This is a genomic window from Streptomyces sparsogenes (assembly GCF_001704635.1).
Lineage (GTDB): Bacteria > Actinomycetota > Actinomycetes > Streptomycetales > Streptomycetaceae > Streptomyces > Streptomyces sparsogenes.
The window spans coordinates 1-55,440 of the sequence record NZ_MAXF01000159.1 but is presented as its reverse complement, the minus strand read 5'-3'; the positions used below and the strand labels follow the sequence as shown (position 1 = coordinate 55,440).

54 protein-coding genes and 1 pseudogene (1 of these 55 only partly in view) are annotated in these 55,440 nt (G+C 72.4%); 29 read left to right on the top strand and 26 right to left on the bottom strand.

The window, feature by feature from the left end; translation table 11 throughout:
- The 3 genes in view from BBH68_RS32155 to BBH68_RS32145 are tightly spaced (at most 6 nt apart) and all read left to right on the top strand, a layout consistent with a single transcriptional unit that may run on beyond the window.
- Positions 1 to 898 carry the 3' portion of an NAD(P)/FAD-dependent oxidoreductase gene (locus BBH68_RS32155; protein WP_079151340.1) on the top strand. It extends 377 nt beyond the left edge of the window, so only the last 898 of its 1,275 coding nucleotides appear in the window; its start codon lies off the left edge, out of view; its stop codon occupies positions 896 to 898.
- 6 nt (positions 899 to 904) lie between these two features.
- Positions 905 to 1,225, top strand: a complete 321-nt coding sequence (locus tag BBH68_RS32150; protein ID WP_079151339.1) for a (2Fe-2S)-binding protein — start codon at positions 905 to 907, stop codon at positions 1,223 to 1,225.
- Positions 1,209 to 2,651, top strand: a complete 1,443-nt coding sequence (locus BBH68_RS32145; protein WP_065967288.1) for an FAD/NAD(P)-dependent oxidoreductase — start codon at positions 1,209 to 1,211, stop codon at positions 2,649 to 2,651. The genes BBH68_RS32150 and BBH68_RS32145 overlap by 17 nt, the downstream gene beginning before the upstream one ends.
- Positions 2,652 to 2,658: 7 nt before the next feature.
- Here BBH68_RS32145 and BBH68_RS32140 read toward each other — a convergent pair whose 3' ends face one another.
- Complete coding sequence (locus BBH68_RS32140; protein WP_065967287.1) at positions 2,659 to 3,447, bottom strand: restriction endonuclease; 789 nt, start codon at positions 3,445 to 3,447, stop codon at positions 2,659 to 2,661.
- Between the two features lie 169 nt (positions 3,448 to 3,616).
- On the opposite strand from BBH68_RS32140, the gene BBH68_RS32135 reads away from it, so the two are divergent.
- From BBH68_RS32135 to BBH68_RS44355, 3 genes are all read left to right on the top strand, one after another.
- Positions 3,617 to 4,444, top strand: coding sequence for a DUF1206 domain-containing protein (locus tag BBH68_RS32135; protein WP_065967286.1), 828 nt, complete (start codon positions 3,617 to 3,619; stop codon positions 4,442 to 4,444).
- Positions 4,445 to 4,567: 123 nt separating this feature from the next.
- Positions 4,568 to 4,915, top strand: coding sequence for a carbohydrate ABC transporter permease (locus tag BBH68_RS32130; protein WP_245738411.1), 348 nt, complete (start codon positions 4,568 to 4,570; stop codon positions 4,913 to 4,915).
- Positions 4,916 to 5,014: 99 nt separating this feature from the next.
- Positions 5,015 to 5,467 (top strand): hypothetical protein, encoded by a 453-nt coding sequence (locus BBH68_RS44355; RefSeq protein ID WP_076971299.1) that lies wholly within the window; start codon positions 5,015 to 5,017, stop codon positions 5,465 to 5,467.
- 34 nt (positions 5,468 to 5,501) lie between these two features.
- On the opposite strand, the gene BBH68_RS32120 is transcribed toward BBH68_RS44355, so the two are convergent.
- Positions 5,502 to 6,884 carry an MFS transporter gene (locus BBH68_RS32120; protein ID WP_079151337.1) on the bottom strand — a complete coding sequence of 461 codons (1,383 nt, stop codon included), beginning with the start codon at positions 6,882 to 6,884 and terminating at the stop codon, positions 5,502 to 5,504.
- A 182-nt stretch (positions 6,885 to 7,066) separates the two neighbouring features.
- Between BBH68_RS32120 and BBH68_RS32115 the strand changes: the two genes are divergently transcribed.
- Together BBH68_RS32115 and BBH68_RS32110 are read left to right on the top strand one after the other, a co-directional pair.
- Positions 7,067 to 8,338: a CaiB/BaiF CoA transferase family protein gene (locus tag BBH68_RS32115; RefSeq protein ID WP_079151336.1), complete on the top strand. Its 1,272-nt coding sequence runs from the start codon at positions 7,067 to 7,069 to the stop codon at positions 8,336 to 8,338.
- Positions 8,335 to 9,207 (top strand): citryl-CoA lyase, encoded by an 873-nt coding sequence (locus tag BBH68_RS32110; RefSeq protein WP_065967284.1) that lies wholly within the window; start codon positions 8,335 to 8,337, stop codon positions 9,205 to 9,207. Before BBH68_RS32115 ends, BBH68_RS32110 begins: the two co-directional genes overlap by 4 nt.
- A 48-nt stretch (positions 9,208 to 9,255) precedes the next feature.
- Here the strand turns inward: BBH68_RS32110 and BBH68_RS32105 are convergent, their stop codons facing one another.
- Both BBH68_RS32105 and BBH68_RS32100 read right to left on the bottom strand, forming a co-directional pair.
- Positions 9,256 to 10,023, bottom strand: a complete 768-nt coding sequence (locus tag BBH68_RS32105) for an IclR family transcriptional regulator (protein WP_065967283.1) — start codon at positions 10,021 to 10,023, stop codon at positions 9,256 to 9,258.
- Between the two features lie 88 nt (positions 10,024 to 10,111).
- Entirely contained in the window at positions 10,112 to 12,157 is a 2,046-nt protein-coding gene (locus BBH68_RS32100) for an alpha-glucuronidase (RefSeq protein ID WP_245738410.1), read from the bottom strand.
- 237 nt (positions 12,158 to 12,394) lie between these two features.
- On the opposite strand from BBH68_RS32100, the gene BBH68_RS44635 reads away from it, so the two are divergent.
- Positions 12,395 to 13,213, top strand: a complete 819-nt coding sequence (locus BBH68_RS44635) for an ASCH domain-containing protein (RefSeq protein ID WP_079151335.1) — start codon at positions 12,395 to 12,397, stop codon at positions 13,211 to 13,213.
- 111 nt (positions 13,214 to 13,324) lie between these two features.
- Here BBH68_RS44635 and BBH68_RS32085 read toward each other — a convergent pair whose 3' ends face one another.
- On the bottom strand, positions 13,325 to 14,746 hold the full coding sequence (locus BBH68_RS32085; RefSeq protein WP_065967282.1) for a purine-cytosine permease family protein: 1,422 nt from the start codon (positions 14,744 to 14,746) through the stop codon (positions 13,325 to 13,327).
- Between the two features lie 273 nt (positions 14,747 to 15,019).
- A complete protein-coding gene (locus BBH68_RS32080) occupies positions 15,020 to 15,862 on the bottom strand; it encodes an SDR family NAD(P)-dependent oxidoreductase (protein WP_065967281.1) in 843 nt (280 codons plus the stop codon).
- Between the two features lie 169 nt (positions 15,863 to 16,031).
- Here BBH68_RS32080 and BBH68_RS32075 point away from each other — a divergent pair, with 169 nt between their 5' ends.
- A complete protein-coding gene (locus tag BBH68_RS32075) occupies positions 16,032 to 16,700 on the top strand; it encodes a TetR/AcrR family transcriptional regulator (RefSeq protein WP_065967280.1) in 669 nt (222 codons plus the stop codon).
- Here BBH68_RS32075 and BBH68_RS32070 read toward each other — a convergent pair.
- Entirely contained in the window at positions 16,691 to 17,755 is a 1,065-nt protein-coding gene (locus BBH68_RS32070) for an Lrp/AsnC family transcriptional regulator (protein ID WP_281182506.1), read from the bottom strand. The genes BBH68_RS32075 and BBH68_RS32070 overlap by 10 nt on opposite strands.
- Positions 17,756 to 17,884: 129 nt before the next feature.
- Here BBH68_RS32070 and BBH68_RS32065 point away from each other — a divergent pair, with 129 nt between their 5' ends.
- From BBH68_RS32065 to BBH68_RS32055, 3 genes are all read left to right on the top strand, one after another.
- On the top strand, positions 17,885 to 19,120 hold the full coding sequence (locus BBH68_RS32065) for a metal-dependent hydrolase family protein (RefSeq protein ID WP_065967279.1): 1,236 nt from the start codon (positions 17,885 to 17,887) through the stop codon (positions 19,118 to 19,120).
- 77 nt (positions 19,121 to 19,197) lie between these two features.
- Positions 19,198 to 20,760 carry an AbgT family transporter gene (locus tag BBH68_RS32060; RefSeq protein WP_065967278.1) on the top strand — a complete coding sequence of 521 codons (1,563 nt, stop codon included), beginning with the start codon at positions 19,198 to 19,200 and terminating at the stop codon, positions 20,758 to 20,760.
- 140 nt (positions 20,761 to 20,900) lie between these two features.
- Positions 20,901 to 22,484, top strand: coding sequence for an IS1182 family transposase (locus BBH68_RS32055; protein ID WP_065960697.1), 1,584 nt, complete (start codon positions 20,901 to 20,903; stop codon positions 22,482 to 22,484).
- A 62-nt stretch (positions 22,485 to 22,546) separates the two neighbouring features.
- On the opposite strand, the gene BBH68_RS32050 is transcribed toward BBH68_RS32055, so the two are convergent.
- The 5 genes from BBH68_RS32050 to BBH68_RS32030 form a co-directional block, all read right to left on the bottom strand.
- Positions 22,547 to 23,332 (bottom strand): IclR family transcriptional regulator domain-containing protein, encoded by a 786-nt coding sequence (locus tag BBH68_RS32050; protein WP_065967277.1) that lies wholly within the window; start codon positions 23,330 to 23,332, stop codon positions 22,547 to 22,549.
- Between the two features lie 50 nt (positions 23,333 to 23,382).
- Positions 23,383 to 23,838 carry an Lrp/AsnC family transcriptional regulator gene (locus BBH68_RS32045; protein ID WP_065967276.1) on the bottom strand — a complete coding sequence of 152 codons (456 nt, stop codon included), beginning with the start codon at positions 23,836 to 23,838 and terminating at the stop codon, positions 23,383 to 23,385.
- A 77-nt stretch (positions 23,839 to 23,915) separates the two neighbouring features.
- Entirely contained in the window at positions 23,916 to 24,701 is a 786-nt protein-coding gene (locus BBH68_RS32040) for a cyclase family protein (protein ID WP_079151334.1), read from the bottom strand.
- Positions 24,702 to 24,739: 38 nt separating this feature from the next.
- On the bottom strand, positions 24,740 to 26,200 hold the full coding sequence (locus BBH68_RS32035; RefSeq protein ID WP_065967275.1) for an amino acid permease: 1,461 nt from the start codon (positions 26,198 to 26,200) through the stop codon (positions 24,740 to 24,742).
- Between the two features lie 125 nt (positions 26,201 to 26,325).
- Entirely contained in the window at positions 26,326 to 26,796 is a 471-nt protein-coding gene (locus BBH68_RS32030) for a YqfO family protein (protein ID WP_245738409.1), read from the bottom strand.
- 245 nt (positions 26,797 to 27,041) lie between these two features.
- On the opposite strand from BBH68_RS32030, the gene BBH68_RS32025 reads away from it, so the two are divergent.
- From BBH68_RS32025 to BBH68_RS32015, 3 genes are all read left to right on the top strand, one after another.
- Positions 27,042 to 27,848, top strand: a complete 807-nt coding sequence (locus BBH68_RS32025) for an IclR family transcriptional regulator (RefSeq protein WP_065967274.1) — start codon at positions 27,042 to 27,044, stop codon at positions 27,846 to 27,848.
- Between the two features lie 97 nt (positions 27,849 to 27,945).
- A complete protein-coding gene (locus BBH68_RS32020) occupies positions 27,946 to 28,410 on the top strand; it encodes a CBS domain-containing protein (protein ID WP_065967273.1) in 465 nt (154 codons plus the stop codon).
- 160 nt (positions 28,411 to 28,570) lie between these two features.
- Positions 28,571 to 29,869, top strand: a complete 1,299-nt coding sequence (locus BBH68_RS32015) for an ArsB/NhaD family transporter (RefSeq protein ID WP_065967272.1) — start codon at positions 28,571 to 28,573, stop codon at positions 29,867 to 29,869.
- Positions 29,870 to 29,905: 36 nt separating this feature from the next.
- Here BBH68_RS32015 and BBH68_RS32010 read toward each other — a convergent pair whose 3' ends face one another.
- The gene (locus tag BBH68_RS32010) at positions 29,906 to 30,367 is read right to left on the bottom strand and encodes a GNAT family N-acetyltransferase (RefSeq protein WP_245738412.1); all 462 of its coding nucleotides are present in this window, start codon (positions 30,365 to 30,367) and stop codon (positions 29,906 to 29,908) included.
- Positions 30,368 to 30,629: 262 nt separating this feature from the next.
- Here BBH68_RS32010 and BBH68_RS32005 point away from each other — a divergent pair, with 262 nt between their 5' ends.
- The gene (locus BBH68_RS32005; RefSeq protein WP_104531461.1) at positions 30,630 to 32,450 is read left to right on the top strand and encodes a bifunctional metallophosphatase/5'-nucleotidase; all 1,821 of its coding nucleotides are present in this window, start codon (positions 30,630 to 30,632) and stop codon (positions 32,448 to 32,450) included.
- A 22-nt stretch (positions 32,451 to 32,472) separates the two neighbouring features.
- Here BBH68_RS32005 and BBH68_RS32000 read toward each other — a convergent pair whose 3' ends face one another.
- From BBH68_RS32000 to BBH68_RS31985, 4 genes are all read right to left on the bottom strand, one after another.
- The gene (locus tag BBH68_RS32000) at positions 32,473 to 33,447 is read right to left on the bottom strand and encodes a serine hydrolase domain-containing protein (RefSeq protein WP_158080350.1); all 975 of its coding nucleotides are present in this window, start codon (positions 33,445 to 33,447) and stop codon (positions 32,473 to 32,475) included.
- Positions 33,448 to 33,560: 113 nt separating this feature from the next.
- Positions 33,561 to 34,427, bottom strand: a complete 867-nt coding sequence (locus tag BBH68_RS31995; protein WP_065967265.1) for an AraC family transcriptional regulator — start codon at positions 34,425 to 34,427, stop codon at positions 33,561 to 33,563.
- 101 nt (positions 34,428 to 34,528) lie between these two features.
- Positions 34,529 to 35,086, bottom strand: a complete 558-nt coding sequence (locus BBH68_RS31990; protein WP_065967263.1) for a TetR/AcrR family transcriptional regulator — start codon at positions 35,084 to 35,086, stop codon at positions 34,529 to 34,531.
- 10 nt (positions 35,087 to 35,096) lie between these two features.
- On the bottom strand, positions 35,097 to 35,678 hold the full coding sequence (locus BBH68_RS31985) for a sugar O-acetyltransferase (protein ID WP_065967260.1): 582 nt from the start codon (positions 35,676 to 35,678) through the stop codon (positions 35,097 to 35,099).
- A 161-nt stretch (positions 35,679 to 35,839) separates the two neighbouring features.
- Here BBH68_RS31985 and BBH68_RS31980 point away from each other — a divergent pair, with 161 nt between their 5' ends.
- Both BBH68_RS31980 and BBH68_RS31975 read left to right on the top strand, forming a co-directional pair.
- On the top strand, positions 35,840 to 37,543 hold the full coding sequence (locus BBH68_RS31980; RefSeq protein ID WP_065967258.1) for an amidohydrolase: 1,704 nt from the start codon (positions 35,840 to 35,842) through the stop codon (positions 37,541 to 37,543).
- A gap of 31 nt (positions 37,544 to 37,574) precedes the next feature.
- Entirely contained in the window at positions 37,575 to 38,399 is an 825-nt protein-coding gene (locus BBH68_RS31975) for a helix-turn-helix transcriptional regulator (RefSeq protein WP_065967256.1), read from the top strand.
- A gap of 84 nt (positions 38,400 to 38,483) precedes the next feature.
- Here the strand turns inward: BBH68_RS31975 and BBH68_RS31970 are convergent, their stop codons facing one another.
- Positions 38,484 to 39,380 carry an NAD(P)H-binding protein gene (locus BBH68_RS31970; protein ID WP_065967255.1) on the bottom strand — a complete coding sequence of 299 codons (897 nt, stop codon included), beginning with the start codon at positions 39,378 to 39,380 and terminating at the stop codon, positions 38,484 to 38,486.
- 68 nt (positions 39,381 to 39,448) lie between these two features.
- Between BBH68_RS31970 and BBH68_RS31965 the strand changes: the two genes are divergently transcribed.
- Positions 39,449 to 40,258 carry a LysR family transcriptional regulator gene (locus BBH68_RS31965; RefSeq protein WP_065967254.1) on the top strand — a complete coding sequence of 270 codons (810 nt, stop codon included), beginning with the start codon at positions 39,449 to 39,451 and terminating at the stop codon, positions 40,256 to 40,258.
- A 56-nt stretch (positions 40,259 to 40,314) separates the two neighbouring features.
- Here BBH68_RS31965 and BBH68_RS31960 read toward each other — a convergent pair whose 3' ends face one another.
- Entirely contained in the window at positions 40,315 to 40,812 is a 498-nt protein-coding gene (locus BBH68_RS31960) for a GNAT family N-acetyltransferase (RefSeq protein ID WP_065967252.1), read from the bottom strand.
- Between the two features lie 52 nt (positions 40,813 to 40,864).
- Here BBH68_RS31960 and BBH68_RS43610 point away from each other — a divergent pair.
- Positions 40,865 to 40,960 (top strand): annotated as a pseudogene (locus BBH68_RS43610) (aminoglycoside phosphotransferase); the annotation flags it as partial.
- 286 nt (positions 40,961 to 41,246) lie between these two features.
- Here BBH68_RS43610 and BBH68_RS31955 read toward each other — a convergent pair.
- Positions 41,247 to 42,437, bottom strand: coding sequence for an FAD-dependent monooxygenase (locus tag BBH68_RS31955; protein ID WP_065967251.1), 1,191 nt, complete (start codon positions 42,435 to 42,437; stop codon positions 41,247 to 41,249).
- 74 nt (positions 42,438 to 42,511) lie between these two features.
- Here BBH68_RS31955 and BBH68_RS31950 point away from each other — a divergent pair, with 74 nt between their 5' ends.
- Positions 42,512 to 43,159 (top strand): TetR/AcrR family transcriptional regulator, encoded by a 648-nt coding sequence (locus BBH68_RS31950; RefSeq protein WP_065967249.1) that lies wholly within the window; start codon positions 42,512 to 42,514, stop codon positions 43,157 to 43,159.
- A 106-nt stretch (positions 43,160 to 43,265) separates the two neighbouring features.
- Complete coding sequence (locus BBH68_RS31945) at positions 43,266 to 44,564, top strand: ABC transporter substrate-binding protein (protein WP_065967247.1); 1,299 nt, start codon at positions 43,266 to 43,268, stop codon at positions 44,562 to 44,564.
- Positions 44,565 to 44,595: 31 nt separating this feature from the next.
- Here the strand turns inward: BBH68_RS31945 and BBH68_RS31940 are convergent, their stop codons facing one another.
- Entirely contained in the window at positions 44,596 to 45,009 is a 414-nt protein-coding gene (locus BBH68_RS31940; RefSeq protein WP_065967245.1) for a winged helix-turn-helix transcriptional regulator, read from the bottom strand.
- A 116-nt stretch (positions 45,010 to 45,125) separates the two neighbouring features.
- Here BBH68_RS31940 and BBH68_RS31935 point away from each other — a divergent pair, with 116 nt between their 5' ends.
- From BBH68_RS31935 to BBH68_RS31925, 3 genes are all read left to right on the top strand, one after another.
- Positions 45,126 to 46,010: an alpha/beta fold hydrolase gene (locus BBH68_RS31935; RefSeq protein WP_065967243.1), complete on the top strand. Its 885-nt coding sequence runs from the start codon at positions 45,126 to 45,128 to the stop codon at positions 46,008 to 46,010.
- A gap of 141 nt (positions 46,011 to 46,151) precedes the next feature.
- Complete coding sequence (locus tag BBH68_RS31930; RefSeq protein ID WP_065967242.1) at positions 46,152 to 47,321, top strand: ATP-grasp domain-containing protein; 1,170 nt, start codon at positions 46,152 to 46,154, stop codon at positions 47,319 to 47,321.
- Between the two features lie 97 nt (positions 47,322 to 47,418).
- Positions 47,419 to 47,823 (top strand): hypothetical protein, encoded by a 405-nt coding sequence (locus BBH68_RS31925; RefSeq protein WP_065967240.1) that lies wholly within the window; start codon positions 47,419 to 47,421, stop codon positions 47,821 to 47,823.
- An 18-nt stretch (positions 47,824 to 47,841) separates the two neighbouring features.
- On the opposite strand, the gene BBH68_RS31920 is transcribed toward BBH68_RS31925, so the two are convergent.
- The 4 genes from BBH68_RS31920 to BBH68_RS31905 all read right to left on the bottom strand — a co-directional run bounded on the left by BBH68_RS31920 (position 47,842) and on the right by BBH68_RS31905 (position 51,139).
- Positions 47,842 to 48,219, bottom strand: a complete 378-nt coding sequence (locus BBH68_RS31920; protein WP_065967238.1) for a DUF2255 family protein — start codon at positions 48,217 to 48,219, stop codon at positions 47,842 to 47,844.
- Between the two features lie 134 nt (positions 48,220 to 48,353).
- Positions 48,354 to 49,625 (bottom strand): multidrug effflux MFS transporter, encoded by a 1,272-nt coding sequence (locus tag BBH68_RS31915; RefSeq protein ID WP_211301862.1) that lies wholly within the window; start codon positions 49,623 to 49,625, stop codon positions 48,354 to 48,356.
- A gap of 34 nt (positions 49,626 to 49,659) precedes the next feature.
- Positions 49,660 to 50,073 (bottom strand): (R)-mandelonitrile lyase, encoded by a 414-nt coding sequence (locus BBH68_RS31910; RefSeq protein ID WP_065967232.1) that lies wholly within the window; start codon positions 50,071 to 50,073, stop codon positions 49,660 to 49,662.
- Positions 50,074 to 50,122: 49 nt separating this feature from the next.
- A complete protein-coding gene (locus tag BBH68_RS31905; protein ID WP_065967230.1) occupies positions 50,123 to 51,139 on the bottom strand; it encodes a zinc-dependent alcohol dehydrogenase family protein in 1,017 nt (338 codons plus the stop codon).
- 188 nt (positions 51,140 to 51,327) lie between these two features.
- Here BBH68_RS31905 and BBH68_RS31900 point away from each other — a divergent pair, with 188 nt between their 5' ends.
- Positions 51,328 to 52,218 (top strand): helix-turn-helix transcriptional regulator, encoded by an 891-nt coding sequence (locus BBH68_RS31900; protein WP_065967228.1) that lies wholly within the window; start codon positions 51,328 to 51,330, stop codon positions 52,216 to 52,218.
- 119 nt (positions 52,219 to 52,337) lie between these two features.
- Here BBH68_RS31900 and BBH68_RS31895 read toward each other — a convergent pair whose 3' ends face one another.
- Complete coding sequence (locus tag BBH68_RS31895; protein ID WP_065967227.1) at positions 52,338 to 53,024, bottom strand: DUF2848 domain-containing protein; 687 nt, start codon at positions 53,022 to 53,024, stop codon at positions 52,338 to 52,340.
- A gap of 139 nt (positions 53,025 to 53,163) precedes the next feature.
- Between BBH68_RS31895 and BBH68_RS31890 the strand changes: the two genes are divergently transcribed.
- On the top strand, positions 53,164 to 54,528 hold the full coding sequence (locus BBH68_RS31890; RefSeq protein WP_065967226.1) for an MFS transporter: 1,365 nt from the start codon (positions 53,164 to 53,166) through the stop codon (positions 54,526 to 54,528).
- Between the two features lie 66 nt (positions 54,529 to 54,594).
- A complete protein-coding gene (locus BBH68_RS31885; protein WP_065967225.1) occupies positions 54,595 to 55,386 on the top strand; it encodes a carbon-nitrogen hydrolase family protein in 792 nt (263 codons plus the stop codon).
- The last annotated feature ends 54 nt before the right edge of the window (positions 55,387 to 55,440 follow it).

The window sequence follows — 55,440 nt, the reverse complement described above, 5'->3', positions numbered from 1 at the left end:
CGAGGCCGTCGACGTGGCGCGGGACGAGCTGCGCGACTACGAGCCGCGGCTGTCGCCCGACCTGGCCGGCGGCGCCTACTACCCACAGGACGCCCAGGTCCAGCCCATGCTGGTGGTCGCGCATCTGCTCCGGATGGCCCGGCTGGCGGGCGCCCGGGTGCTGACGGACACCGAGGTCACCGGCTTCCTGCGGGCCGGCGAACGGATCACCGGAGTGCGCACCGGCCGCGGCCGGCTCTCGGCGCCCGCCGTGCTCAACGCGGCGGGCACCTGGGCCGGCGCGGTCGCCGAGCTGGCCGGGGTGCGGGTCCCGGTGCTGCCCAGGAGAGGGTGCGTCCTGGTCACCCAGCCCCTGCCGCCCGTGATCCGGCACAAGGTCTACGCGGCGGAGTACGTGAGCGACGTGGCCAGCTCCGACGCGGCACTCCAGACCTCCCCGGTCGTCGAGGGCACCCGCGCGGGCACCGTCCTGATCGGCTCGTCCCGGGAGCGGGTCGGCTTCGACCGCGAGGTCCCGCCCACCGTCCTCGCGGCCCTGGCCCGCAACGCGATCGCCCTCTTCCCGTTCCTGGCCTCCGTCCAGGCCATCCGCGGCTATCTGGGCTTCCGGCCGTACTGCCCCGACCACCTGCCGGTGATCGGACCCGATCCGCGGGCCCCCGGACTCTGGCACGCCTGCGGCCACGAAGGCGCCGGGGTGGGCCTGTCGGTCGGCACCGGCAAGCTGCTCGCCCAGGCGCTGACGGGCCGCCCGACCGACCTGGACCTGGCCCCCTTCGCCCCCGAACGCTTCTCGCCACCGACCGAGCCACCGACCGATCCCTCGACCGATCCCTCGACCGACCCCCCGACCGACCCCCCGACCGAGGGGAACGAGCCCTCTCCGACGACGAGGTGACGCGCGATGCCCCCTGAGACCCCCTCCGGTACCCGGCGGCCGGACGGCGGCCACCCGTGCCGCCTGTCCTTCGACGGACGGACCATCCACGCCCGGCCGGGCCAGACCGTGGGGGCGGCCCTGGTCGCCGCGGGGGTGGTCGCCTGGCGCGCCACCCGTGCGGCGGGCCGGCCCCGCGGGCTTTTCTGCGGCATCGGCGTCTGCTACGACTGCCTGATCACCGTGGACGGCCGCCCCGACCAGCGGGCCTGCCTGGTGCCCGCCGCCGACGGCATGCGGCTGGAGACCGGCCTCCCGGGGAGGGCAGCCGATGCGCGCGGCCGGTGACCCGGTGGCCGACGTGGCCGTGGTCGGCGCCGGCCCGGCCGGCCTGGCCGCCGCGGCCGAGGCGGCGGCGGCCGGGCTGACCGTGGTCCTCGTGGACGCCGGCGAGCGGCCCGGCGGCCAGTACTGGCGGCACGGCCCGCACGACGACGGCCCCCCTGGCGGGCACGGCCGCCGCACCTTCGCCGCCCTGCGCGCGGGCCTCACCCGCACCAGGACCCGTACGCTCTTCGGACACCAGGTGTGGCTCGTCCAACGCGACGCCGACCGGTTCACCCTCCATCTGCGCCCCGCGCACGACACCGTCGGGCCCGGCACCCGCGCGCTGACCGCGCGCTCGCTGATCCTCTGCCCCGGGGCGTCCGACCGGCAACTGCCGGTGCCCGGCTGGGACCTGCCCGGCGTCATGGCGGCCGGCGGGGTGCAGGCCCTGCTCAAGGGAAGCGGCACCCTCGCCGGGCGGCGGGCCGTGGTGGCGGGGACCGGCCCCTTCCTGCTCCCGGTGGCCACCGGCCTCGCCGCGGCGGGCGCCGAGATCGTCATGGTGTGCGAGGCCAATCCGCTCCGCGGCTGGCTGCGCGACCCCGGCGGCGCCTTGCGGGAGCCCGCCAAGGCGGTCGAGGGGGCCGGGTACGCCGCGCTGCTGGCCCGCCACGCCATCCCCTACCGCACCCGGACGGCGGTCACCGAGATCCGGGGCGAGGACCGGGTGCGGTCCGTCCGCATCGCGCCGCTGGGCCGTGACGGACGGCCGCGCGGCGGGGTGCGGATCGAGGTGGACGCCGATCTGGTCGCCCTGGGCTGGGGGTTCACCCCCTCGCTCGAACTGCCGCTGATGGTCGGCGCGCGCACCCGGGTGGACACCGACGGCTCGCTGGTGGCCGTGGTCGACGACCGACAGCGGGCCGGGGTCCCCGGGGTCTATCTGGCGGGGGAGGCCACCGGGGTCGGCGGCGCGGCGCTCGCCGTCCGCGAGGGCCGGCTGAGCGGGCTCGCCGCGGCCGCCGACCTGGGGCGGGCCGTCGACGAGGGCCGGGTGCGCCGGCTCCAGCGGGCGGTCCGCAGGGGGCGGCGCTTCGCCACCGCCCTGCACACCGCCTGCCCGGTCCCGCCGGGCTGGACCGACTGGCTGGAGGCGTCCACGATCGTCTGCCGCTGCGAGGAGGTGACGTACCACGACCTGTGCCACGCGGCCCGCGACCTGGGCGCGCGGGACCCGCGGACGCTGAAGATGCTGGCCCGCCCGGGCATGGGGATGTGCCAGGGCCGGGTGTGCGGCTTCGCCACCGCCCAGGTGGCGGCGGCTCTCACCGGACGGTCACCCCAGGCGGGCGACCTCCTCGCGCTCGCCCGCCGACCGCTCGCCGCACCGGTGGCGCTCTCCGAGATCGCCGCACTGGACGAGACCGCCGCGAACGAGGAGAACTGACGCAGGGTCAGCCGATCCACGGCGCCGGGCCGGTGTGCCGGGCCCACTCGGTGAGTTCCCGCCCGTCGAAGCACCGGATCCCGCACGCGGCGGCGTAGTCGACGGCCGGCTCGGTGAACTCGCTCGTGGTGATCACCACGGCGATATGGGCCTCGTGCACGGCGAAGCAGGTCCCGCCGAAGCGCTGCACGTCCTGGGAGCCGACCTTGTGGGGAGCGGTGTAGCGCTTGCACTGGATGACCAGGCGCCGGCCGTCGGGCGCGGTGGCGAGCACATCGGCGCCCAGGTCACCCGCGCCGCCGACCACGCGGACATCCTCGCAGCCGTCACGTGCGCACAGCTCCGCGACCGCCAGTTCGAACTCCTCCGGGGTCATCGCCTCGTACGCGACCTCGTCCTCGATCGCGACCTCGGCCTCCGTCTCGGGCTCGGTCCCGGCCCCGGTCCCGGCCCCGGTCCCGGTCCCGAACGGGGCCTCCCCGGCGGGCTCCTCGACGAGCGACGGCACCACGGGGGCCGCCGCGTCGCCCTGCGCCGGAAGTACCTCGGCGGTGCGCCAGGCGGCACGGCCACGGCGGCGGCGCACCGCCCTGACCGCGGCGAGCGCCGGCAGACCCAGCGCCACCCCCGCCACCAGGGCGGCGACGGGACGGTCCGCGGCCTCCCTCGCGGCGACCTTCACCAGGAGGCCCGCGCCGCAGAGCACGATCGCGACCAGCCCGAAGCAGAGGGACAGCTGCCGCAGACTGAACACATGCTGGCGACCAGCACGCGGTCGACGCCCGGAGTCGGCCATGGGCGGCGCCCCCTCACCTCTCGGCATCAAGATCACATCCCGTCTGCCCTGACACACCGCCCTCACACCGGCCCCGCGGCAGGCGGCGCGCGGCGGGGCCCGGGGCCGGGGCGTTTTCCCGGGCCGTACCGGGGCAGACGGGTGACGTCCATCGAGCCGGGAGGTCTCCGTGAGCGTATCGACGAGAGCGAGGTCGGCCGGGCGCGCGGCGGCGCGCAGCGAGGCGGTCGAGACGGCGGGGCGCTGGGGCATGGGCGCCCGAGGCGTCATCTACCTGCTGGTGGGCCTGCTCGCGGTACGGGTCGCCTTCGGCGGCACTTCGCGCCAGGCGGACCGCGGCGGAGCGGTGGCGGAGATCGCCGAGCGGCCGTTCGGCGAGGTGATGCTGTGGATCCTGGGGCTCGGCCTGGTGGGGATGGCGGTGTGGCAACTCGCCAGGGCCACGCTGCGCGACCCCGGTACCAAGAAGACCAAGCGCCTGGCGGCGGCCGCGCACTGCGTGTTCTACGCCGTCGCCGCCTACTCCGTCCTCTCCTTCGCCGTGGGCGGGCGGGGAGGAGCGGGCGGAGGCGGGTCCAGCGACCACCAGTCCAAGGACATCACCGCCCGGGTCCTGCAGCTGCCGCTGGGCCCGTGGCTGGTGGCGGCGGGCGGCTGCGCCCTGATCGCGGCGGGTGGCTGGATCGCGGTGCGCGCCTCCCTGTTCAAGGACCGCCGGAAGCGGGGGCTCGGGGGTTTGCCGCCCAAGGCCCGCCGGACGGTCGAGACGCTCGGCGTCGCCGGAGGCGTCAGCCGTGGCGTGGTGTTCGCCGCCGCGGGGGGCTTCGCCGTGCAGGCCGCCCTGGCCTACGACCCGGACCGGGCGAAAGGGCTGGACGACACCCTGCGCACGTTCCGCGGCACACCGGCGGGCCCCTGGCTGCTCGTGGTCGTCGCCACCGGCCTGATGATGTTCGGCCTGTACTCCCTGGCCATGGCCTGCCGTCGGTCGCCCTGACATCGGCCGCCGTGGGCGGCCGATGTCAGGCGGAGAGCCGGGCTACTCGCCCGAGGGGGCGGCCAGCGGGACGCGGATGCTCGGGTCCAGCTCCCAGGTGTTGTCCTGGGTCGGGTCGAGGCCGTGCCCCGTGAGCTGGAGGAGTCGGCGCTCGTCGACGGATGCGGCACGGCGGGCGCGCTGCGCCGGGTCCTCCTCCAGGCGGTGCGACCGGGGCTGATCACCGTGGGGCTCTTCGCCTTCCTCGCGGTCTGGAACGACTTCATCGCACCCCTGATCCTCATCTCGGACAGCCAGAAGGCGCCCCTGCCGCTGGCCGTCGCCAACCTGCGGCAGCAGTCCATGGGCGCCGTGGACTACGGGGCCACCGAGGCGGGCGTGGTGGTCCTCGCCGTGTCCTGCCTCCTGGTCTTCCTGCTGCTGCAACGCCACTACGTACGGGGCTTCATGTCCGGCGCGCTCAAGGGCTGACGCGCCGGGCCATCCGTACCACCCGTACCGCCCGTACCACCCGTACCTCCCGGGCCGCCCGGACCGACAACCGGAAGGACACACCGAAGGCATGAACTGGTGAGGGAGAACACGCCGCGGTCATCGGCCCTCCCGGTGGCCCCGGCCAGGGGGAGGCTGCGGCCGCTGGGGCTCGACGAGGTCCGGATCACCGGCGGCTTCTGGGCCCGGCGCCGGCGGATCAACGCGACCGCCACACTCGGGCACTGCCGCGACTGGATGGAACGCGTCGGCTGGATCGGCAACTTCCGCGCCGCCGTCGAGGGCCGGATCCAGCGGGACCGGCGCGGCCGCGAGTTCGGCGCCGCCGACTCCGGTGTGTGGAACCGGACGCGCGGCGACGGCCTGACCTTCCTGGACGTGCTCTGGGAGCAGGCGCCCTTCGTGTCCTCCGGCCGTTTCGTGGGGGCGGTGCGCGCCCTGGCCGGCACCTGGCTGGCCGAGGGGCTGTTCACCCGCGCCGAACGGGACCGCGTGGTGGCCGCCGCGGTCGGCGCGGACCTCAGGCGCTGAGAGGCCGCGGGCTCGCCGGACCCCGCAGACCGCCTCACCGGGCGGGCTGCGGGGTCCGCTCCACGGGGGCGCTCTCGGTGTGCCGGGTCTCCCTCGCCAGGGCCACGGTCACCACGGTGACGGCGCTCATCAGGGCGATGAACACGACGACACCGGTGACCGAGTGGTCGAACCACAGGAGCAGCGCGGAGGCGAGCATGGGGGCGAGACCGCCGGTGAGGACGGTGCCGATGTTGTTGGCGACCCCGATGGCGCTGAAGCGCACGCTGGTGTCGAAGAGTTCGGCGAAGAAGGCGGGCTGGGAGCCGAGGATGGCGGACTGGCCGATGCCGAGGGTGATGAAGAGGAACAGCCAGACCGCCCAGGGCCGGCCGCCGTCGACGACCTCGAAGAACGGCCAGGCCGCGAGCAGCAGGACCAGCGCTCCGCCGATCGACACCGGCCGCCGCCCCACCCGGTCCGAGAGGGCGCCGAACGCCGGTACGGTCACCAGCTTCAGGGCGGCCACCAGCGAGATGCCGCTGAGCAGGGCCGTGGTGGCCAGGCCCCGGTCCTCGGCGTAGGTGACCGCGAAGGTCCCGAAGATGTAGTAGCCGGCGTTCTCGGCGGCTCCGGCGCCGATGACGATGAGCATCTCCTGCGGGTAGCGGCGCCAGGCGGTGACGAAGCGGCTGGCGGCGAGGCGGCGGCGGAGCGGGAGCCGGACGGGCGGAGCCGGTGAGGCGTCGGCGTCCCCGGCGGTCTGCCGGAACTCTGCGGTCTCCGGCAGGGAGCGGCGTACCCACAGGCCGAAGAAGGTCAGCGCGGCGCTGATCAGGAACGGTATCCGCCAGCCCCAGGACAGGAGTTCGCCCTCGGACAGCAGGCTGGTGCACAGGGCGAAGACGCCGGTGGACAGCAGGGTGCCGGTGCCCGTGCCGATGGCGGGCAGACAGGTGGCCAGACCGCGCCATTTCGGAGGCGCGTTCTCGAAGAGGATGATGAGCGCACCGGTCTTCTCGCCACCGGCGGCGAAGCCCTGGACGAAGCGGAGCAGGGTGAGCAGGACCGGGGCCGCCACGCCGATCTGCCCGTAGGTGGGCAGCAGGCCGATGGCGGTGGTGGCCAGCCCCATCAGCAGCAGGGTCGCGACCATCACGCCCTTGCGGCCGCGGGTGTCGCCCCGTTCACCGAAGTAGGCGCCGCCGAGCGGGCGGGCGAGGAAGCCGATGGCGAAGGTCCCGTACGCGAGGATCGAGCCGACCAGCGGGTCGCTGTCGGGGAAGTAGACCTTGTTGAAGACCAGCGCGGCGGCCGTGCCGTAGAGCGCGAAGTCGTACCACTCGATGGTGGTGCCGAAGACCGCGGTCAGGGCGATTTTCGGGTCGAACGCCCGCTGTGGCGGAGGGGCTGGGCGCGCGGGTGCTGCCTCGGTCATCGGGGGACTCCTTCGTTCTCGCGACAGTACTGCCAGGTGGCACGCTTGTGCCGCTGTGTGGTTCGGTGATGTTATGGACAGGCACTCCCCGTGGCAAGGGGTCGCGCCGACCGGCTGTGCGCGGCCGCACCGGACCGCCCCACGCCACCCCGCAATCCGCACCGCATCGGAGGTTCGCGCCCTTGACCGAGACCCAAGCAGCCCCGCAGACCCCGGAGGCCGACCCCGCCCCGCCCCAGGGCGCGGCGGACACGCCGGCCCTCCTCGACGGCGTACGGGTGCTGGACCTGACCAACGTCCTGGCCGGCCCGCTCGCCGGCTATCAACTCGCCCTGCACGGCGCCGATGTCATCAAGGTCGAGATGCCCGGCAGCGGAGACCTGGCCCGGCAGCTGGGCGCGGACCGGGCGCTCGGCGACGACCTCCTCGGCGCCTCGTTCCTCGCCCAGAACGCGGGCAAGCGCTCGCTCACCCTCAACCTCAAGGACGAGCGCGGCCGCGCGGCACTGCTGCGCGCGGCCCACGACGCGGACGTGCTCATCGAGAACTTCCGGCCCGGCGTCATGGACCGACTGGGGCTGGGCTGGGACGTTCTGAAGCAGGAGAACCCGCGCCTGGTGTACTGCGCCGTCTCCGGCTTCGGCCAGACCGGCCCCATGCGCACCCGCCCCGCCTACGACCAGATCGTGCAGGGCCTGTCCGGCATGATGAGCGTCACCGGCACCCCCGGAGGCGACCCGCTGCGCGCGGGCTTCCCCGTGGCCGACACCCTGGGCGGCATGGCGGCCGCCTACGCCGTCGCCGCCGCGCTCGTCCGCCGCGAGCGCACCGGGCGCGGCGCCTTCCTCGACGTCTCCATGCTCGAGGCCGCGCTCACCGCGATGGGCTGGGTGACCTCCAACTACCTGATCACCGGCCGACCGCCCCGGCCGATGGGCAACGAGAACTTCACCGCCGCGCCCTCCGGAACCTTCCGCACGGCCGACGGCCACCTCAACATCGCCGCCAACCGACAGCAGCAGTTCGCCACCCTGTGCCGCCTGACCGGCCGCGAAGACCTCCTGACCGACCCGCGCTTCGCCCACCCCGCCGGCCGCAAGGACCACCGCGAGCAACTGCGCGACGAACTCGAGAAGGCCCTCGCGCCGCGCACCGCCAAGGAGTGGGAGGAGATCCTCTCCGACGCCGGCGTCCCCGCCGCCCGCGTGCTGTCCGTCCCCGACGCCCTCGGCCTGGAGCAACTGGCCGCACGCGACTTCGTCCGCGCCCTGCCCTTCCCCGACGGCCGCGACCGCCCCCTGCGCGTACTCGCCAGCCCCTTCCGGGTCGACGGCCGGGCCGTCGACACCCCGGCACCGCCCCCGCTCCTGGGCGAGCACACCCACACCGTCCTGGCCGAACTCGGCTACAGCGACGACGAGATCACCGCACTGAAGGAACAGGGCAGCATATGACCACCCGCACCCCCGCTACCGAACCCGCCCCCGCCCCTGCCGCGTCACCGTCACTCGACGACGTCACCGGCTGGTGGTCCACCGCCGTCAGCCGCATCCGCCCCGGCGAGATCCTGCTGCGCGGCTACCCCGTACAACAGCTCATCGGCCAGGTCAGCTTCGCCGAGCAGATCTGGCTGATGCTCCGGGGCGACCTGCCCACCGCCGCCCAGGGCCGGCTGTTGGAGGCCGCGCTCGTCGCCGCCGTGGACCACGGCCCCCAGGCCCCCTCCATCGCCGCCGCCCGGATGGCCGCGACCTGCGGCACCGGCCTCAACAACGCGGTCGCCACCGGCGTGAACCTGCTCGGCGACGTCCACGGCGGCGCCGGCCAGCAGTGCATGGAAGTCCTCGCCCGCCTCGAAGAGGCAGTGGCCGATGGCGCCGGCCCCGACGAGGCCGCCACCCACCTGGTCAGGGAGTACCGCGCCGCCCGACGCCACATCCCCGGCTTCGGCCACCGCTTCCACCCCCGCGACCCGCGCCGCGACCCACTGCTCACCCTCGTCGGCCAGGCGGCCGCCGACGGCGACACACCGGGCGGCGCCCTGCGCGCGGGCCTCGCCCTGGAGCGCGCCCTGGCCGCCGGCCGCCCCCGCCCCGTCCCCATGAACATCGACGGCGCCACCGCCATCGTCTACCGCGAACTCGGCTTCCCGCCCGAGCTCGGCCGCGGCCTGTTCGTCCTCTCCCGGAGTGTCGGCATCCTCGCCCACGCCTGGGAGGAAAAGGCCGCCGGCGCCCGCATCAAGGGCCCCCTGCCCCGCCCCCTGCTCCCCGGCTACGAGGGAGCGGCCCCCCGCGACCTGCCCCCGGGGGAACGCCGATGACCGACCCGTGCCCCGCGTCCCCGCGCCGGCCCGCCGGGCGCCGCGGGGTCAGCGGCCGCCGATGAACCGCAGCCGCGACAGGGCCCGGCCCGCGTCGGCGAGCAGGGGAGCGAACCGCTCCACCCGCTCGTCGGTGAACCGGCTCGTCGGCCCGCCGAGGCCGACCGCGGCCACGACCCGGCCGTCCTCGTCGGTGACGGGCGCGGCGATCGCCGAGACCCCGTCCTCGCGCTCCCCGTGGCTGACGGCCCAGCCCCGCTCGGCCGCCCGGCGCACCCGAGCGGCCAGCTCCTCCTCGAAGGCCTCCCCCCGCCCGGCGGCCGCGGCCACGCGGCGCAGCTGCCGGCCGTCCGCACCGGTCAGCAGCACATGCCCGGAGGCCCCCGCCCACAGCGGCATCTCCTCGCCCACGCGCACCACATGGCGCAACGGCTGGGTGCCCTCGTGCTGGGCCACGCACACCCGGAAGGTCCCCTGCTGGACGTAGATGCGGGACGACTCGCCGCCGGAACGCTCCGACACCTCGCGCAGACACGCCTGAGCCTCCGGCGGCAGCCGCCAGGCGTCCTGGGCGAGGGCCGCCCACCGCAGCAGCCCCGCGCCGGCCGTCAGCCGGCCGTCTCCCCTGCTCCACAACAGCCCGCGCTGCTCCAGCGTGGCCACCAGGCGCACCACCGTGGACTTCGCCAACCCTGACTCGTCGATCAGCTCCCGCACCGTGCGCGAACGGTGGGTGTCGTCGAACAGCGCCAGCAGATCCAGTGCCCGCAGCACGCTGCGCACACCCTCGCCACCCTCACCAGACGTCTTCTGCACGCCGCCTCGCTCCACCCGTACATCCCGTCAGCTCGTCACAACGGTCTGAACGTACCACCAGACGGTACGCGGAACCCGTGGAACGCCCTCAGTGGATGCGGCGCCCGCGGGCGTCCGGCACGCCGGACTTCCGGAAGAAGTACGTGTTGATGTGATCCCGCCACTCGCGGGCGCCGCGGAGCTGCTCCTCGTAGCGCTCCGCCACCCTGGCGTGGCGCGCCGCACCCATCAGATCCGCGAGCCCGGCCCACACCCGGCGGGCCTCCTCGACCTCCGCCACGCCTTCGAAGTGGGTGTCGTAGATGTGCTGGATCACCGTGTCGCCGCTGTGCAGCACATGGCCGTACGGCACGTGGTGGAAGAAGAGCAGCAGCTCGTCCGGGCAGGTCTCGGGCGACTCGTACACCTCCGCCCACGGCGTGGGGTACTGCCCCGCGAACCCGGTGCCGGTCGCCCGGCTGCGGTCGACGCCGACCCCGTCCCGGTCGGCGAAGTGGTACGTCCCCCACGGGCTGTACTCGTAGCCGTCCACGCTCGGGCCGTAGTGGTGTCCCGGCTGCACCATGAAGCCGACGCCCAGGGGCGCCGTGTACTTCTCGTACGTCCGCCACGAGCCGTCCAGCACCGCCCGCAGCCCCTCGCGCAGCCGTGCGGGGTCGGCGGTCCGGCCGGGCACGAAGGACAGCTCGATCCACTCGTCCAGCACGGCGCCCGGATCCGCGTCGGGCTGCCAGGCCAGCCGGCCGACCGCGTACAGGTTGGCCTGCGCCAGCGGGTGTCCGGTCCAGAACGGGTCGTCGCCGGCGTTCGACACCGCTACCAGGCCACCCCCGCGCGCCAGCTCGCCGACGCTCGGCCCCTCCTCGCCCGTCGGCCGGAAGCTCAGCGCTTCGCTCCACATCGGCCCGAGCCAGCACACGTGCCGCTGCTGCCCGGTGTACTCCTGGGTGGCCTGGATCTCCACCGCCAGCCGGGTGTTCGGCATCGCGCCGATCACCGGGGACACGGGCTCGCGCACCTGGAAGTCCATCGGCCCGTGCTTCACCTGGAGCACCACATGGGGCGCGAACTCACCGTCCAGCGGGGCGAAGTGGTCGAAGGCCGCCCGCGCCCGGTCCGTCGTCCGGTCCCGCCAGTCCTGCCGGTGGTTGTAGACGAACGCCCGCCAGTGCACCGTGCCGCCGTACGGGGCGAGCGCGGCGGCCAGCATGTTGGCGCCGTCCGCGTGGCCGCGGCCGTAGGCGAACGGCCCGGGCTGCCCCTCCGAGTCGGCCTTCACCACGTACCCGCCGAAGTCCGGTATCGCCGCGTACACCCGGCGAGTCGCCTCCGCCCACCAGTCGGCCACCGCCCCCTCCAGCGGATCGGCGGTGGCCAGGCCCCCGAGCACGACGGGCGCGGCGAACGAGACGGACAGATGTGTCCGGATTCCGTAGGGGCGCAGCGCCTCCGCGATCGCGGCCACCTCGCCCACCCGGTCGGTCAGCAGGTGGGCTTCGGCCTCGTGCACATTCACGTTGTTGACGGCGACCGCGTTGACGCCGCACGCGGCGAGCAGCCTGCCGTACCACCGCACCCGCTCCAGGTCGTCCCGCGAGCCCCGCGCCAGACCGTCCCGCCAGAACAGCGAACCGCCCGAATACCCCCGCTCGACCTGGCCCATCACCGGATGCACCGCCACGTTGTCCCAGTGGTCCAGCATCCGCGAGCCCAGCGCCGGACGGTGCGTCTCACGCGCCCGCTCGCCCCGGAACGCCGCCTCGCCGAGCCGCACCAGGTGGAACAGCCCGTACAGCAGTCCGGCCTGCCCGGCGGCCCCCACCCGTGTGACGCCATCCGCCCGCGCCAGCACGAACCCCTCGTCCCCGAGCCCGTCCGGGGCACCGCCCTCGCCCAGCTCCAGCACCAGGTCCCCCGGCCCGCCCAGCTCCCGCGCGTCCCTCGCCACCCGGCCACCGAACCGTGAGCAGGCGTCCGCCACTTCCGCGTGCACCGTGTCCACCAGCGGGCCCGCGCCGCGGATCAGCGTGCGCCGGGACCCGAGCGGACGGAACACCTCGGGCGGCAGCCACGCCGGGTCCACGCTGCCGGGCAGCGACGGTACGGAGGGAAGCACGGATGCGGATGCTGTCACGGACACCCCTGAGCAGTGAGGATCGAGCGCGCCCGAGAGCGCCCAGGCGGTCGGGCGAGGGCGGGCGGCCCAAGTATGCCGGGCGCCGGGCGCCGCCGGGAGAGGGCGCCGCCGGGAGGAGGCGGCGCCGGGATAGGGCCGCCGAACCGCTTCCGGGGCAGCCGTCCCCGGGGGCCACCGCGGGCCGACCCCGGCGCCGCCCTTGATCATCGCGTCGGGGGTTCGTACGCTCGCGCGATGGAACACGACGACCTTCCGACTCTTGAACTCGCCTTTCCCGGTCCGGAGCGCGACCGTGGGGTGGCGGCGATCCTGAGCGGTGAGAAGACCGCGCTCACGGGCCTCCTGGAGATCTTCGAGCACGCCGGGGAGGCGGTACCGCGGGCCGGCCGGCGGTTCTCGGTGCTCGACTCCGAGGGGCGTCCGGCCGTCACGATCGAGCTCGTGGACGTGCGGGTCGTTCCCATGAAGGAGATCGACGACGACTTCGCGCGAGCGGAGGGCCGTGGCTACCGCGACGCGGCACAGTGGCGGGCGGCCCACGAGGAGTTCTTCCGGAGCGACGGCGTGAGCGAGTTGCTGGGCCGTACCCCCGTGGTCGACGACGACACGCTCGTCGTGGCCGAACGCTTCCGCGTGGTCGAGCTCGACGACCCGGGCCTGACAGTGGTGACCCGCCTGGTCACTCACGTCGATCTGGACGACGGTCCCACCGACACTCGGCGGCTGTCCGTGTCGGCACGGCTCGCGGCCGTCCTGGCGGACGGCCGCGAACTGGTGTTGCTCGACGACCGTGGCTGGAGCTCGACGGCACACGGCAGGGGAGTGGACATCCGGGCGTCCACCTCCGTCGAGGACATCGAGCGGACGGCCCGGACGGTGGTCGGGCCGGACGAGCCGATGGACGGGGAGACGCAGGAGCAGATGGCGGCCGCCCACTGGAGCGCGCTGGCCGGCCTGCTCGGGCGGCAGGGTGTGGAGGTGGACGCACCCGAGCTGGAGCGGCTGCCGCACGATGTTCAGCTCAGTGAACGCCTTCGCGCGTGGCTGGCCTGACAGACCCCCGCCCGAGCCGGGCCCCCTCTGACGGGGCTCTCGCCCGGCCCGGGCCCTGCCCGGGGAGGCCCTCCGCCCGGCCCGGGCCTTCGCCCGGGCCGGGCCGCCGAGTCACCGCTGCGGCGCGACCGCCTCCGTCTCCGGGGCCGGCGCGTCGGCCGCCGGCTCCGGGAGGTGTGCCGTGTCCCGCCGGGCCACCAGCCAGTACAGCAGCGCGGGGACGATCAGGCCCACGATCCACGACACGTCCGCGCCGCCCAGCGGCTCGACGCACGGGCCGGTGTAGAAGCCCGTCGCCAGGAACGGCAGCTGCGCGAGCAGCCCGACCGCGTACACCGCCAGCGCGCCCCAGCGCCAGGTCCCGTACCGGCCGCGCGGGTCGGAGAGCGCGGGGATGTCGTAGCGCTCCTTGGAGATCAGGTAGTAGTCGACCAGGTTGATCGCCGACCACGGGGTGAAGAAGGTCAGCAGGAACAGCAGGAAGTCCTTGAAGGAGGACAGGAAGCTGTCCTTGCCCAGGAGGGCGATCGCGGTCCCCGCCACCATGATCAGGGCGATGTACGCGGCCCGGCCGCCCCGCGACAGCACCCGCCGCCCCTGGAAGCCGCTGACGCCGGTCACCAGCGACATGAAGCCGCCGTAGGTGTTGAGGACGTTGATGGTGAGCTTGCCCAGGGCGATCACGAAGTAGAAGAACGAGGCCACCGCGCCCGTGCCGCCCAGCGCGACGACATAGCCGACCTGGCTGGCCAGGAACTTCTCCCCGGCCGTGGCCGCCACCAGCACGCCGAACGTCATCGACCACTGCGAGCCGAGCGCCGAGCCCGACAGGGTCCACCAGAAGGTGGCCTTGGGCGAGGTCGTACGGGGCAGATAGCGCGAGTAGTCCGCCACGTACGGGCCGAAGGCCAGTTGCCAGGACGCCGACAGGGACACCGCCAGCAGGAACATCGGGAACGAGAAGTGCGCGTCGCCGAGCAGCGCCCCGACGTCCGCCCGGTCCAGCAGCCGGATGCCCAGGTAGACGAAGGCCAGGGCGCAGATCACGCTCGCGACCCGGCCCAGCGTGTGGATGACCCGGTAGCCGACCGCCGCCATCAGCGCCGTGACGACGGCGAAGACGACGATGCCGGTCGTGTCGTCGGTGTGCGTCAGCTCGCCCACCGCCTGCCCCGCCAGCACACTGCCGCTCGCGAAGAAGCCGATGTACATGACGACCACCAGCAACAGGGGCACGACGGCGCCGTACACCCCGAACTGGGCCCGCGACTGGATCATCTGCGGCAACCCCAGCTTCGGCCCCTGTGCCGAGTGCAGGGCCATGACCGCGCCACCGAGGAGGTTCCCGACCAGCAGACCGACGATCGACCAGACCACGTCGCCGCCGAACACGACGGCGAGGGCGCCGGTGACGACGGCCGTGATCTGGAGATTCGCCCCGAGCCAGAGCGTGAACTGTGAGAATGCCCTGCCATGTCGCTCGTTGTCGGGGACGACATCGATCGAGCGGAGTTCGACCAGCCCGCCTGCCATCACTTCACCAGCCTCTGCTGCTCACCGTGCGTGCGCCGAGCCACGGGCCCCCCGAACATCGCGGTGTCCCGTGCGCATCGACTGCATAACATCATGCAGAGTTCTCGATGGCTGAATAAGTTGTCAATGGTTCGGCGTTAATCCGAGGTAACGGATGGCGATGTGGCGCGGATAAATGTCTGCTTGGCGCCGGTATGCGGCTCACGAAGTGGCCGAACCGTGACGTTGTGTGAGCGGGGTCGTCGACGGGCGGCGACCGCGTTTCCGTGGCGACTACGCTCTCCGCCGGAGCACCAGGTCCTGGGTCAGGGCGTGCAGGCGCAGCGCCGCGCCCTGGTCGAAGGCCTTTCCCTTCAGGGGGAGCCGGCGTGTGGTGCGGTAGGCGCTGAAGTTTTCCCCCGGCGGTTCGTCCAGGAGGTGGGCCATGGGGGTGACGGCCTTGGCCACGGTGGTGGCGAGCACGGCGAAGGAGGCCTTGGTGAGGGAGCGCAGCGGTCGGGGAAGGTGGTCGGGCATGCCGGTCGCCACCACGCCGGGGTTGTAGCCGATGTAGCGGATCCGGGTGTCGGGGCGCAGGGCGGCGAAGGCCACGCCGAGCAGGTCATTGGCGCGGAACGACTGCAAGGTGGCCTTGGTGCCGCTGTAGCGCCGCGTCAGTTGCGGGTCCTCCCAGTGGATACGCCCCAGGGGCACGCCGGGAGTGCCGACGTTCATGACGACCGGTCGCGGCGCGGGCTCCAGTACCTCGCGGAGGCCGTGGCTCAGGACGTATCGGCTCAGATAGGCGAGAGCGAAGCTGTGCTCGAATCCCTCGGGGGTGACGGTCCGGGGGCCGAACAGCCGGTACCGCTGGGCGCACAGGACGAGCTGGTCCACCGAGCGGCAGGTGCCCTTGATCGTGGTGACGAGCTCCTCGGCCGCCGCGACCGAGGTCAGGTCGGCCCGCAGGAAGGTGACACGGTCGAGGGCCGAGAGGGCCGCCGCCTCGGCGAGCAGCGCCTCGCCCTTCTCCGGAGTGCTGCCCACGGCGAGTACCCGCGCTCCTTGGTGCAGGTAGTGCAGGGCGAGCCCCTTGCCGAGCCCGTCGGTTCCTCCCGTGATGACCACGGTCCGCATCCCTGGTCCTCCTTTCCTCGGGTCCGTGCGACGGACGTACGGTCCGACGCCGGCGACCCGCTATGTGGATATCTCGTATCCGCTTATGCGGGGGACCGTACCACGGAAGCGGATATGCTGTATCCGGTTGATGGCCGGTTAAGGCCACGCGGGCGGAGAGGGGTCGTTCATGGGCAGGCGGACGGAAGGCGAGGAATCCGCCGCGCCGGGGGCGCGCCCGCTGCGGCGGGACGCCGAGCTCAACCGGCGGCGCATTCTCCAGGCCGGGCGCGAGGTCTTCGCCGCGCGCGGCCTTCAGGCCACGCTCAACGACGTCGCGCACCACGCCGGCCTCGGAGTCGGCACCGTCTACCGCAAATACCCCGACAAGCAGACGCTCGCGGAGGCCGTCTTCGGCGAAGAGCTCGACGAGATCGCGGCGATGGCGCGGGAGGCCCGGGCCGAGGACGACGCCTTCGCCGCCCTGGCCGGCTTCCTCGAGCGCGCCCTGGCGCGGGCCGCGCACAACCGCGGGCTGCGCGAACTGATGCGCCACGGCACCCTCGAAGGCGCCGCCCTCACCCGAGCGCGGCGGGAGATCACCTCACACTGCGAGCATCTGGTGGCGCGGGCCCGTACCCAGGGCGCGCTGCGCGACGGCGTCACCGAGGCCGACATCGCACCGATCGCCGCGATGATCGACGCCGTCATGGCCCTGCCCGCCGAACACCCCTCCGAGACGTGGCGGCGCTATCTGGCGATCATCCTCGACGGCCTCCGCGCCCACCCGCGCCAGGCGCCGCTGCCCGGCCCTCCCCGCACACCGCCCGCGCGGATCCCGGGCGCCGATCAGCCCTGACCCGGGCCGGGCAGGGCCATCGGCACGGTGGCGACGCTGTGGCCGCGGCCGTCCAGGACCCGGCCGACGTTCTTCTCCGTACGCAGCACCACCGCCCGGTCCTCGACGCGGAAACCGACGCGGACCAGCTGCTGCTCCAAGTGGGCCTCCAGGCGGTGCACGTCGTGGATGCCGCGCAGCCACACGTCGAGGATCAGATTGTGCGGTCCCGCGGTGACCGTGCACAGCCGCAACTCGGGCAGTGTCCGCAGCGAGGCCGCCGCGGCGTCCAGATGGCCGGCCGGGACGGAGGCGAAGTACACCGCCGAGACCGGAAAGCCGGTCAGCGGCCGGGCCAGGTTGCACCGCAACACCACATGCCGGCCGGAGATCAGCCGGTCCAGTCGGCGCCGGGCCGTCGCGACACTCGTGCCGATGCGCTCGGCCAGCTGGTTCAGCGGCATCCGCCCGTCCTCGCCGAGCACGACGGCCAGTTCCCGGTCGCCGGGGCGCAGGGGCTCGTCGGGGACGTTGCGGGCGGCGGGCGCGGCCGCCCCGAGGACGGCCCGCTGACCGGCGTCGAGGCAGCGCAGCCGCCACTGGCTGCCTTCGAACGGCGCGGCGGTGATGACATGCGTACGGGTGGAGCGCACCCCCGGGAGCCGCGCGATCCGCTCACCGACGTAACCGAAGATCCCGTCCAGGCTGTGGGCCCAGGCGATGACCAGGAGGTCCCGGGCGCCTGAGGTCTGCTTCACGCTCATCGCCTGCGGGTCGTACACCAGATGCCGGGCGACCTCGGCGGTCCGTGCCGCTTCGGTGACCACCTCGACCTGGGCCAGCACCCTGCCCTCGTCGGCGGGGCTCAGATAGCCGTCGACCCAGGCGGCCCCCGAGTCGCTGAGCCGTTTCCAGCGGCGGGCCGCGGTGACCGCGTCGATCCCGAGCGCCTGGCCGACCAGGCGCCACGGTGCCCGCGGCCGGAGCTGCAGGGCGTTCACGATCATCAGGTCCAGCTCGTCGAGGACGACGGGGGCCTGGGGCTCGTCCCGCCCCTCCCTGCCCTGATCCTGCACCAGTGACCCCTCCGCTGAAAGATTCCTGCGATTCTACGGCTTTCACTGACGCGGTGCCGATCCTCTTGTCCCGACCCGGCTGTCGCACAGCCGCCCCGTACGCACCGGCACCCCAGGAGCACCGCACCCATGACCCCCACCACGCCTCTGAAGATCACCGGCGCCCGCCTCATCGACGGAACCGGGGCCGAACCCGTGTCCGACGCCGTCGTCCTCACGGACGAGCAGGGGGACATCGCCTACGCGGGCCCCGCGGCGGACGCCCCGGACACCGGCCTCGCGTACACCGTCGTGGACGCCGCGGGCCGCACCGTCCTGCCGGGCTTCATCGACTGCCACGTCCACTTCGGCTTCGAGAACCCCAGGGAACTCGGCACGCGGATCTCCGCCGACCCCACGGTGGAGACCTTCCGCACCGCCGAGCGGCTGCGCCGCACCCTGTACGCGGGCGTCACCACCGCACGCGACCTGGGCGGCCTGCCGTCCGGATACCGCAAGGCGGTGGCCGAGGGCCTCATCGAGGGCCCCCGGGTGCACACCGCGGTGCGGATCATCGGCCACACCGGCGGACACGCCGACTTCACCACCCCCTCCGGCATTGACCTCAGCGGCGGTGTGGGGGAGATCGCCGACACCACGGACGAGGTGCGCAAGGCCGTACGCCGGCTGCTGCGCGACGGGGCCGACGTCATCAAGCTCTGCGCCACCGGCGGCATGGGCTCCCCGCACGACCAGCCCGAGGACGAGGGCCTGACGGAGGAGGAGATCCGCGCCGTCGTCGACGAGGCACGGCGGCACGGGGGGCGCCCGGTGGCCGCTCACGCGCAGGGGACCGCGGGGATACTGAACGCGATCCGGGGCGGTGTCACCAGCATCGAGCACGGCTACGGCCTCGACTCCCGGGCCCGCGAACTGGCCCGGGAGCGGGGCACGTTCGTCGTGCCCACCCTGTCGACCGTCTTCGACGGCATCGACAAGGCCACGATGGCGCCCTACCACTACGAGAAGAAGGTCCGCTGGTCAGGGATCACCAAGGAGAACATCTCCGCCGCCATCGCGGACGGGCTGCGGATCGCGATGGGCACCGACTCGGGCGTCTGTCCGCACGGGCGGAACCTGCGGGAGCTGGCCCACCTGGTCTCGCTCGGCATGTCCCCCATGGACGCGATCGGGGCCGGCACCCGGGTCGCCGCACAACTGCTCGGACTCGACGACCGCGTCGGCACCCTCCGGGCGGGCAAGGCCGCGGACATCGTGATCTGCGACGGCGACCCGCTCGCCGACATCTCGCTCCTCGGCGACCCCGCCCAGGTGCGCTGTGTGATCCAGCAGGGCGTCGTACGGAAGAACTCGCTCGCCCTCTGACACCGCCCCGACGTCCTCGCCGACCCGGAGTACCCATCGGCCATGCCCCACCTCCCGTTATCCGAAAGGCAGTCGCTGTGCAGGACACCACTACCGCGCCGCCGCCCCCCACCGCCGCCGACGACGGCCTTCTGAGCCGCCTGATGGGCGCGCTGGAGCGGCTCGGCAACCGGCTTCCCCACCCCTTCTACCTCTTCGGGGGGCTGTTCGCGCTCCTCGCCGTGGTCTCCACCGCGCTGGCCGCCGCGCACGCCGCGGTGACCGTGCCCGGCACCGATCAACCCCTCGCCGTCAAGGGACTGCTGACCGGGGAAGGCATCCGCTGGCTGCTGGAGAACGCGCTCACCAACTTCACCGGCTTCCCGCCGCTGGGCACCGTCCTGTTGATGATGACGGCCGTCGGCGTGGCCGAACGCACCGGACTGCTGGAGGCCGCGGTCAAGGCGACCATCGCCCGCACCCCGGCCCGGCTGCTGCCGTACGTGGTCGCCTTCGTCGCCTGCCAGGCCCATGTGATGAGCGACGTGGCGATCCTGGTCATCCCGCCACTGGCCGCCCTGGCCTTCAAGGCGGCCGGGCGCAATCCGATCGCGGGCCTGATCGGCGGCTTCGCCTGCGTGTGCGCGGGCTACGCGGCGGGCTTCAGCGTCGGCGCCCTGGACGCCCTGTACTCCGGTATCACCGAGAAGGCCGTGCAGGTGCTGCCCATGGGACACGAGGCCCCGACCCACCTGCTCGTCAACTACTTCTTCACCGCCGCCTCCAGCGTCGTGCTGGCCCTCGTCGGCGGATTCCTGACCGCCCGGGTCCTGGAGCCCAGGCTGCCCGCGCCCGCCACCGGCGCCACCGCGGCCGAGGACGAGAACACCGGCCTCAGCCGGCGTCAGCGGCGCGGGCTGCTCCTCTCCGCCGGCGCCACCGCCGCGTTCGCGGTGGCCGTGCTCGCGGCCTGGCTGGCCCCCGGCAGCCCGCTCAGGGGCGAGGGCGGGGCGCTCGTCCCGTCCCTCGTGCTCACCGGCGTCGTGCCCCTGCTGTTCTGCGCCTTCCTCATCGCGGGCGTCGTGTACGGAGTCACCGCCGGCACCATCACCCACCGCGACGACGTGCCCAGGATGATGGCCGAGTCGGTGACCGCGATGTCCGGCTACATCGTGCTCATCTTTGTGATCGCCCAGTTCATCGCCGCCTTCACCTGGTCGAACGCCGGCACCCTCCTCGCGGTGAGGTGCGCGGAACTGCTGAAGTCGGCGGGGCTCACCGGATTCACCGCCCTGGTGCTGTTCGTCCTCGTCGTCTCGCTCCTCAACCTGCTGATCTCGTCCGGCTCGGCCCTGTGGTCCCTGATGGCGCCGGTCTTCGTGCCGACGTTCATGCTGATCGGCCTCTCCCCGGCGCTCACCCTGGCCGCCTTCCGCATCGCCGACTCCGCGACCCAGACCATCACCCCGCTCAACCCCTACCTGTTCCTCTCCCTCGCGCTCCTGCGCCGCTACGAACCGGACGCGCGGCTGGGCACGCTGATGTCCCGGCTGGCCGTCTACGTGCTGCCGTTCATCGTGTCCTGGCTGGCCGTCCTGGGGATCTTCTACGCCCTCGACCTCCCCCTGGGACCGGGGGCCGGCATCGGCCAGGCCCCCTGAGGAGACGTACATCCCGGCGCCATCGCCGGGGGCGTCACGGCCCCGCCGCACGGGGTGGAGGTCCGGCTAGAAGATTCATGAAGATCTTGGGGTTCTGGCCCCGCCGTGTGAGCGGCGGGGCCAGACTCGTTGTTGTGGTGATGGGTGAATGGTCCGGAGAGACGGTCGGGCCGGATGTGTGGGAGACCTGCCGGGAGTTGATTCCGGCGGGGAGTGTGTTCGCGTTCCTGGCCGAGCATCGTGGTGCGCTGTTTCCGGTGGAGATGTTCGCGGACATGTATCCATCGGCGAACGGGCGGCCGAGCATGCCCCCGCAGATCCTGGCCGCTGCGATCACCCTGCAGGCCCTGCACGGGCTATCGGACTTCGAGACGGTCCAGGAACTGCGCTGCGACCTGCGGTGGAAGGCCGCCTGCGGGCTGGGCCTCAACGACATGGCCTTCGACCCGTCGCTCCTGGCCTACTTCCGCCGTCGTCTGGGCCGTTCCACCCGCCCGAACCGGGTCTTTGAGGCCGTGCGTGAAGTCGTGAAGGCCACCGGTGTCCTCAAGGGCAAGCACCGCCGGGCACTGGACTCCACCGTCCTCGATGACGCGGTGGCCACCCAGGACACCGTCACCCAGATCATCTCCGCGATCCGCCGGGTGATCCGCGAGGTCCCCGGAGGCGAGGAGACGGCGGCGCAGTGGTGCCGCGCGCACGACTACACCGACCCGGGCAAGCCGAGGATCGCCTGGGCCGACGAGCAAGCACGCGCCACGCTGATCGACGCGCTGGTCACCGACGCGATCAACCTGCTCGGACACCTGCCCGAGCGGGAACTCGGCGAGAAGGCGGCGAACGCGGTGGGCCTGCTGGCCCTGGTCGCGGGCCAGGACGTGGAGCCGGCCGAAGACTCCGACGGGCGTGACGGACGCTGGCGCATCGCCCGGCGCACAGTCGCGGACCGGACCGTGTCCACCGTCGATGCGGACGCACGCCACATCCACAAAAACCGCACCCGCCACCAGGACGGCTTCAAAGGACATGCGTCCTTCGAGCCGGAGACCGGGCTGTTCACCGCCGTCGCGCTCACCAGCGGCCACGGCTCCGACAACCACGAGGCCGCCGTCGCCACCCGCCTGCTCGCCGACGAGGAACCGGACACGCGGTTAACCGTGCTCGGCGATTCCGCCTACGGCACCGGCGACCTGCGTGCACACCTGCAGGCCGACGGCCATACCCCGGTCATCAAGCCGCCGCCGCTGCGGCAGGCCGTCCCCGGCGGTTTCACCATCGACGACTTCCACATCGACCTGGCGGCCGGCACCGCGACCTGCCCGGCCGGACACACCGCCAACCTCGGACAGGTCAAAGCCGACGGTGCCCGCACCGCTCAGTTCAAGCACCTGTGCACCAACTGTCCCCTGCGCGGGCGCTGCACCAGGTCCAAGACCGGGCGCACCCTCAACGTCCACCCCCAGCGCGAACTGCTGTCCGCGGCCCGCCACCAGGCGGCCACCGACCCCGCCTGGCAGGACGAATACCGCAGATGGCGGCCCCCGGTCGAACGCGCCATCGCCTGGCTGGTCGCCAAGGGAAACCGTCGAGTCCGCTACCGCGGCGTCATCGCCAACAACATCTGGCTCCACCACCGCGCCGCCGCCCTCAACCTCCGCCGGCTGATCAACCTCGGACTCACCCGAACCAGCGGCACCTGGCACCTCACCCCAGCCACCCCATAGCCAAGAGGGGGCCACCCGGCCTCCGGCCGGATGGCCCCCTCTTCAAGATCTTCATGAGCCTTCTAGGCGGTGGTGTCCTCGATGAGGCGCCCCAGCGAGGAGGCCGAGGCGGTCAGGTCGGCGCGGATGGCCTCTTCCCTCGGCTCCAGGTCCGTGTGCCGGCCCAGCACCGCGAGCGCCGCGAAGATCCGGCCCTGGCCGTCCCTGACCGGCACGGCGTACTCGGTGACGCCGTGCTCGAACTCCCCGTGCGCGGCGATCATCCCGCCCGGCCGGTCACGGTCGTTGGCCGCCGCCACCTCGGCCGCGGAGTGCGCGGCGTTGGGCCCGCCGACGCCGATCAGTTCGTAGCCCCGCAGCAGCTCGGCGATCTCCTCCCCGGAGTGGTCCAGCAGCAGCGCGCGGCCGGCTCCCGTGCACCAGCAGGGGGTGACCAGGCCGGCCCGTACGGGCCATGGCTCGGTCGCGGCCGCCGCCTCCGCGCGCAGGAGGCGGACCAGGACCCCGTCGCGCACCGAGAGGCGGGCGCCGGCACCGTGCTCGATCGCGAGGCGGCGCAGGACCGGACGGGACCCGCGCAGCAGCCCGTGGTTCAGGGCCCGGGCCAGCTCGTGGAAACCCGCGGCGACGCGAAGGGTGGAGTCCTCACGGCGCTCCAGGAATTCCCGGTCGCACAGCTCCTGGGTCATCCGGGAGGCCTTGCTGGGGTCGATGCCCATCTCCTGGGCGAGCCGGGCGACGTTGAACCCGGTGCGCCCGGAGGTCTCCCGCTCCAGGACCGCGTTGATGATCCGCAGGCCGGTGCGCAGCGAGGACGCCGCCTGGGTCTTCGGCGGGTTCGCGGTCACGGCCTCACTCTAGCAGCGTGATCCGCGGCGGCCGCGGGGCCGGCGCTCGCTCATCCGCTCCGCGGACGGCTGACCACGCGGGAGAGCGTCAGCGCGGTCACGGTGTCGCGTACCCCGGGCATCTGGGCGATCTGCTCCCAGATGCCCCGGACGCGCTCCAGTGACCTGGCCTCGATCCGCACCATCAGGTCGAACTCCCCGCTGAGCACCTCGCAGATGACCACCTCCGGGATGCGCTTGAGCGCCGCCAGCACCTCCCCGCCGCGCAACCGGTCCTTGCGGTAGACCAGGACGAGCGCCGAGACCAGCTCCTCGTCGTCGGGCCCGCCGCGGACCAGCGTGTAGCCGCGGATGTGCCCCTGCCGCTCCAGACGTTCGATCCGCTGCCGCACGGCGTTGCGGGACAGCAGCACACGCTGCCCGAGCTCGGCGTGCGACAGGCGGGCGTTGCGGGTGAGTTCGGCGATGATCTTCTCGTCGATCGCGTCCAGGGCCGTCCGTTCCATCGCGACATCCGTTTCCCGCACGGAACCCCGGCGGACCGGTGTCCGCCGGGGTTCCGTGCGCCCTCTCAGTGGTGCTGTCAGCCGTTCGGGCACAGGGCGAGGACACGGGCCGGGAACCCGGAGCCGCCCAGGGGCTTGGGCCAGGTGGCGACGATCAGCGCGCCCGCCTCCGGGACCTGGTCGAGGTTGGCCATCAGCTCGATCTGCCACCGGTCACGGGCGAGGACGTACCGCTCCAGGCTGAAGTCCCCCACGGAGGTGGCCGACCCCGGGTCGGTGTCGGTCTGCTCATGTCCTATCGCGGCGACCCCGGCCTCCTCGAACAGATAGCGCAGGACCTCGGCGGACCAGCCGGGGGAGTGGCTGACGCCCGCCGCGTCCCTGTTGGCCATCGCGTCCCGGTCCGGCCACCGCCGGCTCCAGCCGGTGCGCAGGGCCACGAACGAACCCGCCGGAACGGCGCCGTGGCGCGCCTCCCAGGCCGCCACGTCGGCCGGCGTCGGGGTCGCGTCCGGGTCGGCCGCCACCCGTTCGCTGATGTCGAGCACCACCAGCGGCAGGATCATCTCCGACACGGGGATCCGGTCCAGGGTGCGCGCCCCGGCCACGAAGTGCACGGGCGGGTCGACGTGCGTACCCCACTGGCCCACGAGGGTGTACCGGTCGACGTTGAAGCCGTCCCCGCGGTCCATGTCGAAGATCTTCTCGCGCTGTTCGTCCGGGAACGCCGGGAAGTGCGGCTGTCCGGGGTGGAAGGCGTGGGTGAGATCCGTGTACGTCACCTTCCCGGCCAGCTCGCCCCAGGCCGCCCACAGGCCGGGGGCGGCGGTGCCCGCGTCGGTGCTGGTGCTGGTGTGGTCCATGTACGGGGTTCCTTTGCGCGTCGTCACGTCTTCAGGGTTCATGAGGGGGCCTCGCTTCTCCTGCGGCCGTGCCGCAGGTGGTAGTAGAGGTAGCAGGCGGCGACGAAGGGGATGCCGAAGTACAGGGCCGTGGCCTGGGCGGGATCCAGGGCGACGCCGACCAGGGAGACCAGACAGAGCAGGAACGCCAGGGCGGGCACGGCCGGATAGAGCGGGGTGCGGTAGGGCAGCGTCCGCACATCGCCGCCGTCGCGCAGGAACGCCCTCCGGTGGAAGAACTGCGAGGCCGCGATCGACATCCACACCGCCACCGCGGCGAACCCGGCGATCGACACCAGCACGAGGTAGACGGTCTGAGCCGCCACCACGCTGCTCAGCAGGGACGCGAGGCCCCCCAGCATGCTCACCACGAGCGCGGCCATCGGGATCTGGCGCGCGTTCAGCCGCCGCAGCACCTGCGGGGCCTGCCCCTCCTCGGCGAGCGAGAACAGCATCCGCGCGCAGGAGTAGAGGCCGCTGTTTCCGGCGGACAGCAGGGCGGTGATGATCACGAAGTTCATCACATCGGCCGCGTAGGGGATCCCGATGGCCGTGAAGACGGTCACGAAGGGGCTCTCGTCCAGGCCGACCTTGTCGTACGGGATCATCGCGGCGATCACGGTGATCGCCCCGGCGAAGAACACCAGCAGCCGGATCACCGTCACCCGCAGCGCCTTGGGGACCGCCCTGGCCGGGTCGTCCGTCTCGCCCGCGGCGACGCCGATCAGCTCGGAGCCGGAGAAGGCGTAGAACGACGCGAGCACGGTGACCAGGACCCCGGACATCCCGTGCGGGAAGAGGCCGCCGGGAGTGTCGAAGTTCTCGAGCAGATGCGGGAAGACCTCGTGGCGGTCGGCCAGCGGGTGGAAGCCGGCGATGGCCGCGCCGCCGAGGACGATGAGGGCGACGACCGCGGCGACCTTGATGAGGGAGAACCAGTACTCGGTCTCGCCGAAGACCCGGGCCGAGATCGCGTTGACGGTGAACACCACGGCGGCGCAGACCACGCACCACACCCAGACGCCGACGGAGGGGAACCAGCGCTGCATCAGCAGGCCGCAGGCGGTGAACTCCGAGCCCAGGGCGACCGCCCAGGTCAGCCAGTACAGCCAGGCGGTGGTGAAGCCGGTCGCCGGGTTGATCGAGCGCGAGGCGTAGATGTGGAAGGCGCCGGAGACGGGATAGGCGCAGGCGAGTTCGCCCAGGCAGGTCATGACGAGATAGACGACGAACGCGCCGATCAGATAGGCGAGGACGGCGCCGAGCGGACCGGCCTGGGAGATGGTGTAGCCGGAGCTGAGGAACAGCCCGGAGCCGATGACACCGCCCATCGCGATCATCACGAGGTGGCGGCTGGTCATCGAGCGGCGCAACGTCTCCCGGGGAGGGTGGTCGGGCGCTCCGGTGGGGACCGACGGGCTCTCCGCCGGTGGGGATGGGGTCCGTGGTGATGTGGCCATGACATTACTTCCTCGGGGTGGCAGTGACGGGGACGACACGGCGTGGCGGAGGGTGATGCCACCTCTTCGGCGATCGCGGCGCGCGCGGGGTCCGCGCGCCATCGGCCGCCGGGAGCGCGGAGGACTCACGCGCGGGAGACGAGCTCCAGGGGTGCGGAGAGCTCGACGACCGGGACCTCCCACGGGTGGGCGGCCACGATGCGCGCGAGGACGCGGGACACCTCGTCGTCCGCGACGGCGGTGTCCAGATACGTGGTGAAGGTGAGCGTGGGGGACAGTGAGCGGCTGCCGACCGCCCCGAGGGCGGGGGTGGACCCGGGTGCCGCGGTGAACCCCTCGGCGCCGACCCCGACCTCGAAGACATCGGTGTAGAGACCGAAGTCCCCGAGCTCCGGCGAAGCCTCCAGGGCCCGGAACAGCCCGGCCAGGGACTCGTCCTCGTGCAGCACCGCGACCTCCCCCTCGGCCAGGGTGGCCAGGGTCTGCCGCGAGACGGGCCAGTACACCTTGATCGCGCGCACCGAACGGCGCCGGATCGCCGATTCGGCACGGCGCGGTCCCTGTCCCTGGGCCGCGGACGTCATCGTCGCCGTCATGGCAGTCGCTGTCCCTTTCTCATGCGCCCCGACGGGGCGGTTTTCATGCGCCCCGACGGGGCGGTTCTGGTGTGCCCCGGTGGGGCGGCTCAACCGTTGGCGAGATGCTATGCGTGCACATGCTGCATGGCAAGATGCAAATAATGCACGGCGCTCGGGAAGGAGTCGGGCAGTAGAGTGACGGCGACAGTGATCGCGCCGCGCGGACGGCGCGGGACACGGCGTGGCGACGTGGCTGAGGGGTCATGGAATCGAGCGTGGGCAAGGGGCTGGACGTACTGATGGCGCTCGCCCACCGGACCGCGGCGGGGCATCGCCACACCTCGGCCACCGACCTGGCGCGCGAGCTGGCCCGCGATCGCAGCCAGCTCTCCCGCGGCCTGGCCGCCATGCGGGAAGAGGAGTTCGCCTCGCACCGGGCACACCACCCCGCGGGGGCCGGGGGAGGAGCGCCCCGCACCCTCGCCCTGCACTGGAGGCTCTACGCCGACGCCCTGGAGCTCACCGCCCACCGCCTGCGCACGGACGGGCAGACCGCGCTGGAAGGCATGGTCGACGAGACCGGCGAGAGCTGCTACCTGGGCGTCCTGATCGGCGACGCGACGGTGACGATCGCCGAACGCGTCCCGCAGGGCAGCAAGCAGGTCGGCTCCTGGATCGGCCGCCCCTACCCCGCCTACTGCAGCGACTGCGGGCAGGCGCTGCTCAGCGACGCCGACGACGAGGAGGTCGCCGCCGTCTTCGCCCGCACCGACTTCGTGCGCCACGGGCCGAACACCCCCACCGGCGTCGACGACTTCCTGCGCCGGCTCGCCGCCACCCGCGAGCGGGGCTACTCCATCGTCGACGAAGAGGCCGAACCCGGCCTGTACTCGGTCGCCGCCCCGGTCCGCGACTTCCGCGGCGAAGTGGTGGCCGCGCTCCAGGTCGTCGGCCCCCGCGTCCGCCTCGCCCCCCGCACCGAAGAGCTGGCCGCCACCGCGCTGCGCTGGGCCGGCCGCCTCGAGACCGCCCTGCGGGGAAGGGCCGGTGCCGCCGAGGGGCCCGTCTGAGCGGTCCGCCCGGCGGTATCGTGCTCGTACGGCAGGCGTTCCCGACGGCCGGGAAACCACGGACCGGGGTTCGTCGACGGCGGAACAGGAGCTGGGTGTGCGGGCGCGTGACGTGGCGACGGAGTATGAGACGGTCGGCCTCGACGCCGACGCCCTGGACGCCGCGCGGCTGATGGCCGAACACCGGCTGCCCGCGCTGCTGGTGGTCGACGAACTGGGGGCGCCGAAGGCGATCCTGCCCGCCTCTCAGATGATCAAGACGCTGGTCCCCGAGTACGTCGTCGACGACCCCACCCTCGCCGCGGTCGTCGACGAACGCCACGCCGACCGCCTGTGCGTGGCGCTGCGGGGCCGCAAGGTCCGCGACTGCCTGTCGCAGACCACGCCGCCACTCGTGGTCGCGGCTCCGGACGACACCGCCCTGGAGATCGCCGCGCAGATGGCGCGGTCCCGCAGCCCGTTGGTGGCCGTCGTGGAACACGACAAGGCGGGCCCCCGGCTGCTCGGTGTCATCACCGCCTCCCATCTGCTGGAGCGCCTCCTCGCCGTCACCTCTGACTGAGGACGGCCCGCGCGACGCGACCGCCGCCGACGGCATCCTGCCGCGGAGGCGTCAAGAACCCTTCCCGCGCGGCCGCGGCAGCGGACCGGGAGCGCGGTGGCTCCCGGCCGCTCGGCGTGATCGCCGCAGCGCATCTGTGGGAACGACTCCTTGGGGTGACATGAACTGGCACAGCTGGGCGGCGATCGCCGTCTTCGTGACCGCGTACGCGGCGATCATCAGCGAGCGCGTCCACCGGACGGCCGCCGCCCTCACCGGGGCGGCGGCCATGCTCGCGATCGGCGCCACCGACGACAAGGCCGCCTTCTTCGACGAGCACTCCGGAATCGACTGGAACGTCATCTTCCTGCTGCTCGGAATGATGGCGATCGTCGGGGTCCTGCGGCAGACGGGCCTGTTCGAGTACGTGGCCATCTGGGCGGTCAAACGAGCCCGCGGCAGGCCCTTCCGCGTGATGACGATGCTCATAGTGATCACCGCGGCCGCGTCCGCCCTGCTGGACAACGTCACCACCGTGCTGCTGATCGCCCCGGTCACCCTGCTGGTGTGCGAACGCCTCGCCCTGCCCGCCGCGCCCTTTCTGATCGCCGAGGTGCTGGCCTCCAACATCGGCGGCACCGCGACCCTCGTCGGCGACCCGCCGAACATCATCATCGCCAGCCGCGCCGGACTCACCTTCAATGACTTCCTGGTCCACCTGGCGCCGCTGGCCGCCGTCCTCACCGTCGTCCTGGCGGTGATGTGCCGGCTGATGTTCCGCAAGCTGTTCGTCTACGACGAGGAACGCGCCGCCGAGGTGATGGCGCTGGAGGAGCGCGAGGCGATCCGCGACCGCCGCCTGCTGTACCAGGGCCTGGCGGTCCTCGCCCTGGTCGTCGTCGGCTTCGTCGCGCACCCGGTGCTGCACTACGCGCCGAGCGTGGTGGCCCTGCTCGGCGCGGGGCTGCTCATCGCCATGTCCACCGTACGGGCCGACGAGGCACTCAAAGAGGTCGAGTGGCCGACCCTCGCCTTCTTCGCCGGACTGTTCGTCATGGTCGGCGCGCTCATCGAGACCGGAGTCATCGGCGAGGTCTCCCGGGCCCTGGCGGACGCCACCGGCGGAAGCCGGCTCGGCGCGACCATGTTGCTGGTGTTCGGCTCGGCCGTGCTGTCCGGGATCGTCGACAACATCCCGTACGTCGCCACCATGGCCCCCATCACCGCCGACCTGGCCCACGGCTTCGGCGGGGGCCACGGCACCCAGGTGCTGTGGTGGGCACTGGCCCTGGGCGCCGACCTCGGCGGCAACGCCACCGCCATCGGCGCCTCGGCCAACGTCGTCGTCCTGGGCATCGCCGAACGCAACCGCCAGCCGATCTCGTTCTGGCAGTTCACCAAGTACGGCCTCGTGGTCACCGCGGTGACGGTCGCTCTGTCCGCCGCCTACCTGTGGCTGCGGTACTTCGCTCTGGCCTGACCGCACGAGCCCGCCGCCGAGCGCGCCACCCGCCCGTCAGCCCACCCGGCGGGCCAACACCTGCCCCGGCCAGGACCCGGACAGGAAACGATCGGTGGGGGTGAAACCGTTGCGCACGTAGAACGCGACCAGTTCGCCCCCGCCGCCCGCCCAGCAGTCGACCCGCAGCAACTCCACGCCCGCCCGCCGGGTCTCCTCGACGGCATGGGCCAGCAGCGCCGCCCCGATGCCCCGACCGGCGTGCCGGCGGTCGGAGACGAGCAGCCGGACGTACCGCTCGGGCTCCCCGGCCGGCGCGATCGGCACCTGGGGGCTGGGCCCGGAGTCCAACACCATGGCCCCCACGGGTGTCCCGCCCGACTCCGCGACGTAGGGGGCGTTCTCGGTCAGGTACCGCTCGACCCGCTCCACCCCGCCGGGCTTTTGCGAATACGGTGTCGAGCCCCACTGTTCCGTGTTGCCCCGATCGTTCATCCAGGCCACCGCGGCGTCGAGCATGTCCAGCACCGCTCGTGCGTCGGTGAGGTCGCCCGGTCTGATCCGTATGCCATCTGGTGTGCCGTCCACGGCGGAAGCCTAGACCCCGCTCTAGACCTGTGACTTCCCAGGCCACGCGAGCGGCCGTCCGGCGGGTGGGCGCGCGGATTGTGGCTCGTTCTGTTCGGGTTCACTCGCCGGTCGCTGAGCGAGGCTGGGTTCCTCCCTCGCCGAGTGGCTTCCGCCGACGGCACCTCAGCAGTCACCCTGATGGAGGCATCGCATGGCCGCTCGCCCGAATCTGTCGCGTCGAAGCGTTCTCGCGGGGGCGGGTGGGCTGGCCTCCGCCTTCGCCATCGGCGCGCCCGCCTTCGCGTCGGACGCCGCGCGCGGGGGCGCGACCGGTGATTCCCTCGCCGTGCAACTGCTCAATATCACCGACTTCCACGGCAACCTCCGCACCCCCACCTCGGCCGCCGACGGCTGGATCCCGAACCCCGACGGGCCGGGCACCATCAACGTGGGCGGCGCCGCTCACCTCGCCGCGCACCTCAAGCGGCTCCGCGCACCGCGCAATTCGATCCTCTTCGGCGTCGGCGACCTGTGGTGCGGTGCCGAGCCCCTGGACACCAAGCTGCTCCGCGACGAATCCGCCATCGAGGTGCTCAACCGGCTCGGCCTCGGATTCTCCACCCTCGGCAATCACGAGCTCGACTACGGCCTCGACTACCTCCTCGACCACATGGTCCACGCCCGCCCCGTCGGCGAACCCGGTCGCGACTCCAGCTTCCCCGACTCCACCGGCCGCAGGTTCCGGGGGCTGGCGTTCCCCTACTACTCCGCGAACATGCTCTCCAGAAAGACCGGGAAACCGGTGCTGCGGCCGTACAACATCGAATGGGTGAAGGGGCCGAACGGGCGGCGCTACCCGATCGGCTTCATCCACCTGACCGTGACGAACACCCCGGTCGGATCGAGTTCCTACGAGCCGCGGCTCATCGGCTACGACCAGATCGAGATCGCCAACCGCTACGCCGCCCGGCTCAAGAAGCGCGGCGTCAACGCGCTCGTCATCAGCGTGCACGACGGCGCCCAGCAACACGACAACTGGAACGCGCCGATCAACGGCGGCGACATGAGCACCGGCCCCGCCCTGGAACTGGCAGCCCGGATCGACCCGGACATCTGCGCCATCATCACCGGGCACTGGCACTGGTGGTTCAACGCCATGCTGCCCGACCCGAACGGCGCCCCGCGGCCCGTGGTCGAGGCGAGCCACGCCGGACAGATGATCAATGAGATCAACCTGTTCCTGGACCCCGCGACCGGCAAGGTGAAGCGAGACCTCACCGTCTCCACCAACCACCCCGTCACGCTCGACATCGAGCCCGACGCCGAGATGCTGCGCGTCGTCAACTACTGGACGGCCTACGGAGAACGCCGCTACGCGGAACCGGCCGGCCGGCTCACCGGCGACTTCACCCGCACACTGAACGAGCACGGTGAATCCACCATGGGCGACCTCGCCGCGGACTTCGTCCACTGGGACGCCAACTCGTACGACGCCGGCCGGGCCGACTTCGGGCTGTTCGCCGTACGACCCGCGCAGGGCTCCACCGCGCTGCGCGGCGACTTCATCTACTCCAAGGGCCGGGACGCCGCCGACAAGGACGGTCTGATCCTGTACGGCGAGGCATACGCGTACCTCGGCTACGAGAACCCCGTCCTGACCGTCACGCTCACCGGCGAGCAGCTCCGCCAGGCGCTGGAGCAGCAGTGGCAGCCGCAGCGGGACGGGACGGTGAAGTTCGCCCCGCTCGCCGTGTCCTCCAATGTCCGCGCGACCTACGACGCCTCCCAGCCGGTCGGCCGGCGGGTGGACCCGGCGTCCTTCCTCATCGACGGCACGCCGCTGGACCCGGCCCGCCCCTACCGCGTCGCGGGACTGGCCTACACGCTCATCGGCGCCGACGGGTTCGGCGCCCTGGCACGCTTCACCGACCCGGTCCGCAACGACCGCGACCACGAGGGATTCATCAGGTACCTCCGGGCCATGGGCGCGATCAGCCCGTCCCCGCGCGACCGGATCACGGTCAGGTCCTGACCTCACACCTCGCGCACCGCTGTCAGGCGGCGAAGTCGTCGATCGCCTCGGCGATGTCGTCGCCGGTCAGCGGCTGCTGCATGTCGCTGAGCAGCCGCGCCAGGGCGGGCAGGGCGCTCTCCTGGTCGGAGAGCGCCACGCTCACGTAGTCCCGGTCCGGGACCAGGACCATGGCGGCCCGATAGCCGGGCAGCCGGCCGTTGAGATACATCTGGCCCGACGGCCCCAGTGCCCACCCGAGCCCATAGGTCATGGGGTCGTCGGTCCGGGTGCGCGCGCGGCGGACCTCCGCCACGAGGGCCCGGTCGGCGAGCAGGACCTCGCCCGCGGTCAGGAGGTCCGACACCGACGACCACAGGCCCCCGCTGGGCCGGCGGGTGCGCGGGTAGCCGAGCGGCGGGAGCTCGGCCGTGCCGTTCCACCCGGTGATGGACCCCGCCGGGGTGGCGAAACCCGTGCGCGAAAGTCCCCACGGGACAAGGATGTTCTCCTCCAACGCGCTCTCGTACGTCGTGCCGCTCAGAACCGCAAGGAGAGAACCGGCCAGGAAGTAGTTGCCGTTGTAGTAGGACCACCGCTCCCCGGGCTCCCGCTCGTTCCCGGCACGGACCACGAGCCGCGCGGCTTCCAGGAGCGCCCCGTCCCCGGAGCCCAGCGCCGCCACCGTCCCCGCGTCCACCGATTCGCGCAGGCCGGAGACCTGCCCCAGGACCTGCTCGACGGTCAGACGCGCGTCGGCCCGCCAGTCCGGCGCGAGGCCGGGGAGCAGCTCGACGGCAGGTGTGTCCAAGGGGACCCCCTTGTCCCGCAGCGTCCGAACCAGCCCCGCGCAGGTGAAGATCTTCGTCAGCGACGCGATATGGAAACACGAGTCCGCCGTCACCGCCACCGACCCGCGCGCGGCCGTCGTGCGCACTCCCGCCACCGAGGACCCCGCCACCACGGCCGGGACATCACGAAGACCCGCCTGCTCGTCCATCAACTCCTGAAGGTTCACGGTCCGCATGGTAGAGCGTGTTGTGGCAGGCCGGACCGGCCTCGGGGATACCCGTCCCGCAACCGGTGGGCGCCCGCCGCGTCCTGGGTGGGCGCCCACCGCGTCCCGCTCGCTCAGGCAGTGGATCGTTCCGCGGGAATCCACAGCGTCGCGTCCGCCCGCGTCCCGTCCTGCGACAGCCGCACCCGCAGGATCTCGGGTCCCGGCCTGCTCTGGTACGGGTTCGACGGGAACCACTGCGTGAACACGTCCCGCCACAGGTGCTGGAGCGCCTGCGGGAACGGCCCGGAGTTCTCGAAGACGGCCCATGTCCCGGCCGGGACGGCGAGGACGTCCATGTCCTCAGGCACCTCGGCGCCCGTCACCACGCCGTGGTAGTAGTCGAGTTCGGTCCCCTCCGCCCGGCTCGGATCGAGCTGGTCGCTCACCCCGACGATCCCCGCCGGCTCCTGGTCGGACAGCGCCGTGATACGCCCCAGCGTCTCGGGGCCGATGCTCCGGATGAACTCGGCGATCGCCGGGTTGACCCCCTCATGGACGAGCGGGACACGGGCCTTCCTGCCGACCACACGGAACTCCTCCTTCTCCACGATCCGGTACCGCATACTGCTGCTCCCTTCGACGATGAGGCGGAAGGACATCCGGGGCTGGGAGCGCAGAGCCGCACCGGTCCGCCGGGCCTCGCCGGGCCCCACTCCGTGGACGGCCCGGAACGCGCGGGCGAAGGCCTCTCCCGAGCCATAGCCGTAGCGCGTGGCGACGTCCAGCAGCGTCCGTTCACCGGCGAGCACTTCGGCGCCCGCCACGGTCAGCCGTCTGCGGCGGATGTACTCCGACAGCGGGATGCCCGCCAGCGCGGAGAACAGCCGCCGGAAGTGATACTCCGACACCACCGCGATGCGCGCGAGATCGGCCACCTCGATCTGCTGATCGAGGTGCGACTCGATGTGCTCCATGGCCTGGTTGAGCCGCTCCAGCATCCCGGTCCCCTTCCCTTTCGATCACTCACGTTAGGAAGGAACCACCCTGCCGGACCCGACATCCTGTGCCCGGCCCGGTCGGGCCGGTGCCGCCCGGGCGGTCAGCGGGCCCGGGTGCCGGGCGCGGTGATACGGGCGATCGCCTCGAGAGTCAGCGCGCGGCCGTGGGGCTCCCGGGCGAGGGCCCGGTGCAGGATCAGCCCCTCGATGAGGGCGTCGAGCTGGCGGGCCGTATCCGGATCGAAGTGCTTCTCCAGGTGGACGCGGCTGCGACGCATCCACTCGTGGGTGAGCTCCCGGTACGCGGGCCGGCGGGCGGCGAGGGTGCACAGCTCCTGGCTGAGGACGAGGTCGCGCCGGCTCCCCTCGGACAGGGCGTGGACGAGGTCGGCCACCGCCTCCGCTGCCTGGCCGGGGTCGGCCGGTGTGCTGAGATACGCGTCGAACACCGCCACGATGTGGTCGGTGAAGCGGCCGAAGGCCTCGCGCAGCAGGTCGTCCATGCCGCTGAAGTGGTAGGTCATCGACCCCAGCGGCACCCCGGCGCGTGCGGCGATCCTCCGGTGGGAGACGCGTGCGATGCCCTCGTCGGCGATGAGGTCCAGGGCCGCGGTGAGGATGCGTTCGCGCCGCTGGGGGTCTGCGTGTCCGGTGGCCATGGCGGCGGGGTCACAGGTCCCGGACCGGGCGGGCGGGGTTGCCGACGGCGACGACGTTCGCGGGCACGTCCTTCGTCACCACCGCACCGGCGCCGATGACGGAGTTGTCGCCGATGGTGACGCCGGGCAGGACGATGGCACCGGCGCCGAGCCACACGTTGTCGCCGATGGTGACCGGCTTCGCGGCTTCCAGCTTGTCCCGCCTCGGCCGCGGCTCCAGGGGGTGGGTGGGGGTGAGGAGCTGGACGTTGGGGCCGATCTGGCAGTCCTCGCCGATGGTGATGGCCGCGACGTCCAGGGCGGTGAGGTGGTAGTTGACGAAGGTGCGCGCTCCGATGGTGATGTTGCTGCCGTAGTCGACGTACAGCGGCGGCCGCACATGTGCCTCCTCGCCCAGGGTCCCGAGCAGTTCGGCGAGGATCGGCCGGGCCGCCTCGGCGTCCTCGGTGTACGCGGCCTGGTAGCGCGCGGCCAGACGTACGGCCTGCTGCAGGCGGCGGGCGATCTCCGGGTCGTCGGCGATGTAGAGATCGCCCGCGAGCATGCGTTCCAGGTCGGTACGCGGGTCGTCGGCGAAGTAGTCCGTCGGCATGCGCCCGATCGTACAGCCGGGAGCGTACGAACGTACGCTCGCCGTCGAGGAGGGGCGTATCGGTGGGATGACCGATGTGCGCCCGGCGGGGGCGCGGCCATAGTCCTCGGGAGATCGTTCGCGGGCGGCCGTGAGGCGCCCGGTTTTCGAAAGGACCTTCCATGGATACGTACGCGGATCTGGTGTTTCTCGGCGGGCGGGTGGTCACGGTCGACGCCGAGTTCTCCGTCGCCTCGGCCCTGGCGGTGACCGGTGGCCTCATCAGCGCCGTCGGCGGGCGGGACGACATCGCGCCGCTCATCGGACCCGGCACCCGCGTCGTCAACCTGCGGGGAGCGACGCTGCTTCCCGGTATCAACGATTCCCATCTGCACGGATGCGCCTTCGGCATGGCGACGCCGCCGCTCTCCCTCGACCTCGGCCACCCCGCCGTGTCCTCCCTCGCGGACGTGGCCGAGGCGGTACGGGAGGCCGTGGGGCGGGTCCCGGGCGGGCAGTGGATCACGGGGCACGGCTGGGACACCGGTTACCTGGACGAGTGCGTGTCCGACGCGTCGCGGCTGCCATCGCGGCACGACCTCGATGCCGTGAGCCCGGACCACCCCGTCGTCCTGTACTCCTTCTCCGGGCATGCCACCTGGGTCAACTCCAAGGCACTGGAGCTCATCGGGATCGACCGGCACACCGTCGCCCCGCCCGGCGGGGCCATCGTCGCGGACGAGTCCGGGGAGCCGACCGGGCTGCTCCACGAGGGGGCCCAGGCCCTCGTCCAGAACGCGCTGCCGCCGCTCAGCCGGCAGGAGCGGACCGACGCGATCAGGTCGACCCTCGCCACGCTCGCCCGGCTCGGCGTGACCAGCTACACCGAGCCCGGGCTCGGCCCCGGCGGCGACGGCATCATGCGGGGCGCGCTCGGCGCGGAGACCCTCGAGGTCTACCGCGGCCTGCTGGCCGACGGCGAACTGACCGCCCGCGTCGGGGTCCTGCTCCTGCCCACCGGAATGGCGAGCACCGCCGAGGAGTTCGCCCGCACCCTCACCGCTCTCGGCGAGTCCGGCGACACCGATCCGCGCCGCCTCGCCATCCACGGGGTCAAGATCTTCGCCGACGGCATCGTCCCCAACAAGACGGCGTGGATGCACGAGCCGTACGTCGGCGGCGGCTGCGGCTCCCTGAGCGTGGGCGGCGAGACCGACGCCGAGCGGATCGCCGAGATCGACGCCATGATCCGGCAGGCCCACGCCGCGGGGCACCAGCTGGGCGTCCATGTCACCGGCGACCGGGCCATCGACACCGTCGCGGACGCCTTCGCCGCGGCCATGGCCGAACACCCGCGGCCCGACGCCCGCCACTACGTCATCCACGGCGACTTCCTCACCGCGCACAGCATGAAGGTGCTGGCCGCGCACGGCTTCGGCGTCAACATGAACCCCACCATCAAGTGGACCGTCGCCGACATGGAGGAGGAGTTCGTCGGCGCCGACCGGGCCGCGTACGCCTGGCCCTACCGCGATGCCATCGACGCCGGCGTGCGCGTCGCGAGCGGGTCCGACGCCCCCGTCACCCACCCCGACTGGCGCCAGGGCGTCGCCACCATGGTGCTGCGCGAGTCGAAGGCGGCCGGCCGGGTCAGCGGCCCGGAGCAGCGCATCGGGCTGGCGGAGGCGATCCGTACATACACGATCGACGCGGCCTGGCAGGACTTCGCCGACGACTGGAAGGGCTCCCTCGAGCCGGGCAAGGTCGCCGACCTCTGCGTGCTCGACGGGGACCTGCTCACCGCCGACCCCCACGACATCCCGGAGATGCCCGTCGTCCTCACCGTGGTGGACGGGCGCGTCGTGCACGACACCCTTCGCGATTGACGTATTCCGGGCACATGATCATCCTTGGAGGATGACAGCGGAGCGGAGCACGGCGGACATCCTGGACGCGGCCGTCCACGTCCGCGAGGCCGCCAGGAGCGCCACGACCGGCGCGACCGGCGTCGACACGGTCCTGGCGGCGCTGGCGGAGGTGATGGACTACGACCACGCCTCCCTGGCCCGCTGGGACCCGCGGCGTCGGCGCCACACCACCCTGGCCGGGAGCTACCCGGACGACGCCACGGCCTACATCGAGACCCGCCTCCACCACGACCCGGTGTTCCCCGTGCTCCGCAGCCCGGCCCGAGGCGGTCTCTGGCTCGGCGACGTCCCCCGGCATCTCCTGGCCGCCTCCCCGGGCTTCCAGAAGGTCCTGCGTCCCCTCGGCATCGAGGACGGCGTGGCCCAGTGCCTCTTCGCCCCCGACGGCCGGTACGTCGGCATGCTGAACGTCAGCACCCGCCGCCCGCGGCGCACCCCCGATCCGGCGCGCGCCGTGGTCACCCTCCTCACCGAGACCCTCGCCGCGGCCGTCGCCCCCCGCGTGGGCCCGCCGCCCGAGGAGCCGGCGGCGGACGCCCGCGCCGCACCCGCGCGGCGCCCGGACCCGGCGCGGCCCGGCGGACTCTCGCCCCGGGAGCTACAGGTGCTGGCCGAACTGACCGCCGGCCGCACCAACCGGGAGATCGCCGAGCGGCTGTACATCACGCCGCGCACGGTGGGGACCCACATCGAGCACCTCCTTGCCAAGCTCGGCCTCCCCAACCGCGCGGCCGCCGCCGCCCGGGCCGCCGCCTGGGGAATCGAGCCTCCCGCCGACGCGAGCCCGGCAGCGGGGCCCGGACGGTCCCGATGACGTCTCAGCCGCGGCGCGCGTACTCGGGGGCGAGGCCGGGGCCGAGAGTGCGGGGGGTTCCGACGACGAGGGCGGTTTTGGCGTTCATGCCTGGACCGCGGGCTTGAGGACGTCCTCGCACCACTGCCGGAAGGTCGTCGGGCTCGCGGTCCGGGGCGTGCGGGCCACTCCGGCGTCAAGGCCGTCGTCCTTGGCGCGCATCATGGCGATGTAGCCCTCCACGAGCGCTTCCGCCATGCCGTGTCCGGCGAGCGCGGCGCGGCAGTCGTCGAGCGACTGCCGCTCGTAGCGCACCGGGCGGCCGAGCACCTCGGACATGATGCGGGCCATGTCATTCGCCGACAGGTCCTCGGGGCCCAGCACCGGGACCTCGCCTGTCCCCGTCCAGGAGCGGTCGAGCAGCAGGCCGGCGGCGGCCGCGGCGATGTCCCGGGTGGCCGCGAGCGGTGCCTTGCGGTCGGCGGCGACGACATCGGTGAACACGCCGTCGTCACGGATCGAGGAAACCTGCCGCAGCAGGTTCTCCATGAAAGCCGGGTTCGCGAGCGCCCGGTAGGCCACGCCGGTGTGCGCGATGAGGTCGTCCATGGCCAGCGACGCCGTCACATGCCCGGCGCGGTCGGCGACCGGAGTGCCCCGGCCGAGCGCCGAGACCCCGACGACGTGTCCCACTCCATGGGCCGTGAACGCCTTGGCGGCGGCGCGAGTGAACTCCGAGTAGACGGAGTCCAGGCTCGGTGCCCGTGGGTCCGGCGGAGCCAGCCAGAAGACCGCGTCCGCGCCGGCGAAGGCCCGGTCGACGACCTCGGCGTCGCCGTGCGAGCCGGTGACGACGTCGACGCGGGCGCGGACGGCCTCGGGGAGTTTCCCGGGGTCGCGCACGATGACGCGCAGCTCTTCGCCGCGCGTGGGGGCCTCGTTGAGCAGGATGTCCAGGAGCCGGCTGCCGATGTGGCCGGTGGGGGCGGTAATCACCATCATGCGTGGAGTCTCGGCGCGGCCACCCGCGGAGGTCCAATACCTTTGATGGCAATTGATACCTTGAAGGTATGGATCTCGACCTGCGCAAGCTCCGTTACTTCGTCGCGGTGGCCGAGCACCGGCACTTCGGCCGAGCGGCGGACCAGCTCTATATCGCCCAGCCCGTTCTGAGCCGTCAGATCAAGGCGCTGGAGCAGGAGTTGGAGTGCGCCCTGCTCGTGCGGACCACCCGCAGGGTGGAGCTGACCGCCGCCGGGAAGCAGCTCTACGGAGAGGCGCAGGGGATCCTCGCGACCGTCGCCGCGGCGGTGCGGCGCGTGCGGGATATGGACCAGGGTGTCCAGCGGCTCGTTGTCGCCTTCTCTCCCGGGCTGCGTGTGTCGGACGCGATCCGGGCGTTCACGGCGCGCCACCCGGATGTCGAGACCGATGTCGTCCCGGCGCGCTGGTGGGAGCAGGACGCGCCGCTCCGGGACGGCCGGGCCCAGGTCGGATACCTGCGGCGGCCGTTCAACGACTCGGGGTTGCACACCATCCCCATCGGCCATGAGCCCAGGGTCGCGTGCCTGCCGGCGGCCCACCCGCTGGCGGGCCGCCGGAAACTCACCACCGCGGACCTCGACGGCGAGCGGATGCTCGACGCGCCGACGCGACGCACCTCCTCACTGGAAGAGAAGTTCGAGCTCATCGCCTCCGGGCACGGCATCGCGCTCGTCCCGCGGAGCGTCGCGCGATCCTACTCCCGCCCCGACCTCGTCCACCTCCCCGTCACGGACGCCCCGGAAGCCGAGACCTACCTGGCTGTCGCCGGGGACCGGCGGGAGAAGCCGCTACGCGACTTCCTGGAGATCGCCACCGCCACACTGCGGCCCACCTGACCGCTCAGTACGTGAGGCCACGGCCGGCGCCGGCCGCGGCCACCCGCTCCCGGGCATCAACACACCCGTTCGTATTCGACCTGGTCAAGAGGGTTCCCATCGCCGAAGTCGTGGGTGCGTGCGGTGCCGCACTCGGTGAAGCCGCACTTGGTGTAGAAGCGGCGGGACCGCGGCGTGTCGCGCAGTGTCCACAAGTGCACCCGGGCGAAACCGCCGTCGCGCAGATGACGCAGCGTCTCGGTCATCAACGCCGCGGCGACACCGCTGCCCCAGCTGTCGGGGTGACTGTAAAACGTGAGGATCTCGGCGAGCCCCGGCCGGGTCGGGGACGGGCCGAAGGCGGACAGCGCCAGAGGACAACGGTCGTGTTCGGCCAGCAGGATCGTCGCCGCTCCCTGTGCGATCCTTTCGTGCCACCGCGTTCGCCTGCTCTCGACCGCGCGGGCGGCGAACTCCGGATCGAAGAAGGGGGCGTACGCCGCCTCCCAGGCGGCGGCGTGGATCTCGCCCAGGCGGTCCCCGTCGTACGGGCCGGCGCGACGAACGGTAAACATCCCCTCAGCCTATCGGGCAACGGGCCGCCGCCGGGCCGTTCCCCCACGCCCCGCGGACTCCTTGCCGCGCAAGGAACACGCGTGGCTCCCCACCCTCGCCCCGCACCTTCCGCTGCGGATCCCCGTCCCGCAGCGCCTCCCGCGCCCAGGGCGAGCGAGAGGCCCACCGAGAGCAGGACGACGGCGAGCCGGTGTCGGTGGCACCAGCGGGCGAGGGGGGACATCACGACGAGCCTTTCCAGCAGTACGCCACACGAGGGTGGGCAGGCGGTCCCGGCCCACCCTCACGCTCGCATTTCCCCTGGTCCGTCGTCGTTGGCCGGGCGCAGACACTTTCGCCTACTGCGATCGCAGTAGATCGGTCATCGATCCGCTCGACCCTGCGCCGCCGCTCGCGAGGAGCGGTCAGGTCCGCCCGGACCCTGCCGGGCCCGTCACTGCCGCGGGCCCGGCGGGCGCCAGTCGGCTATGCCGTCGAAGCCCCGCAGCAGCAGGCCGGGGACCAGCCGGCTGACCGCGGCCACCACGGCGTCGCGCAGGGCGACCGCGGGGGCGCTGGACAGGGCCGGCATGCGGCTGCTGAGCGCCGAGCGGCGCACGATGTCCATCGTGCGGGGCAGCCGGTCGCGGGTGTACGCGGCCAGCGCGCCCGGCAGATCGGAGGTGTTGGCAGCGGCGTCGCCGGCGGCCACGTGGTGGGCGAGGACGACGGCGTCCTCGATGGCCTGGTTGCCGCCCTGCCCCAGGGTCGGGGCCATCGCATGGGCCGCGTCGCCGAGGAGGACGGTGCGGCCCCGGTGGTAGGCGGGCAGCGGTTCGGTCTGGTGGCGGATGTCGTGGCGCAGCACATCGCCCGGTTCGAGGGCCGCGAGGAGATCGGGGATCGGCCGGTGCCAGTCGCCGAAGAGCCGGAGCAGTTCGGCCCTCTCGTCGTCGGGCGCGCGTCCGCCCTCCGGGGTGAAGGCCGCCGCGTAGGCGTAGACGCGGCCGTCCAGGAGCGGCTGCGTGCCCCAGAGCCGTCCCCGCCCCCAGGTCTCGTGCGGCGTGAAGGGCCGCGCGGGGGCGGGGGCGACGATGCGCCAGGTGGTGAATCCGGCGTAGCGGGGCCCGGGCCGGCCGGGGAAGAGGACGCCGCGGGCCGCCGAGTGGATGCCGTCGGCGGCGACCACGAGTTCGGCCTCGAGCTCCTCGTTCGCCACGGTCACGCGCGCGGGGCGGTCGGCGGCCCCGGGGTCGGCCAGTTCGGCGGCGGCCCCGGTGCGTACGAGGTCCCCGGGCAGCCGGGAGGCGAGCAGGTCCACGAGGGTCGCGCGGTGGAGGAGGACGGTCGGTCCGCCGAACCGCCCGTTCGCCGCCGCGCCGTCCATCCGGGCGAGCCGGCGCCCGCCGGGGGTGCGCAGCTCGCCGTCGCCCCGCCAGGCGGCCAGGGCGCGTATGTCGTCGCCGAGCCCGATCACATCGAGGGCGCGTTGGCCGTTGGGGGCGAGCGAGATCGCGGCGCCGACGGGTTCCAGGGTGGCGGCGCGTTCCAGGACGGTGACGGCCCAGCCGCTGCGGTGCAGGGCCGCGGCGGCGGTGAGTCCGCCGACTCCGGCGCCCATGACGACGGCACGGGGTTGCTTCATGATTCCTCCCGACACTACAGGTGTAGTAACCGCCAAGCTACTACACCTGTAGTCGGGGAGATAGGTTGGGGGCCATGACCGCTGATCAGACCCCCGCCGCCCGGGCCGGCGGATCCCGCGCCGAGCTCATCGCCGACACCGCCCTCGCGCTGCTGGCCGAGCGCGGCATGCGGGGCCTGACCCATCGCGCGGTGGACGAGGCGGCCGGGCTGCCGCAGGGCTCGACCTCCAACCACGCCCGCACCCGCGCCGCCCTCCTCGCGGCGGCCGTCCGACGGCTGGCCGAGCGGGAGGCGCGGGTACTCACACCCGGCGAGATGCCGCACCCGGGCGGCAGCCCCCTCGACACCGCCGACGGCCGGAACGGCGACGCGCTCGACGCGGTGGCCGACGCCCTCGCCCTCGCCCTGCACCGCGCCCTGACCGGTCAGCGCGCCCTGCTGATCGCCCGTTACGAACTGGCCCTGGAGGCGACCCGCCGACCCGAGCTGCGGGAGTTCTACGACACGGCCGGACGCGGCTTCCGGGAGCCGCTGGAGTCGCTGCTGACGGCCCTGGGATCCGCCGAACCGCGACGCCATGCCCAGTCGCTCGCCGCGTGGTGCGAGGGGCTGATGTTCCTCTGTGCCGCCGGGGTGGACCATGCCGCCGTGCCCGGCCGCGCGGCGCTGCGCAAGGGGTTCGCGGAACTGCTGCGCGGCATGGTCGGCACCTCGGCCTGACGACGCCGGCTCCTGGCGCGCCCACATCCGCGGCGGACCCCTCTGTACTACGGTCGGGCCCCCGGTGCCGCCCCAGGTGTCGTGCTGAGGAAGACGGAGGAGTTTCATGGTCACCACCACAGCCCTGCGGTGCTCGGCCGGGGCCCTCGCCCTCGGGCTCGCCATGACCGCCTGCGGCTCGTCGGGCGGCAGCGGCTCCGGGGAGCGGACGGGGGACGCGTCGTTCGAAGGCCGGGGCCCCATCGCGTTCGTGGGCGGCAAGGACACGACGGGCGCGATCCAAGCGGCGCTCGATCGCTGGAACAGGCTGCACCGCGAGGAGAAGGCCACCTTCCTCCAGCTGCCGACGGACGCCGACTCGCAGCGTCAGCAGATGACCCATAACGCGGAGACGAAATCCGACGCCTACACGGTGCTCTCCCTCGACGTCGTGTGGACATCGGAGTTCGCGGCCCATCGGTGGATCGACAAGCTGCCCGGGAAGCAATTCCCCCTGCACGAGATGGAGAAGCCGGTAGTGGAGACGGGCGAGTATCGCGGCGGCCTGTACGCCGTGCCGTTCAGTTCGGACGGCGGCCTGCTGTACTACCGCGCCGATCTGCTGAAGAAGGCCGGCATCGCCAAGCCCCCGACGACCTGGTCACGGATGAAGGCGGACTGCGCCCGGGTGAAGAAGATGCCCGAGGCCGAGGACATGTCCTGCTACGCAGGGCAGTTCCGGAAGTACGAGGGCCTTACGGTCAACTTCTCCGAGGCCGTGCAGTCGGCCGGCGGGGTCGTGACCGACGCCGACGGCAGGCCGCACCTCGACACCCCTGAGGCCAGGAAGGGCCTGGACTTCCTGGTCCGATCCTTCAAGGACGGCACGATTCCCCACGAGGCCCTCACCTACCAGGAGGAGGACGGCCGGCGGGCGTTCGAGTCCGGGAAGCTGATCTTCCTGCGCAACTGGCCGTATGTGTACTCCATGGCGCGGAAGAGCAAGGTGGCGGGGAAGTTCGCGGTCGCGCCGCTGCCCGGTCTGAACGGACCCGGCTCCTCCAGCCTGGGCGGGCACAACCTGGCCCTTTGCTCCTACGCCAGGAACAAGGCCACGGCGGTGGACTTGATCAAGTTCCTCACCAGCCAGGAAAGCGCGAGGACGTTCCTCAAGGACGCCGCCTTCGCCCCGCCCTACGCGGCGCTGTACGACGACGCGTCGCTGACCAAGCGGTATCCGTACCTGCCCGTCCTGAAGCAGTCCATCGAGACTGCCGTGCCGCGTCCGCGGGTCGTGCGGTACGGCGATGTGACCTCCTCCGTCCAGCAGCAGGTGTACGCCGCCCTGACCGGCGACAAGAGCGGCAAGCAGGCGCTGAAGGACCTGCAACAGGACTTGCGGCAGGACCTGGGTTCGCCTCGATAAGCCGCTGTGACCTGCGCGTTCGATGCACGGCCTAGGCGGGGGGCGACTCGTCGGCGAGCTGGTTGTTGCGGTCGATCTCCGGCATGTGCGTCTCGGCCCAGACCCGCAGGGCGGAGAGCGGCCTTTCGAGGGACAGGCCGAGCTCGGTGAGCCGGTAGTGGACGGCGGGCGGCACGGTGGGTTCCACGCGGCGTGCGACCAGGCCGTCGCGGGCCATGCTCTGCAGGGTGGTGGACAGCATCTTCTGTGAGATGCCCGGGATGCGCCGCCGCAGTTCCGCGAAGCGGAGCTCGCCCGGAGCCTCCTCGGCCAGCACCTTGACCGCCATCGACGTCCACTTGGTGCCGATGCGGTCGAGTAACTGGCGGGTCGGGCAGCGCGGATCCAGCAGGTCACCGCGGTCACCGGGCCGCTGGTCGGGTCCGCCGGGGCTCGACGTGGTCACCTGGGGCTCACCACCTGAAGGGAAAGTGCCGTCTTGGGCGGGCCAGGTTAGTTCCCTAACGTGACCTTGTCACCAATCTTCACCACCCCCCTTCACCACACATCAGGGAGCCCCCCATGCCCGAGCTGCGACGCGTCCCCGTCAACGGTGTCGAACTGAACGTCGCCCTCGCCGGATCGGGCCCGGCCGTCCTGCTGCTGCATGGCTTCCCGCACACCTGGGAGCTGTGGACGGACGTCATGGCCGAGCTGTCCGACCACTACCGCCTCATCGCGCCCGACCTGCGCGGGTTCGGCGCGAGCAGCCGTGCCGCCTCCGGGTACGACGCGGGCACCCTGGCCGAGGACGCCGAGGCGCTTCTGACCGCGCTCGGGGTGTCCTCGGCCGCCGTGGTGGGCATCGACGCGGGCACCGCGCCGGCCTTCCTCCTCGCCCTGCGCCGCCCCGGCCTCGTCCGGCGCCTGGTCGTCATGGAGTCCCTGCTGGGCAGGCTGCCCGGCGCCGAGGACTTCCTCGCCGGCGGGCCGCCGTGGTGGTTCGGCTTCCACGCCGCCGCGCCCGGCCTCGCCGAGACCGTTCTGGAGGGCAACGAGGCCGCTTACGTCGACTGGTTTCTGCGCGCCGGCACGCTCGGCGACGGCGTGCGCCCCGCCCTCCGGGACGCCTTCGTCCGCGCGTACACCGGCCGTCAGGCGTTGAGCCGCGCGTTCTCGTACTACCGGGCCCTGCCCGAGAGCGCGGTGCAGATCGAGCAGGCGGTCGCCACCGCCCGCCTGACGGTGCCGACGATGGCGCTGGGCGCCCAGCCGGTGGGTGCCGCCCTGGAACACCAACTCCGCCCGTTCACCGACAATCTCACCGGACACGTCATCGAAAACTGCGGCCACATCATCCCCCTGCACCGGCCCCGCGCCCTGCTCGCGCTGTTGCGTCCGTTCCTGGCCGGTGAGGAGGCGAGAGCGGCGGGGTCATTCGGGACCCGACCCGACGGGCGGGAATGACGCGAGCTATTCCATTCCTCCCATGAGCCGCATTGTGACGTGCGCCACACCCCATCCCGCAAAGGATCACATCTCCGCACCCCTGTGAAATGATGCAGACTTCTTCGAAGTCTTGGCCGGCCGTAATCCGGGGAGGCAAGAATGCCGACGATGATTGTTATCGGATACAGAGGCGATCTCGATCAGGCACTGCGGCGCCGAGGACTGGATCCCTACTACATCGCGCAGGCGCCGGCAATCCCCCCGAATGGCACGAGATTCAGTCGTGTCGCCGATATCGAGGATGTCCAGGAAGTGCTGCGGGCGGTACTCTCCGCGCGTATCGACGACGTGGCGGGGGCGCTGAGCGTCCATGAGATGGGCGTCTTCGGGGCAACCTATTTGCGGCAACAGCTGAACCTGCCCGGGAACACGGACTCCAAGACGGCCCTGTATTTCCGGGACAAGTACCTTCAGAAGAGCAGGCTGCCGTCCCATATCAGGCGGGCTCGCTGCCGGTACGTGTCACAGGACACGTCGTTCGCGGAACTCGCCGACGACCTGGGGGACGTCTTCGTGGTCAAACCGGCGACCGGAGCCGGCTCGCTCCGTACGAGCATCGTCCGTTCCCCGGAAGAGTATGCGCGAGCCCTGGAGCCGTTCCCGGGCCGATCGGACGTCCAGATCGTCGCCGAGTCCTTCATCGACGCCCCGGAGGTTTATGTCGACGGGGTCTGGGAGGACGGCGGCCTCCGGTGGTCGTCCATGAGCAGCTACCACGTATCACCGCTGAGGGCCGCGCAGGGCGGCATCATGGCCGCCTATCTGCTCGACCGAAGGCGGCATTCAACACTGTTCGATGAGTCGGAGGCGATCGCCACGCAGGCACTCGCCGGCCTGGACGCACCCGATTGCGTATTCCACCTGGAGATCTTCCAGGCGGAGGCGGGGCTGACTTTCGGCGAGTGCGCCATCCGCATCCCAGGCGGCCTGGCCCCTCAGATCAACGAGCTGACATACGGCGTCGACCTCTTCGACGTCGAAATCAGCCTCGCGCTCGGAGAGGGAGCGTCCAAAGCCCTGAGTAACCAAAGGACGCCGGATCGCTTTCACGGATGCATTCTGCTGCGCCCGTCCAGCGACGGCAAGCTGACCCAAAAGGACTTCGAACGCAACTTCACTTTCGATCTGATCGACTACGATTCATCGCCCGATGCGCCGATCGGGCCGTACGGCCGCGTCGGCCAGGCAATCGTCTCCGACCCGGACGAGCTGAAACTGCGGAAAACGATCGAGGAGATCGTGCGATTCAACGAGTTCGGACCCAACTGACGCGCCATCCGGGTCACAGCGGCCGCGGTCGGTGATACGCGCGCCCCCCGCGGGTACCGATACCACCCTCCCCGCCGCTGACGCGAAGGACATCACGATGCGGAACAGCGCCCGCCCGCTCGGTTGTGCCCGGCCCGCCAGGCTGGTGGGCGCGCTGCTGTGTCTGGCGGTGGCCGTCGTCCATGTGGTCGATCAGGGCGGGTTTCCCGGGTCCAAGGCCCCGCGCTACGTGGCGTTCCTCTTCTACGCGCTGGAGGCGGCCGGTGTGCTGGCCGCGGTCCTCGTGCTGGCGCGTGCCGTCAGGCCGGGGTGGTTCCTCGTGATGGGCGTCGCCGCGGGCCCCATCGCGGGATATGTGCTCTCGCGCGGGCCGGGCCTCCCCGACTACAGCAGCGACATCGGCAACTGGACCGAGCCCCTGGGGCTGCTCAGCCTCGCTGTGGAGGGGCTGCTGCTGATCCTCTCCGTCTCCTGCTGGTGGTCGGTGGTGCGGCGCCGATAGCGAAGCCGGGCGGTGGGTTCAGGGCTGGGGGCTCAGGCGGAGCGTGGTGGCGCGGGCCGGCTCGGCGACCATGGGCTCGACGTAGCCGCTGTAGCGGCCGTACTTGGCCCGGTAGGCGCCGTCCACGCGGTCGTTGACCGCCGGGTCGCCGACCGGGGTGAAGGTGACGTCGGTCTCGACACCGCCGGCGCTGATGTGCCCGGTTCGGCCGGCGCGGGCGGTGTTCCACCACGTGCCGGCCGCGCCGCGCCAGGAGCGGACGTACAGGTCGTCACCCTCGCGCACGACCCAGATGGTGGTCGGCGTGCGCAGCGTTCCGTCGGCGCGGCGGGGCGCGATGTGCAGTTCGTCGGCGTCGGCGATCCGCTGAAGCGTCTCGGGGGTCCAGGTGGTCACGGGCCGTTCTCCTTCACGGTGCGAGGCTCTTTGGAGGGGGAATGTGTTACCAGGCGTATGCCTCGGGGGCTTCGCCGCCGGGGCCGGGCCGGATGTCGTCCAGCTTGCCACCCGTCCCGCGGAGCGGCGGCCGGTCAGGAGGCGGCCGTCACCCGGTCGACCGGTTTCCCGTCGGCGACGACGACCTCCGCGGTCCGGGCACGGGGGCGGACCGCGAAGGCGTAGGCGATCACCGCGAGCGCGGCGCAGACGAGGGTGACCAGCCCGAGCGGGACGGCGGTGCCGGCGCCGCCGAGGCCGACGAGCGGGGCGGCCAGCCCGCCGAACGCGAAGCGCGCCATGCCGAGCAGCGAGGAGGCGGTGCCCGCGATGCCGGGGTAGTGGGCCAAGGCGAGCGAGGTGGACGGCGGGGTGGTGGCGGCCACGCCGCTGACCATGGTGAGCAGGGACAGCACCATCGCGGCCAGCGGCAGCCGCAGCGCCGCGGTGACGAGCAGCCCGGCCGCGCCGAGCAGGGTCATGGCCAGACCGACGACGAGGGTGCCCTTCTCGGACCACCGTTCCGACAGCCGTCCCGCGACGAAGCCGAACACCATGAATCCGGCGGAGTTCAGTCCGAACGCGAAGGAGTAGCCCTGCGGGGAGAGCCCGTAGACGCCCTGGAGGACATAGGTGGCGCCGCTGAGGTAGGCGAACAGGGCCGCGTTGACGAAACCGGTGATCAGGACGGCGCCGAGGAAGAGCCGGTCGGACAGCAGCCGGCGGAAGTCGCGCCCGCTCCGGCACAGCCCGCCGCCGGTGCACTCCCGCGGCGGCAGGGTCTCACGGAAGACGGTGAGACATGCCAGCAGGATGACCGCGCCGAGCAGGGCGAGGAAGAGAAAGATCCCACGCCAGTCGGTGAAGGCGGCGAGCTGCCCGCCCGCGACCGGTCCGATGATCGCGGCCAGTCCGCCGATGACGGTGAGGCGGCCGTAGTAACGCACCAGCTTGCCGCCGGAGTACAGGTCGCGCCCGGCGGCCTGGGCGATCACGATGCCCACCGCTCCGGCCAGACCCTGCACGAAGCGGGCGGCGACCAGCGACTCGACGCTCGGGCTGAGCGCACAGAGCGCCGAGGTGGCGATGTAGGCGACGGCCCCGACCAGCAGGGGACGGCGCCGGCCGAACCGGTCCGACAGCGGTCCGGCGACCACTTGCCCGAACGCCAGGCCGAGCAGACACGCGGTGACCGTCAGCTGCGCGGCGGAGGTCGACGCGTTCAGCTCACGGGTCAGTGCGGGCAGCACCGGCAGGTAGAGGTCCATCGAGATCGGCCCGAAGACGGTCAGCAGCGCGAGAACGACGGCCAGGGCACGGCCGACCGCCCGTTCACGCGGCGCGCTCGGGATCACGGGGGTGCTCACACAGCTCCTATCGAACAGCGGAGGGAAAACGGGTTCAGTGGCGGTGTCCGGGAGCGGCGGCGTACTCCTCGTCGGTGACGGGGGCCAGCCAGTGCACGACGTCGTGGTCCGCGTCGCCCTCGTTGATGGCCAGGTGGACCATCAGCCGGTTCGGCGCGGCGCCGTGCCAGTGCTCCTCGTCGGCCTCGAACAGGACGCGGTCGCCGGGCCGGATGACCTCGACCGGCCCGCCCCGGCGCTGGCACAGGCCGACCCCCTCGGTGACGAAGACGGTCTGGCCCAGCGGGTGGCGGTGCCAGTGGGTGCGCGCGCCGGGCATGAAGTGCACCAGGGCGGCGCTGACCCGGGACGGGGAGGGTGCGGCGGCCACGGCGTCGATGTAGACGTCACCGGTGAACCAGTCGTCGGGACCCTTGAAGGTGTCGAGGGAGCTTCGGGTGATCTGCAAGGTCGTGTCCTTCTCTGTGAGCCTCATGCCGCGGAGCCGCGGCGCGGGGTCAGGGCTTGAGGAGCGCCTTGATGGCGCGGCGCTCGTCCATGGCCCGGTAACCCTCGGCGACCTGCTCCAGCGGCAGGGTGAGGTCGAAGACCTTGCCCGGGTCGATGTGGCCGCTCAGGACGCGCTCGATCAGGTCGGGCAGGTAGCGGCGTACGGGGGCGGGACCGCCGCGCAGGCCGACGTGGGAGAAGAACAGCTCCTGGCCGTCGACGGCCACGTCGTGGGGGACGCCGACGAAGCCGACGCTGCCACCGGGACGCGCGGAGTGCAGGGCTTGCCGCATGGCCTGGGCGGTGCCGACGCACTCCAGGACCGAGTCGGCGCCGATGCCGTCGGTGAGCTCCTTGATCCGGGCGACGCCCTCGTCGCCGCGCTCGGTGACGATGTGGGTGGCGCCGAACTCCCGGGCGAGCTTCTGACGGGGCTCATGACGGCTCATCGCGATGATCCGCTCCGCGCCCATCTCCTTCGCGGCGATCACCGCGCACAGGCCGACCGCGCCGTCACCGACCACCACGGCGGTGGAGCCGGGCCTCACCTCGGCGGCGTCGGCGGCGTACCAGCCGGTGCCCATCACATCGGAAACGGCCAGCAGGCTGGGCCAGAACTCCTCGCCCGGCACCTCATCGGTGGCGACCAGAGTGCCCTGAGCGTGGGGGATACGCACGTACTCGGCCTGGCAGGTGCTCATGAACTCGCGGTCGAGGCAGTTGGACTGCCATCCGTTGCGGCAGTTGGCGCAGGTGTTGTCCGAGGTCGCGAACGAACCGACAACGAACTGGCCGGGCTTGACCGCGGTGACCTCGGCCCCGACCTCCTCGACGAAGCCGACGTACTCGTGCCCCATGGGGTGCGCCTCGTCGGTCGCGTCCAGGCCGCGCCAGGGCCACAGGTCGGAGCCGCACACACAGGTGACGGCCGTGCGGATGATCGCGTCCGTCGGCTTCAGGATTCTCGGGTCGTCCAGGGTCTCGAAGCGCACATCGCCGGGGGCGTGGATCACTGCTCCGCGCATGGGGGAAGTCCTTATGTTCGTTGCTGGGAGTTGCTGGGAGTTGCTGGGAGTTGCTGAGGGTTGCTGGTGGTTGCTGGGGGGTGGTTCTGCTCCAGGTAACCGCTCATCCCGACGGCTAGCGAGATACCAGCGAAAGGTGTACTGGCAGTACATCCCTCCCGCGGCGGGCAGGCCGTACGGTCGAAGGCATGGACAACCGTGAGGAGGTCCGCGAGTTCCTCACCTCGCGGCGAGCGAAGATCACCCCGGAGCGGGCCGGCCTGCCCGCCGGTTCCCGGCGCCGCGTGCCCGGGCTGCGCAGGAGCGAGGTCGCCGCGCTGGCCGACATGAGCGTCGAGTACTACGCGAAACTCGAACGCGGCAACCTCGCCGGGGCCTCCCCGGCCGTCCTCGAAGCCGTCGCCCGCGCCCTGCGGCTGGATGACGCCGAACGCGCCCACCTCCTGCACCTGGCCCAGGCCGCCGACGGCTCCGACGCCCTCACCCGCCCCCGTCGCCGCACCACCACCCGGCAGTGGACCCCGCACCGCAGCCTGCAATGGACCCTCGACGCGATCACAGCGGGGCCCGCGGTCGTGTGCAACGGCCGGATGGACATCCTGGCCGCCAACCCCCTCGCCCGCGCCTTCTACACCGACCTGTTCGCCGACGTGGTCAACCAGAAGAACCTGGCCCGCTTCAACTTCCTCGACCCGGCCTCCCGCCGGTTCTACCCCGACTGGGACCTGTTCGCCGACATGGCGGTGGCCATCCTGCGCCGCGAAGCCGGCCGCGACCCCCACGACAAGGACCTGCACGACCTCATCGGGGAGCTGTCCACCCGCAGCAAGGACTTCCGCACCCGCTGGGGCGCCCACGACGTCCGCCGCCACGGCACCGGCACCAAGCGGTTCCGCCACCCCGCGGTCGGCGACCTCACCCTCGCCTACGAATCCCTGGACCTGGCCGCCGAACCCGGGCTCGGCATGACCATCTACACCGCCGAACCAGGCTCCTCCTCAGAAGAGGGACTGCGGCTGCTCGCCTCCCTGGCCGCCACCGAAGACGCCGGCTCGACGGCACGGCACCCCACCGTCTGACACCACCGCGCCCCCCGACGCCGGCGGACGGAGCGGGCGGGCCGTCATGCCGGTCATCGGGGCCCCCTTTTTTCTCGAGTTTTTCTCGCGTTTTTCTCGCGTCAGCCGGTTTTCCCGCGTCAGCCGATGGGCGCCGGCATGGGCTGGACGTCGTAGTCGAGGCGGATGGCGTCCCCGGTGGCGGGGTCGCCCAGTTCCACGCTCCAGCCGTCGGCGAACTGGTCGACGCCGGGGGTCATGGGGATGGTGCCGGAGATCAGGACGGTGCCGGGCGTGAGGGTGCCGCGTGAGCGCAGGACGTCGACCCAGTAGGCGGGGGTGAGGAGCTCGGCGAGGGTGCCGCTCTGGATCTCGGTCCGTGTGTCGCCATGGGTGACCCAGGCGCGCAGGGTGAGCTCGTCGAGGCGGGACTCCACGTCGGCCAGGCGCCAGGCGCGGCGTGCGAGGACATCGGGGCCGGCGTTCTTGCTCCACGCCACGCCGTGCACCTCGAGGTCGCGGTCGGTGTGGTCGCAGGCGGCCGTCAGCAGCAGCTCCCCGCCGTCCGCCACGACCAGCGCCCACTCCGCCTCCCCGGAGGTGCGCCCGTGCTGCACCTGGACCCGGTCGGTCTGCTGGGCGAGGTAGGGGGAGACCGGGTAGAGGGCCGGCGTCACGGACGGGCCGGGCACCCCCAGCTCGGCGAGCTCCGCGACGTGCGCGGCGACGTCCTCCTGGCTGCGCCCGGCGTACCCGGCGTTGAGGACCTGGACGACGTCGACCTCGCGCGTCGATCCGTCGGGCAGTTCGAAGGTCAGCACGGCCATGAGGACACTCCCAGAGATCGGGTGATGGACCGCGGGTGGGATTTCTCCGCGGTTAAGTTCTCGCGCAGGACTTGCGCATACGACCTGTATACAAGAAGTATGCCGGAAGGTCGATGTCCCCCGAGCAAGGATGGGAACCATGCACGACACCCCAACGGACGGCGCGAAGGCGCCCGACAGGCACTCCGGCGTCCGCCGGGCCTTCGTCGCGAGCCTGACCGGCACGGCACTGGAGTGGTACGACTTCGCCGTCTACTCCGCCGCGGCCGCCCTGGTCTTCGGCGACCTGTTCTTCCCCTCGGAGGACCCCCTCACCGGCACGCTCCTGGCGTTCTCCACCTACGCGGTCGGCTATGTGTCGCGCCCGCTGGGCGGCTTCGTCTTCGGCCGCCTCGGTGATGTGATCGGCCGCAAGAAGGTGCTGATCGCCACGCTGGTCCTCATCGGCGCGGCCACCTTCCTGATCGGCGTCCTGCCCGCGTACTCGACGGCCGGTGTGGCCGCTCCCGTCGCCCTGGTCGTGCTGCGCTTCGCTCAGGGCGTCGGCGTCGGCGGCGAGTGGGGCGGCGCCGTACTGCTGTCCAGCGAGTTCGGGGACCCACGCCGCCGCGGCTTCTACGCCTCCGCCGCGCAGGTCGGCCCGCCCGCCGGCAATCTGCTGGCCAACGGAGTCCTGGCCGCCCTCGGCGCGCTGCTGACCGAGGCGCAGTTCGAGTCGTGGGGCTGGCGCGTGGCCTTCTTGCTCTCCGGCCTTCTCGTCGCGTTCGGGCTGTGGATCCGGGCGAAGCTCGAGGAGACCCCGGTGTTCAAGGCGATGGAGGCCGAACACTCCCGGCCCGAGGCGCCGATCCGCGAGGTCTTCACCACCCAACCCCGCGCCCTGCTCGCCGCCATCCTCTGCCGCGTCGGCCCCGACGTGCTGTACGCCATGTTCACCGTGTTCATCCTGACGTACGCCACCGAGGAACTCGGCATGTCGCGCGGCTCCGCCCTCGCGGCCGTCCTCATCGGCTCCTCGCTCCAGGTCTTCCTCATGCCGCTGGCCGGCGCCCTCTCCGACCGGATCAACCGCCGCCTGCTGTACGGCGGCGCCGCGCTGGCCGCCGGCGTGTGGCCCTTCGTGTTCTTTCCGATGATCGGCGGCGGCACCTGGCTGCCGCTGGCCACCGGTGTCGTCGTGGGCCTCGTGATCCACTGCTGTCTGTACGGACCGCAGGCCGCCTTCATCGCGGAGCAGTTCTCGCCCCGACTGCGCTACACCGGCTCCTCCCTGGCCTACACCCTGGCCGGGATCATCGGTGGCGCCGTCGCTCCGCTGCTGTTCACCAGTCTGTTGAGCGCCTACGACAGCTGGGTGCCGCTGGCCACGTACATCGCCCTCGCCTCGGCGGTCTCCCTCGCCGGGGTCTGCCTGGGACGCGACCCCGAAGCCGCCGTCGACGAGGACACCCGCCTCGCCTCGCCGGAGGCCCCGGCCACGGCGGACGCCACCCGCGTCGGCTGACCACGAAGCCGGCGCCCTCCCGCCCCCTCGATCCCCCATCCCGTCCTGCGAAGGAGGAACCGCACCGTGCGGATCGCCCTCAGCCAACTCACCACCGGCCCCGACCCCGACAAGAACCTCCGGCTCGTCGAGGAGTGGACCCGGCGCGCCGCGGACGCCGGAGCCCGCGTCGTCGTCTTCCCCGAGGCGTCGATGGCCTGCTTCGGCACCCCCCTGGCACCGCTCGCCGAGCCTCTGGACGGTCCGTGGGCCGACGGGGTACGGCGGATCGCCCGGGCCACCGGCACGGTCGTCGTGGCCGGCATGTTCACTCCGGCCGACGGGGGACGGGTGGCCAACACCCTGCTGGCCACCGGGCCCGGGGTCGAGGCGTCCTACGACAAGATCCACCTCTACGACGCCTTCGGCTACCGCGAGTCCGACACCGTCGCCGCGGGCTCCGCCGCGACGGTGATCGAGGTGGACGGCGTAAGGCTGGGCCTGGCCACCTGCTACGACGTGCGCTTCCCGGAGCTGTTCCGGGCCCACGCCGACGCCGGAGCCGTGGCCACGCTGCTGGCCGCCTCCTGGGGCGCCGGGCCCGGCAAGCTCGACCAATGGGAGCTGCTGGTGCGGGCCCGTGCCCTGGACGCCACCGTGTGGCTGGCCGCCGTCGGCCAGGCCGATCCCGGCACCGAGCCGGGCCCCGCGCCGACGGGCATCGGGCACAGCCGGGTCGTCGGACCCGACGGAACGGTCCGGCACGCTCTGGGCGCGGAGCCCGAGCTGCTGGTGGCGGACCTGGACATCGCCGAGGTCGCCGCGGTCCGGCAGAAGACCTCCGTGCTGGCCAACCGGCGGCCGGAGGTATGGCGGTGAGCCGGCCGGCGGTGATCGACGGGGCTAACCCTCGAGCAGCACCTTGAGTCTCCA

Excerpts from the sequence above, each read along its gene's own strand:
- BBH68_RS31980 (WP_065967258.1), top strand. The coding sequence starts at position 35,840 with ATGGATACGTACGCGGATCTGGTGTTTCTCGGCGGGCGGGTGGTCACG.
- BBH68_RS32140 (WP_065967287.1), bottom strand. The coding sequence starts at position 3,447 with ATGGCCGACTCCGGGCGTCGACCGCGTGCTGGTCGCCAGCATGTGTTC.
- BBH68_RS31895 (WP_065967227.1), bottom strand. The coding sequence starts at position 53,024 with ATGGCCGTGCTGACCTTCGAACTGCCCGACGGATCGACGCGCGAGGTC.
- BBH68_RS32075 (WP_065967280.1), top strand. The coding sequence starts at position 16,032 with ATGGGCAGGCGGACGGAAGGCGAGGAATCCGCCGCGCCGGGGGCGCGC.
- BBH68_RS31935 (WP_065967243.1), top strand. The coding sequence starts at position 45,126 with ATGCCCGAGCTGCGACGCGTCCCCGTCAACGGTGTCGAACTGAACGTC.
- BBH68_RS32015 (WP_065967272.1), top strand. The coding sequence starts at position 28,571 with ATGAACTGGCACAGCTGGGCGGCGATCGCCGTCTTCGTGACCGCGTAC.
- BBH68_RS32005 (WP_104531461.1), top strand. The coding sequence starts at position 30,630 with ATGGCCGCTCGCCCGAATCTGTCGCGTCGAAGCGTTCTCGCGGGGGCG.
- BBH68_RS32055 (WP_065960697.1), top strand. The coding sequence starts at position 20,901 with ATGGGTGAATGGTCCGGAGAGACGGTCGGGCCGGATGTGTGGGAGACC.
- BBH68_RS32145 (WP_065967288.1), top strand. The coding sequence starts at position 1,209 with ATGCGCGCGGCCGGTGACCCGGTGGCCGACGTGGCCGTGGTCGGCGCC.
- BBH68_RS32010 (WP_245738412.1), bottom strand. The coding sequence starts at position 30,367 with ATGCTCGACGCCGCGGTGGCCTGGATGAACGATCGGGGCAACACGGAA.
- BBH68_RS32085 (WP_065967282.1), bottom strand. The coding sequence starts at position 14,746 with ATGGCAGGCGGGCTGGTCGAACTCCGCTCGATCGATGTCGTCCCCGAC.
- BBH68_RS32040 (WP_079151334.1), bottom strand. The coding sequence starts at position 24,701 with ATGGACCACACCAGCACCAGCACCGACGCGGGCACCGCCGCCCCCGGC.
- BBH68_RS31975 (WP_065967256.1), top strand. The coding sequence starts at position 37,575 with ATGACAGCGGAGCGGAGCACGGCGGACATCCTGGACGCGGCCGTCCAC.
- BBH68_RS31890 (WP_065967226.1), top strand. The coding sequence starts at position 53,164 with ATGCACGACACCCCAACGGACGGCGCGAAGGCGCCCGACAGGCACTCC.
- BBH68_RS32025 (WP_065967274.1), top strand. The coding sequence starts at position 27,042 with ATGGAATCGAGCGTGGGCAAGGGGCTGGACGTACTGATGGCGCTCGCC.
- BBH68_RS31985 (WP_065967260.1), bottom strand. The coding sequence starts at position 35,678 with ATGCCGACGGACTACTTCGCCGACGACCCGCGTACCGACCTGGAACGC.
- BBH68_RS32035 (WP_065967275.1), bottom strand. The coding sequence starts at position 26,200 with ATGGCCACATCACCACGGACCCCATCCCCACCGGCGGAGAGCCCGTCG.
- BBH68_RS31900 (WP_065967228.1), top strand. The coding sequence starts at position 51,328 with ATGGACAACCGTGAGGAGGTCCGCGAGTTCCTCACCTCGCGGCGAGCG.
- BBH68_RS31955 (WP_065967251.1), bottom strand. The coding sequence starts at position 42,437 with ATGAAGCAACCCCGTGCCGTCGTCATGGGCGCCGGAGTCGGCGGACTC.
- BBH68_RS31925 (WP_065967240.1), top strand. The coding sequence starts at position 47,419 with ATGCGGAACAGCGCCCGCCCGCTCGGTTGTGCCCGGCCCGCCAGGCTG.
- BBH68_RS31995 (WP_065967265.1), bottom strand. The coding sequence starts at position 34,427 with ATGCTGGAGCGGCTCAACCAGGCCATGGAGCACATCGAGTCGCACCTC.
- BBH68_RS31930 (WP_065967242.1), top strand. The coding sequence starts at position 46,152 with ATGCCGACGATGATTGTTATCGGATACAGAGGCGATCTCGATCAGGCA.
- BBH68_RS32045 (WP_065967276.1), bottom strand. The coding sequence starts at position 23,838 with ATGGAACGGACGGCCCTGGACGCGATCGACGAGAAGATCATCGCCGAA.
- BBH68_RS32080 (WP_065967281.1), bottom strand. The coding sequence starts at position 15,862 with ATGCGGACCGTGGTCATCACGGGAGGAACCGACGGGCTCGGCAAGGGG.
- BBH68_RS31970 (WP_065967255.1), bottom strand. The coding sequence starts at position 39,380 with ATGATGGTGATTACCGCCCCCACCGGCCACATCGGCAGCCGGCTCCTG.
- BBH68_RS32065 (WP_065967279.1), top strand. The coding sequence starts at position 17,885 with ATGACCCCCACCACGCCTCTGAAGATCACCGGCGCCCGCCTCATCGAC.
- BBH68_RS31905 (WP_065967230.1), bottom strand. The coding sequence starts at position 51,139 with ATGCGCGGAGCAGTGATCCACGCCCCCGGCGATGTGCGCTTCGAGACC.
- BBH68_RS44635 (WP_079151335.1), top strand. The coding sequence starts at position 12,395 with ATGGAACACGACGACCTTCCGACTCTTGAACTCGCCTTTCCCGGTCCG.
- BBH68_RS31965 (WP_065967254.1), top strand. The coding sequence starts at position 39,449 with ATGGATCTCGACCTGCGCAAGCTCCGTTACTTCGTCGCGGTGGCCGAG.
- BBH68_RS31945 (WP_065967247.1), top strand. The coding sequence starts at position 43,266 with ATGGTCACCACCACAGCCCTGCGGTGCTCGGCCGGGGCCCTCGCCCTC.
- BBH68_RS32120 (WP_079151337.1), bottom strand. The coding sequence starts at position 6,884 with ATGACCGAGGCAGCACCCGCGCGCCCAGCCCCTCCGCCACAGCGGGCG.
- BBH68_RS31990 (WP_065967263.1), bottom strand. The coding sequence starts at position 35,086 with ATGGCCACCGGACACGCAGACCCCCAGCGGCGCGAACGCATCCTCACC.
- BBH68_RS32150 (WP_079151339.1), top strand. The coding sequence starts at position 905 with ATGCCCCCTGAGACCCCCTCCGGTACCCGGCGGCCGGACGGCGGCCAC.
- BBH68_RS31960 (WP_065967252.1), bottom strand. The coding sequence starts at position 40,812 with ATGTTTACCGTTCGTCGCGCCGGCCCGTACGACGGGGACCGCCTGGGC.
- BBH68_RS32030 (WP_245738409.1), bottom strand. The coding sequence starts at position 26,796 with ATGACGGCGACGATGACGTCCGCGGCCCAGGGACAGGGACCGCGCCGT.
- BBH68_RS31950 (WP_065967249.1), top strand. The coding sequence starts at position 42,512 with ATGACCGCTGATCAGACCCCCGCCGCCCGGGCCGGCGGATCCCGCGCC.
- BBH68_RS32110 (WP_065967284.1), top strand. The coding sequence starts at position 8,335 with ATGACCACCCGCACCCCCGCTACCGAACCCGCCCCCGCCCCTGCCGCG.